General features: G+C 66.9%; 58 protein-coding genes (2 of these 58 running past the window's edge). 21 read left to right on the forward strand and 37 right to left on the reverse strand.

Annotated features, from left to right (window positions below; translation table 11 throughout):
• From AC1RPL_RS21100 to AC1RPL_RS21150, 11 genes are all read right to left on the reverse strand, one after another.
• Positions 1–745: the 5' portion of a molybdopterin molybdotransferase MoeA gene (locus AC1RPL_RS21100; protein ID WP_493072258.1), read on the reverse strand. 440 nt of this gene lie to the left of the window's left edge; the window shows 745 of its 1185 coding nt (coding positions 1–745); its start codon is at positions 743–745; the stop codon falls past the left edge of the window.
• Positions 746–874: 129 nt separating this feature from the next.
• Positions 875–1825 carry a PilZ domain-containing protein gene (locus AC1RPL_RS21105; protein ID WP_493072259.1) on the reverse strand — a complete coding sequence of 317 codons (951 nt, stop codon included), beginning with the start codon at positions 1823–1825 and terminating at the stop codon, positions 875–877.
• A 105-nt stretch (positions 1826–1930) separates the two neighbouring features.
• Complete coding sequence (locus AC1RPL_RS21110; RefSeq protein ID WP_493072260.1) at positions 1931–2584, reverse strand: glutathione S-transferase family protein; 654 nt, start codon at positions 2582–2584, stop codon at positions 1931–1933.
• 166 nt (positions 2585–2750) lie between these two features.
• Complete coding sequence (gene moaC / locus AC1RPL_RS21115; protein ID WP_493072261.1) at positions 2751–3218, reverse strand: cyclic pyranopterin monophosphate synthase MoaC; 468 nt, start codon at positions 3216–3218, stop codon at positions 2751–2753.
• The gene (trpC, locus tag AC1RPL_RS21120) at positions 3215–4000 is read right to left on the reverse strand and encodes an indole-3-glycerol phosphate synthase TrpC (protein ID WP_493072263.1); all 786 of its coding nucleotides are present in this window, start codon (positions 3998–4000) and stop codon (positions 3215–3217) included. Before trpC ends, moaC begins: the two co-directional genes overlap by 4 nt.
• Positions 4000–4992: an anthranilate phosphoribosyltransferase gene (trpD, locus tag AC1RPL_RS21125; protein WP_493072264.1), complete on the reverse strand. Its 993-nt coding sequence runs from the start codon at positions 4990–4992 to the stop codon at positions 4000–4002. Before trpD ends, trpC begins: the two co-directional genes overlap by 1 nt.
• Positions 4993–5046: 54 nt before the next feature.
• A complete protein-coding gene (locus tag AC1RPL_RS21130) occupies positions 5047–5511 on the reverse strand; it encodes a nuclear transport factor 2 family protein (RefSeq protein WP_493072266.1) in 465 nt (154 codons plus the stop codon).
• A 60-nt stretch (positions 5512–5571) separates the two neighbouring features.
• Positions 5572–7107: a cation:proton antiporter gene (locus AC1RPL_RS21135; RefSeq protein WP_493072268.1), complete on the reverse strand. Its 1536-nt coding sequence runs from the start codon at positions 7105–7107 to the stop codon at positions 5572–5574.
• Positions 7108–7301: 194 nt separating this feature from the next.
• Entirely contained in the window at positions 7302–7685 is a 384-nt protein-coding gene (locus AC1RPL_RS21140) for a hypothetical protein (protein WP_493072270.1), read from the reverse strand.
• A 104-nt stretch (positions 7686–7789) separates the two neighbouring features.
• A complete protein-coding gene (locus AC1RPL_RS21145) occupies positions 7790–8374 on the reverse strand; it encodes an anthranilate synthase component II (protein WP_493072271.1) in 585 nt (194 codons plus the stop codon).
• 83 nt (positions 8375–8457) lie between these two features.
• Positions 8458–9207 (reverse strand): phosphodiester glycosidase family protein, encoded by a 750-nt coding sequence (locus AC1RPL_RS21150; protein ID WP_493072273.1) that lies wholly within the window; start codon positions 9205–9207, stop codon positions 8458–8460.
• Positions 9208–9321: 114 nt separating this feature from the next.
• Here AC1RPL_RS21150 and AC1RPL_RS21155 point away from each other — a divergent pair, with 114 nt between their 5' ends.
• Positions 9322–9738: a hypothetical protein gene (locus tag AC1RPL_RS21155; protein WP_493072275.1), complete on the forward strand. Its 417-nt coding sequence runs from the start codon at positions 9322–9324 to the stop codon at positions 9736–9738.
• A 166-nt stretch (positions 9739–9904) separates the two neighbouring features.
• Here AC1RPL_RS21155 and trpE read toward each other — a convergent pair whose 3' ends face one another.
• On the reverse strand, positions 9905–11389 hold the full coding sequence (trpE, locus tag AC1RPL_RS21160; protein WP_493072423.1) for an anthranilate synthase component I: 1485 nt from the start codon (positions 11387–11389) through the stop codon (positions 9905–9907).
• Positions 11390–11396: 7 nt separating this feature from the next.
• On the reverse strand, positions 11397–13331 hold the full coding sequence (locus tag AC1RPL_RS21165) for a peptidylprolyl isomerase (protein ID WP_493072277.1): 1935 nt from the start codon (positions 13329–13331) through the stop codon (positions 11397–11399).
• A gap of 124 nt (positions 13332–13455) precedes the next feature.
• On the opposite strand from AC1RPL_RS21165, the gene tpiA reads away from it, so the two are divergent.
• The gene (gene tpiA / locus AC1RPL_RS21170) at positions 13456–14205 is read left to right on the forward strand and encodes a triose-phosphate isomerase (RefSeq protein WP_493072279.1); all 750 of its coding nucleotides are present in this window, start codon (positions 13456–13458) and stop codon (positions 14203–14205) included.
• Here tpiA and AC1RPL_RS21175 read toward each other — a convergent pair.
• Both AC1RPL_RS21175 and AC1RPL_RS21180 read right to left on the reverse strand, forming a co-directional pair.
• Entirely contained in the window at positions 14177–15550 is a 1374-nt protein-coding gene (locus tag AC1RPL_RS21175) for an MFS transporter (protein WP_493072281.1), read from the reverse strand. The genes tpiA and AC1RPL_RS21175 overlap by 29 nt on opposite strands.
• Positions 15551–15641: 91 nt before the next feature.
• Complete coding sequence (locus tag AC1RPL_RS21180) at positions 15642–16343, reverse strand: hypothetical protein (protein ID WP_493072283.1); 702 nt, start codon at positions 16341–16343, stop codon at positions 15642–15644.
• 329 nt (positions 16344–16672) lie between these two features.
• Between AC1RPL_RS21180 and AC1RPL_RS21185 the strand changes: the two genes are divergently transcribed.
• Positions 16673–18601: a putative bifunctional diguanylate cyclase/phosphodiesterase gene (locus AC1RPL_RS21185; protein ID WP_493072285.1), complete on the forward strand. Its 1929-nt coding sequence runs from the start codon at positions 16673–16675 to the stop codon at positions 18599–18601.
• Positions 18602–18659: 58 nt separating this feature from the next.
• The gene (locus AC1RPL_RS21190) at positions 18660–19697 is read left to right on the forward strand and encodes an alpha/beta hydrolase (protein WP_493072287.1); all 1038 of its coding nucleotides are present in this window, start codon (positions 18660–18662) and stop codon (positions 19695–19697) included.
• Here the strand turns inward: AC1RPL_RS21190 and AC1RPL_RS21195 are convergent.
• Positions 19694–21088 (reverse strand): leucyl aminopeptidase family protein, encoded by a 1395-nt coding sequence (locus AC1RPL_RS21195; RefSeq protein WP_493072288.1) that lies wholly within the window; start codon positions 21086–21088, stop codon positions 19694–19696. The two genes, AC1RPL_RS21190 and AC1RPL_RS21195, sit on opposite strands and share 4 nt — an antisense overlap.
• A gap of 242 nt (positions 21089–21330) precedes the next feature.
• Between AC1RPL_RS21195 and AC1RPL_RS21200 the strand changes: the two genes are divergently transcribed.
• On the forward strand, positions 21331–23763 hold the full coding sequence (locus tag AC1RPL_RS21200) for a membrane-bound PQQ-dependent dehydrogenase, glucose/quinate/shikimate family (protein ID WP_493072290.1): 2433 nt from the start codon (positions 21331–21333) through the stop codon (positions 23761–23763).
• 239 nt (positions 23764–24002) lie between these two features.
• On the opposite strand, the gene AC1RPL_RS21205 is transcribed toward AC1RPL_RS21200, so the two are convergent.
• Positions 24003–24911 (reverse strand): LysR family transcriptional regulator, encoded by a 909-nt coding sequence (locus AC1RPL_RS21205; protein ID WP_493072292.1) that lies wholly within the window; start codon positions 24909–24911, stop codon positions 24003–24005.
• Between the two features lie 98 nt (positions 24912–25009).
• On the opposite strand from AC1RPL_RS21205, the gene AC1RPL_RS21210 reads away from it, so the two are divergent.
• Positions 25010–25870 carry an aldo/keto reductase family oxidoreductase gene (locus AC1RPL_RS21210; RefSeq protein WP_493072294.1) on the forward strand — a complete coding sequence of 287 codons (861 nt, stop codon included), beginning with the start codon at positions 25010–25012 and terminating at the stop codon, positions 25868–25870.
• Here AC1RPL_RS21210 and AC1RPL_RS21215 read toward each other — a convergent pair.
• The gene (locus AC1RPL_RS21215) at positions 25867–26778 is read right to left on the reverse strand and encodes a hypothetical protein (RefSeq protein ID WP_493072296.1); all 912 of its coding nucleotides are present in this window, start codon (positions 26776–26778) and stop codon (positions 25867–25869) included. The two genes, AC1RPL_RS21210 and AC1RPL_RS21215, sit on opposite strands and share 4 nt — an antisense overlap.
• The gene (locus AC1RPL_RS21220) at positions 26778–28184 is read right to left on the reverse strand and encodes a serine hydrolase domain-containing protein (RefSeq protein WP_493072298.1); all 1407 of its coding nucleotides are present in this window, start codon (positions 28182–28184) and stop codon (positions 26778–26780) included. Before AC1RPL_RS21220 ends, AC1RPL_RS21215 begins: the two co-directional genes overlap by 1 nt.
• Positions 28185–28444: 260 nt before the next feature.
• On the opposite strand from AC1RPL_RS21220, the gene AC1RPL_RS21225 reads away from it, so the two are divergent.
• Positions 28445–29554, forward strand: a complete 1110-nt coding sequence (locus AC1RPL_RS21225) for a hypothetical protein (protein WP_493072300.1) — start codon at positions 28445–28447, stop codon at positions 29552–29554.
• Positions 29555–29593: 39 nt separating this feature from the next.
• Here the strand turns inward: AC1RPL_RS21225 and rimO are convergent, their stop codons facing one another.
• Positions 29594–30931: a 30S ribosomal protein S12 methylthiotransferase RimO gene (gene rimO / locus AC1RPL_RS21230; protein WP_493072302.1), complete on the reverse strand. Its 1338-nt coding sequence runs from the start codon at positions 30929–30931 to the stop codon at positions 29594–29596.
• Positions 30932–31062: 131 nt separating this feature from the next.
• Between rimO and AC1RPL_RS21235 the strand changes: the two genes are divergently transcribed.
• A complete protein-coding gene (locus tag AC1RPL_RS21235; RefSeq protein WP_493072304.1) occupies positions 31063–31575 on the forward strand; it encodes a GNAT family N-acetyltransferase in 513 nt (170 codons plus the stop codon).
• 86 nt (positions 31576–31661) lie between these two features.
• Here AC1RPL_RS21235 and AC1RPL_RS21240 read toward each other — a convergent pair whose 3' ends face one another.
• Complete coding sequence (locus AC1RPL_RS21240) at positions 31662–32018, reverse strand: DMT family protein (protein WP_493072305.1); 357 nt, start codon at positions 32016–32018, stop codon at positions 31662–31664.
• Between the two features lie 35 nt (positions 32019–32053).
• Here AC1RPL_RS21240 and AC1RPL_RS21245 point away from each other — a divergent pair, with 35 nt between their 5' ends.
• The gene (locus AC1RPL_RS21245) at positions 32054–32815 is read left to right on the forward strand and encodes an AAC(3) family N-acetyltransferase (protein ID WP_493072307.1); all 762 of its coding nucleotides are present in this window, start codon (positions 32054–32056) and stop codon (positions 32813–32815) included.
• On the opposite strand, the gene AC1RPL_RS21250 is transcribed toward AC1RPL_RS21245, so the two are convergent.
• The 3 genes from AC1RPL_RS21250 to serS form a co-directional block, all read right to left on the reverse strand.
• Positions 32812–33819 carry a potassium channel family protein gene (locus tag AC1RPL_RS21250; protein ID WP_493072309.1) on the reverse strand — a complete coding sequence of 336 codons (1008 nt, stop codon included), beginning with the start codon at positions 33817–33819 and terminating at the stop codon, positions 32812–32814. The two genes, AC1RPL_RS21245 and AC1RPL_RS21250, sit on opposite strands and share 4 nt — an antisense overlap.
• Entirely contained in the window at positions 33819–34931 is a 1113-nt protein-coding gene (locus AC1RPL_RS21255; RefSeq protein ID WP_493072311.1) for a peptidoglycan DD-metalloendopeptidase family protein, read from the reverse strand. The genes AC1RPL_RS21250 and AC1RPL_RS21255 overlap by 1 nt, the downstream gene beginning before the upstream one ends.
• A gap of 82 nt (positions 34932–35013) precedes the next feature.
• Positions 35014–36285 (reverse strand): serine--tRNA ligase, encoded by a 1272-nt coding sequence (gene serS, locus AC1RPL_RS21260; RefSeq protein ID WP_493072312.1) that lies wholly within the window; start codon positions 36283–36285, stop codon positions 35014–35016.
• Between the two features lie 91 nt (positions 36286–36376).
• Here serS and AC1RPL_RS21265 point away from each other — a divergent pair, with 91 nt between their 5' ends.
• The 5 genes from AC1RPL_RS21265 (at position 36377) to AC1RPL_RS21285 (ending at position 39306) form a co-directional block, all read left to right on the forward strand.
• The gene (locus AC1RPL_RS21265) at positions 36377–36832 is read left to right on the forward strand and encodes a host attachment family protein (RefSeq protein ID WP_493072314.1); all 456 of its coding nucleotides are present in this window, start codon (positions 36377–36379) and stop codon (positions 36830–36832) included.
• A gap of 303 nt (positions 36833–37135) precedes the next feature.
• On the forward strand, positions 37136–37642 hold the full coding sequence (locus AC1RPL_RS21270) for a hypothetical protein (RefSeq protein WP_493072316.1): 507 nt from the start codon (positions 37136–37138) through the stop codon (positions 37640–37642).
• Positions 37643–37675: 33 nt separating this feature from the next.
• Positions 37676–37813, forward strand: coding sequence for a hypothetical protein (locus tag AC1RPL_RS21275; protein WP_493072317.1), 138 nt, complete (start codon positions 37676–37678; stop codon positions 37811–37813).
• A gap of 515 nt (positions 37814–38328) precedes the next feature.
• The gene (dksA, locus tag AC1RPL_RS21280) at positions 38329–38796 is read left to right on the forward strand and encodes an RNA polymerase-binding protein DksA (protein ID WP_493072319.1); all 468 of its coding nucleotides are present in this window, start codon (positions 38329–38331) and stop codon (positions 38794–38796) included.
• Between the two features lie 159 nt (positions 38797–38955).
• Positions 38956–39306: a PilZ domain-containing protein gene (locus tag AC1RPL_RS21285; RefSeq protein ID WP_493072320.1), complete on the forward strand. Its 351-nt coding sequence runs from the start codon at positions 38956–38958 to the stop codon at positions 39304–39306.
• A gap of 91 nt (positions 39307–39397) precedes the next feature.
• Here AC1RPL_RS21285 and AC1RPL_RS21290 read toward each other — a convergent pair whose 3' ends face one another.
• Positions 39398–39550 (reverse strand): YdcH family protein, encoded by a 153-nt coding sequence (locus AC1RPL_RS21290; protein ID WP_493072424.1) that lies wholly within the window; start codon positions 39548–39550, stop codon positions 39398–39400.
• A 167-nt stretch (positions 39551–39717) separates the two neighbouring features.
• Between AC1RPL_RS21290 and AC1RPL_RS21295 the strand changes: the two genes are divergently transcribed.
• Both AC1RPL_RS21295 and AC1RPL_RS21300 read left to right on the forward strand, forming a co-directional pair.
• Entirely contained in the window at positions 39718–39915 is a 198-nt protein-coding gene (locus AC1RPL_RS21295; RefSeq protein ID WP_493072321.1) for a YdcH family protein, read from the forward strand.
• A gap of 64 nt (positions 39916–39979) precedes the next feature.
• The gene (locus tag AC1RPL_RS21300) at positions 39980–40459 is read left to right on the forward strand and encodes a DUF1465 family protein (RefSeq protein WP_493072323.1); all 480 of its coding nucleotides are present in this window, start codon (positions 39980–39982) and stop codon (positions 40457–40459) included.
• Positions 40460–40863: 404 nt separating this feature from the next.
• On the opposite strand, the gene AC1RPL_RS21305 is transcribed toward AC1RPL_RS21300, so the two are convergent.
• A complete protein-coding gene (locus tag AC1RPL_RS21305; RefSeq protein WP_493072325.1) occupies positions 40864–41811 on the reverse strand; it encodes an NAD(P)H-dependent flavin oxidoreductase in 948 nt (315 codons plus the stop codon).
• 162 nt (positions 41812–41973) lie between these two features.
• Here AC1RPL_RS21305 and AC1RPL_RS21310 point away from each other — a divergent pair, with 162 nt between their 5' ends.
• Positions 41974–42141: a hypothetical protein gene (locus AC1RPL_RS21310; RefSeq protein WP_493072327.1), complete on the forward strand. Its 168-nt coding sequence runs from the start codon at positions 41974–41976 to the stop codon at positions 42139–42141.
• Positions 42142–42145: 4 nt separating this feature from the next.
• Positions 42146–42643: a hypothetical protein gene (locus tag AC1RPL_RS21315; protein ID WP_493072328.1), complete on the forward strand. Its 498-nt coding sequence runs from the start codon at positions 42146–42148 to the stop codon at positions 42641–42643.
• On the opposite strand, the gene AC1RPL_RS21320 is transcribed toward AC1RPL_RS21315, so the two are convergent.
• From AC1RPL_RS21320 to AC1RPL_RS21340, 5 genes are all read right to left on the reverse strand, one after another.
• Positions 42626–43156 carry a gamma carbonic anhydrase family protein gene (locus AC1RPL_RS21320; protein WP_493072329.1) on the reverse strand — a complete coding sequence of 177 codons (531 nt, stop codon included), beginning with the start codon at positions 43154–43156 and terminating at the stop codon, positions 42626–42628. The genes AC1RPL_RS21315 and AC1RPL_RS21320 overlap by 18 nt on opposite strands.
• Positions 43157–43161: 5 nt before the next feature.
• On the reverse strand, positions 43162–43392 hold the full coding sequence (locus AC1RPL_RS21325; protein WP_493072330.1) for a hypothetical protein: 231 nt from the start codon (positions 43390–43392) through the stop codon (positions 43162–43164).
• A gap of 103 nt (positions 43393–43495) precedes the next feature.
• Positions 43496–44419 carry a hypothetical protein gene (locus AC1RPL_RS21330; RefSeq protein ID WP_493072332.1) on the reverse strand — a complete coding sequence of 308 codons (924 nt, stop codon included), beginning with the start codon at positions 44417–44419 and terminating at the stop codon, positions 43496–43498.
• 114 nt (positions 44420–44533) lie between these two features.
• Complete coding sequence (locus AC1RPL_RS21335) at positions 44534–45991, reverse strand: UxaA family hydrolase (protein ID WP_493072333.1); 1458 nt, start codon at positions 45989–45991, stop codon at positions 44534–44536.
• A gap of 49 nt (positions 45992–46040) precedes the next feature.
• The gene (locus AC1RPL_RS21340) at positions 46041–46877 is read right to left on the reverse strand and encodes a fumarylacetoacetate hydrolase family protein (protein WP_493072335.1); all 837 of its coding nucleotides are present in this window, start codon (positions 46875–46877) and stop codon (positions 46041–46043) included.
• Between the two features lie 66 nt (positions 46878–46943).
• On the opposite strand from AC1RPL_RS21340, the gene AC1RPL_RS21345 reads away from it, so the two are divergent.
• Positions 46944–47363, forward strand: a complete 420-nt coding sequence (locus AC1RPL_RS21345) for a VOC family protein (protein WP_493072337.1) — start codon at positions 46944–46946, stop codon at positions 47361–47363.
• Here the strand turns inward: AC1RPL_RS21345 and AC1RPL_RS21350 are convergent.
• Genes AC1RPL_RS21350 through AC1RPL_RS21375 form a run of 6 tightly spaced genes read right to left on the reverse strand, consistent with a single transcriptional unit; the run spans position 47360 to position 53274 of the window.
• Complete coding sequence (locus AC1RPL_RS21350; RefSeq protein ID WP_493072339.1) at positions 47360–48244, reverse strand: RDD family protein; 885 nt, start codon at positions 48242–48244, stop codon at positions 47360–47362. The two genes, AC1RPL_RS21345 and AC1RPL_RS21350, sit on opposite strands and share 4 nt — an antisense overlap.
• The gene (locus AC1RPL_RS21355; protein WP_493072341.1) at positions 48237–49256 is read right to left on the reverse strand and encodes a stage II sporulation protein M; all 1020 of its coding nucleotides are present in this window, start codon (positions 49254–49256) and stop codon (positions 48237–48239) included. The genes AC1RPL_RS21350 and AC1RPL_RS21355 overlap by 8 nt, the downstream gene beginning before the upstream one ends.
• Positions 49253–50545 carry a DUF58 domain-containing protein gene (locus AC1RPL_RS21360; RefSeq protein ID WP_493072343.1) on the reverse strand — a complete coding sequence of 431 codons (1293 nt, stop codon included), beginning with the start codon at positions 50543–50545 and terminating at the stop codon, positions 49253–49255. Before AC1RPL_RS21360 ends, AC1RPL_RS21355 begins: the two co-directional genes overlap by 4 nt.
• Complete coding sequence (locus tag AC1RPL_RS21365) at positions 50542–51498, reverse strand: AAA family ATPase (protein ID WP_493072345.1); 957 nt, start codon at positions 51496–51498, stop codon at positions 50542–50544. Before AC1RPL_RS21365 ends, AC1RPL_RS21360 begins: the two co-directional genes overlap by 4 nt.
• Complete coding sequence (locus AC1RPL_RS21370) at positions 51485–52633, reverse strand: hypothetical protein (RefSeq protein ID WP_493072347.1); 1149 nt, start codon at positions 52631–52633, stop codon at positions 51485–51487. Before AC1RPL_RS21370 ends, AC1RPL_RS21365 begins: the two co-directional genes overlap by 14 nt.
• Entirely contained in the window at positions 52630–53274 is a 645-nt protein-coding gene (locus AC1RPL_RS21375) for a DUF4129 domain-containing protein (protein ID WP_493072349.1), read from the reverse strand. Before AC1RPL_RS21375 ends, AC1RPL_RS21370 begins: the two co-directional genes overlap by 4 nt.
• A gap of 132 nt (positions 53275–53406) precedes the next feature.
• Between AC1RPL_RS21375 and AC1RPL_RS21380 the strand changes: the two genes are divergently transcribed.
• Positions 53407–54183, forward strand: coding sequence for a DUF7847 domain-containing protein (locus tag AC1RPL_RS21380; protein WP_493072350.1), 777 nt, complete (start codon positions 53407–53409; stop codon positions 54181–54183).
• A 206-nt stretch (positions 54184–54389) separates the two neighbouring features.
• On the forward strand, positions 54390–54565 hold the 5' portion of the coding sequence (locus tag AC1RPL_RS21385; protein ID WP_493072352.1) for a hypothetical protein. The gene runs 676 nt beyond the window's last position; only the first 176 of its 852 coding nucleotides appear in the window; the start codon lies at positions 54390–54392; the stop codon falls past the right edge of the window.

The raw sequence follows: 54565 nt of genomic DNA on the forward strand, positions 1-54565 counted from the left end.
CCGATGCGCCACCGCTGGTGACGAGCAGGTCGCAATCCAGCACGCGGAACGCGGCTTCGAGCGCGGCGCGGTCGTCGGGCAGGATGCCCAGATCGAGCAGCTCGGCCGGCAGATCGCCAAGCAGGGCGGCGAGCAGCAGGCGATTGGTTTCGGGGATCTGGTCTGGGCTGAGCGGGGCGCCCGGTGAAACCAGTTCGTCGCCGGTAGAGAGGATCGCCATGCGAACCTTGCGGCGGACGGGCAGCACAGCATGGCCGGCAATCGCGGCCAGCGCGAGCCGGGCGGGGGTGATCGCCTCTCCGGCGCGGACCAGCACCTCGCCCTCGGTGAAGTCGAGCCCGCGCGGGCGGGCGCTGCTGCCGAGGCGTAGCGGGCCCTCACCGGCGAGCGTGAGGCGGGTTCTGTCGCGGGCTGCCTCCTCCTGCACGAGCACGGTGTCGGCGCCGGGGGGCAAGGGGGCGCCGGTGAAGATGCGTACGGCCTGGCCCTGGGCGATTTCGCCGTTGAAGGCTCGGCCGGCGGCGCTCTCGCCGATCACTTCCCACGGGCCGGGCAGGTCGGCGAAGCGGATCGCATAGCCGTCCATCGAGGAAAGATCGGATGCCGGCTGGGTGCGCAGTGCGAGGATGTCGCGTGCGGCGTAGCGGCCCGCGGCCTGGGCTAGCGGGCAGCTTTCCACCGCTACCGGCGCGGCGAGCGCAAGCAGGCGACGCTGGGCTTCGGCGACGGGGAGGAGGGCGGGCATGATTCGGGACTAAGACATCAACCGTCTACCGTCACCCTGAACTTGTTTCAGGGTCCAACGTGCCTCAGGCGATGACGCCGGCGGAGAGTTGGATGCTGAAACGAGTTCAGCATGACGAAGAAGGTGGCCTCAGTTCACCCCGGAAATCCTACCGATATCGCGCGGCTTGAGCGGCAGGCGGAACTCGCAGAGGTAGCGGTTGCGCTCGTCGCTTTCGATCACCGATGCCGGGCCGCCGCCGATATGCGGGAGCGAGATCCACAGCTGGGTGCCCGCCGCGAAGGGAGCGCTCGTCTCGAACTCGACCAGCTGGGGCGTGATCGCGCGCAGCTTGACGTTCCACCAGCGCACGCCTTCGCGCACGCGGGCCGGGGCGTCGAGACGGATCGCCGCCTTGTCGGGGATCAGGCCCGTCGGTTCGTTCATCATCGCCATGCGCGTGTGATGCGACGGCGCCTGTTGCACCTGGCGCAGCCAGGGCATGAGGAGCTGCCAGGGAATGTCCTCGTCGAAGGCGACGCCGGCCTGGTTGCCCTGTGCCCATTTCACCATGCCATCGAGCGGGCGCAGGCCGTCGAAATTGATCTGGACCGCGTCGCCGACCTGCACCGCGATATCGGTTTCGAAGCCGCAGCCGCCCTGGGAGAGGTTGCGGGCGCGGGTGAACTCCACCTGGTTGCCGCGGCGCACGCAGATCGTCTGGTGCAGCTCGACACGCGGCACGCTACGTCGCTCGGCGGGGAGGGCGGCGAGGTTGCGGGCGATCGTGCTGATCACGTCGATCGGCTCTGCGAACAGGAAGCCGGCGGTGCCCTCTTCGGTCCAGGAAACCCGGCCGGCCAGCGACTGGCCGTTGGCGAGCTCGAGCTGCAGGCCTTCCGACTCCACCACTTCGTCATCGAGCTGGAGCATCGCGCCCGCCGCGCTCAGCTTGCGGATCGCGCAGGGCAGGCGGCTGGTCTTGCCGACGAGGAAAGCGGAATCGAACGCCGAATGCTCGCCCGGCTCGGCCAGCGGCTGAACCGCCGGTGCCTCGCCCGAGAGACTGAAAATAGTGGAGGACGCAAGTCCTTGCCGCATAAAAGATTTTTCCCGCCCAAGCGCCCACGGAGATAGTGCGGCGCAGGGCGTGAAGGCGGGGTTAAGCCGCAGGGTTGCGGAATCCCTAATGCGGCCCCGAAACGATCAGTCCCGGTCGGGCGCGCCGAGCGGGAAATAGCCTCGATAGGGACGCGCTTCCTCGACACAGCGGGCGACCGAGGGGCGGGCGAGCAGGCGCGCGCGATAGGCGCGGAGATTAACCAGGGCCTGCGGGATCGGTCGCACCCAATCGGCATAGAATAGCGAAGGCGCGGCGGCGCAGTCCGCCAAGGTGAAGCTGTCCCCCACGGCCCAGACGCGGCCGGCCAGATAGGCATCGAGCCAGGCATAGACCTTGTCCAGCCGCGCCATCGCTTCGTCGAGGCCGATGGGATCGCGCCGTTCATCGGGCAGCATCGCGTCGATGACGGGCTTCTGCATCGTGCCCATCACGTAATTGTCGAAGATTCGATCGAGCATCCGCGCCTGCACGGCGAGATCGGCATCGGCAGGGATCATCGGCACCGCGCCGGGGTGATGGACCTGCAGATATTCGATGACCGCAGTCGCCTCGACGACGGTGCGATCACCTTCGACCAGGACCGGGAACAGCTTGAGCGGCCAGCGTGCCTCCAGCTCGGCATTGGCTTCGGCGTCCTCCAGATTGCGGAGCGTGAAGGGCGTGGCGTTCTCGTAGAGCGGGATCTGTGCCTTCCAGGTGTAGGACGAGAAGGGGTGGCCGAAGAGCTGAAGGGTCATGGCGCGGGCCTTTTCGGTTAGGTTATTGCCTAACTATCTCGATGTGGTGAGGGTGTCACGCATTTTCCCTTTCCGTCATCCCGGCGGAAGCCGGGACCCAGAGTCACAAGCGGTGCGGCAGAGAAATCCTGGGCCCCGGCTTTCGCCGGGGTGACGGAATAGGGATTTAGGCCAGCCAGTCGCCCGACTTGCCGCCCGTCTTGGAGCGCAGGCGGATCTCGCCGATCACCATCGCCTTATCGAGCGCCTTGGCCATGTCGTAGAGGGTGAGCAGCGCGGTGGAGACTGCGGTGAGCGCCTCCATCTCGACGCCGGTCTGCGCTTCGGTCGCGGCGGTGGCGGTGACGGTGATTCCGGTCTCGTCGGGGGCGAGGTCGACTGCGACTTTGGTGAGCGGGAGCGGGTGGCAGAGCGGGATCAGCTCGGCGGTGCGCTTGGCGGCCATGATCCCGGCGATGCGCGCGGTGGCGAGGACGTCGCCCTTCTTCACCGCGCCCGCGCGGATCGCGGCGGAGGCTTCGCGCGACATGGTGATGCGGCCGGTGGCGATGGCTTCGCGCGCGGTGACCGCCTTGCCCGCGACATCGACCATGCGCGCGGCGCCGGTCTCGTCCAGGTGCGTCAGCTTGTTCATCCGACCAAGGCCCGGGTCGCCGCTTCGACATCATCCTGGCGCATCAGCGACTCGCCGATCAGGAAGCAGCGGATGTCGTGCTCGGCCATAGCGTCGAGATCGGCGCGGCCGTTGAGCCCGCTTTCGGCGACGAAGGTGCAATCTTTCGGCGCGTGGCGGACCAGCTCGTAAGTCTTCTGGAGATCGACCTCGAAGGTCTTGAGATTGCGGTTGTTCACCCCGATCAGGCGCGAGTGGAGCTTGAGCGCGCGTTCCAGCTCGTCGGCGTCATGGACCTCGACCAGCACGTCCATGCCGAGGCCGAGCGCGGCGTCCTCGATCTCGGCCATCTGCACGTCTTCGAGCGCGGCGACGATGATCAGGATCGCATCGGCGCCGATCGCGCGCGATTCGAGCACCTGCCAGGGATCGACCATGAAGTCCTTGCGGATCACCGGCAGGTCGCATGCGGCGCGCGCGGCGATGAGATAGTCCTCATGCCCCTGGAAATATTCGAGGTCGGTGAGCACCGAGAGGCAGGCGGCGCCGCCGGCCTGATAGGCGCGGGCATGCGCCGGAGGATCGAAATCGGCGCGGATCAGGCCCTTGGACGGGCTGGCCTTCTTGATCTCGGCGATCAGGCCGTACCCGGTCGCCGCCTTGGCATCGAGCGCGGCCTTGAAGCCGCGCGGGGGCGTGCGGGTGAGCGCCTGGGCGTGAAGGTCGCTCATCGGGGTCGCGCGGCGCCGCGTTGCGACTTCATCGTGCTTGGTGGCGATGATCGTGTCGAGGATCGTAGGCATCAAAAGGCGATCCAGCAGTCGAGCAGGGCGTTGGCAAGGCCCTTGTCGATGGTTTCGGCGGCTTCCTCGGCACCTTCGCGCAAGTCGCTGGCCTCGCCGGCGATGACCAGGGCGGCGGCGGCGTTGAGCAGGACGGCGTCGCGATAGGGGCTGTGCTCGCCCTGGAGCAGGCGGCGCAGCGCGAGGGCGTTATACTCGGGGCCGCCACCGCGGATCGCACTGAGCGGGTGGCGGGGGAGCCCCGCGTCCTCGGGGGTTATCCGCGACGGAAGGCCCGAGCTGCCGATGCTGACCACGACGCTGGGATGCTCGGTCGAAAGCTCGTCCAGCCCTTCCTCGCCCGAGATGATCGCGGCGGCTTCGACGCCGAGCTGCTCGAGCGCCTCGGCATAGATCGGAGCGTAGTCGGGGCGGGCGATGCCGATCAGCTGGCGGGTGACGCGCGCGGGGTTCGCCAGCGGGCCCATCAGGTTGAAGATGGTGCGCCTGCCGATGCGTCGGCGCAGCGGCCCGATGCGGGCGAGCGAGGGGTGGTGCGCCTGGGCGAAGAGGAAGGCGATGCCGAGCTCGTGGAGGCTCTCCTCTGCGCGGGCGCCGGCGCGGTCGAGGTCTAGGCCAAGTGCTTCGAGCGTGTCGGCGGCACCCGATTTGGACGAGGCGGCGCGGTTGCCGTGCTTGGCGACCGGAACCCCTGCCGCGGCGACGACAAGGCTGACCGCGGTCGAGACATTGAGCGTGTGGTGCCCGTCGCCGCCGGTGCCGCATACATCGATGGCGCCCTCGGGGGCGGTGATCGGGATCAGCCGCGCGCGCATCGCCCGGGCGGCTTCGGCGATCTCGACGCTGGTCTCGCCGCGTTCGGAAAGCGCGATCAGGAAGCGTTCGATCTCGGGCTCGGGCACATTGCCGTCGAGAATGTCGGCAAAGGCTTGCGCCGCGGACTCGCGGGCGAGCGGCGATACGGGATCGGGGAGGAGGGTAAAGGTCGTCACCGGGGCTCTATCGGGCTTCCGTATGGGCGAAGTCGAGAAAATCCTGTTTGGGCTTCAGGAAGCAGGGCGATGTGCGTTGCTGATCACGCGGGCCATCTGCCAGTGGCCGCGATCCTGACGCCAGATCACCGTGAAGCCGGCATGGGTGGCGAGCCGTTCGGGGCCATCTCCTTCCCGCGCATAGAAGAGGTGCTCGCCCGACAGGATCGCGCCATAACCAGGGATGGGCTCGATACGGACGGTTCCGGGCAGCAATTCGCGGCGGATATGGAGCCCCGGCGTGCCGCACGGGCCCTTCACCAGCGACTGGACCACGCCGGCGCGGGTACGGGTGAGGCCGGTGATGTCGTGGTAGAACTCGACATCCTTGGTGAAGAACGGCGCCATCGCGGCGGGATCGCAGGCATTGAACGCGCGCCAGAAGGCGGCATCGGCGTCGCGCAGGGCCTGCTCGTCGGACTGCGCATGCGCGGCTAGCGGGGCGCAGAGCAGGGCAAGCGCCACTATGGCAGGGCGCATGGTCGCGATTCCTTGGATTGTATTAGTTGAGTAACACAGTGCGCCCGCTGGACGCAGGGGTCAACCGGCTTCGATCAGGCGGCGGCCTTCGGGGCTGATCGACAGCTCGCGCCAGTCGAGTTCCTCCTGGAGCTGCTCGTACAGGTCCTGGCCGATCGTGTCGTCGTCGAGCAGCGCGTCGAGGCGCGCGCGCTGTGCGGCGATCGCGGCGAGGCGGAGGCGCTGGCGGGCGTCGAATTCGGCGCAGTTGTTGTCGGCGCCGCTGCGGTCGATCTCGAACTGGCGGCGAGTCTCTTCGGCGACGCGGCCATCCTGGTCCTCGAGCACGGCAAGCGCTGCCTCGGCGAGCTTGCGGCGGGCCTTGTTGAGCAGCGCCTCGCCATCGCCCTTGCCGGCCAGGCCGAGCAGCTTGATCAGCGGCTGGAGGGTGAGCCCCTGGAGGACGAGGGTCGCCAGCACCACGGCGAATGCGGACAGCACGATCATGTCGCGCTGGGGGAAGTCGTGCGGCAGGGCGAAGGCAGTGGCGAGCGTGACGAGCCCGCGCATCCCGCACCAGCCGACCACCACGCTCTGTGCGAAGCTGGGCGGGGGAAGGTCCCCGCGCAGCCGGGGAAAGGCGCGGACGATGAGGTTGTAGGTGAGCGACCAGGCCATGCGCGTGGCGATCACGCCGAGCACGACCAGCCCGGCGAAGCTCGCCGCCTCGCGCAGCCGCTCCGGGCTCATCGTCGCGACGATCTGGCGTGCCTGCATGCCCATCAGCAGGAAGGCGACGACGTTGAGCACGAACACCGCCACGCCCCACACCGCGAAGGACTGGACGCGGTTGCGCGCGCTGATCGGCACGGCGGGCGAATTGGCGACGTACATCGCGCAGGTCACCACGCAGAGCACGGCGGACAGGCCCAGCCGCTCGGCGACGATCCAGGCGATCCAGGTGTTGACGAATTCGAACAGGTTTCCGCCGAACGAACCGCGGGTGAAGGGCATCAGCTTGCCCATCAGCCAGCCGCAGAACAGCCCGAGCAGGATGCCGCCCGGCACTGCGAGGGTGAGGCGAGTCGCGACGCCGGCGTCGATTCCGCCATGGCTCTGCACCGCGAGCGCGGCGCCGAACAGGAGCAGGGCGGTGGCGTCGTTGAGCAGGCTCTCGCCGGTGAGGATCTGGACGGTGCGCCGGGGGAGCGCGGCGGATTGCAGCACCGTGGTGGCAGCGGCCGCGTCGGGCGGAGCGACGATCGCGCCCAGCGCGATCGCGGCGGCGATCGGCAGGCCAGCGAATTGCCAGCCGATCCACGCGACCACCGCGGTGGTGAGCAGCACGGCGATCACCGCAAGCGCGACGAGCGGTCGCCAAAGCCGGCGGATCGCGGCGAGGGGGAAGTCGAAGGCGGCGTCGAGCAGGACGGGCGCGATGAACAGCGCCATCGCGGTATGCCCGTCGAGCGCGATATCGGGCGAGCCGGGAATCGTCGCGACGATCACGCCGGCGGCGGCGAGCATCGTCGGATAGGGAATGGGCGTGCGCCGCGATACCTGCAGCAGCAGGACTGCCAGCGCGAGCAGGGCAACGAGGCTTTCGAAGAAAGTCACGGCGCGGAGGCTAGCGTGTTGGCGGCGAGCTTCAACCTCTAACCCTCTCCCGCCTGCGGAGAGAGGGTGGTCGAGCGCAGCGAGACGGGTGAGGGGGAAAGCGAGAGGCAAGCACGCGCTGCCCGCAGCCACCCTCACCCTTCCGCCGCTTCGCGACTCCCTCCCTCTCCCGCAGGCGGGAGAGGGAAAGAAGATCAGTTCGCGTTGCCCGGCTGGGTCGGCTGGGTCGGCTGGGTCGGCTGTACCTGCTGGGCAGCCGGCGCCGCATCGTCCGGGCCATCCTCCGGCCCATCGAACCCATGCGGCCCGTGATGCCGGCCATGGCCGCGCGGCGGCGCCGGCGGGACCTCACCGACGATCAGCTTGCCGTCCTTGTTGGTGTCGAACTTGTCGAAGCGGGTATTTGCCGCCGCGATCCATTCGGCGCGAGTGATCGTGCCGTCGCGATTGGCATCGGCGCGGGCGAAGGGCCCCATGCCCCGGTCGCCGCCCATGCTGGCATAGGCGAGGCCGCCCGCGGCGACGGTGACGAGCACGCCGGCGAGCGTGGCGCCGACGAGCTGCAGCTTGTGATTCATTGCACTCTCCATGTGCCCGGGTATCGGGCCATAGTCGAGAAATGGCGGATCCACGTCGCGCGGCTATGTCGTCGAATGCCCGAAATTGTCGCAAATTGTGGAGCTTAGGCGAGCGCGTGCGCCTCGATCCCGGCGAGCCGCAGGAAGTTTGCCAGCATCGCATGGCCATGTTCGGTGGCGATGCTTTCCGGGTGGAACTGGACGCCGTGGATCGGCAGCTCCCGATGGCGGAAGCCCATTACATGCGCATCGTCGGCAGTCGCGTTGACCACCAGCTCGTCGGGAATGTCGGTAACGATCAGCGAGTGATAGCGCGTCGCGGTGAAAGGTGAGGGCAGGCCGGTGAACAGGCCGGTGCCGTCATGGCTCACCGGGCTGGTCTTGCCGTGCATCAGCCCGCCGCGGACCACCGATCCGCCAAAATGCTGGCCGATCGCCTGGTGGCCGAGACAGACGCCGAGCAGCGGCTTGCCCAGATCGGCGCAGGCGGCGACGAGATCGAGGCTGATTCCCGCTTCGTTGGGCGTGCATGGCCCTGGCGAGATCAGGAAGGCCTGGGCGTTGCTCGCCACCGCGTCGCGCGCGCTCAAGGCGTCGTTGCGCACCACCTGCACTTCGGTGCCCAGCTCCATGAGGTAATGGACCAGGTTCCAGGTGAAGCTGTCGTAATTGTCGATGACGAGGATCATGGGGGAAGCCTTAGCGGGCATCCCCTCCTTCGTCATCCCCGCTTCCTCCAGCCCTCATCCCGCGGAAAGGGCGGAGACGGGGATTATTTGCGTTGCAGTGCCACCACCATCGGCCCGATCGGCGCGCCGCCGTCGATCCGCTTCGATACCGGGTCCCACAGCCGCGAGACGGCGCCGTCGAGATAGAGCGCATCGGGTGCGGCGAGCTTGTCGCGGAACAGGCGAGCGAAGCGGCCGAAGGATACGGCCTCGTTGCTGATCGCGAACCAGGCGCTGCCGTTCATGCCCACGCCCACGGCGTTGCGGACGGTCAGTGACGTGCCGTTCTCGGCGAGCTTGGGATGGAGCTGGCCGCCGATCAGCAGCATCGGTCCCGACTGGGTGGCGAAGCGGACATGATCGGGCTTGTGCGCAGCGAAATCGTCGGTGGTGGCGACGTGCCAGCCTCTGGCATCGCCCCAGAACACGCCGTTGGGCTGCATATGGAAATTGCCCGGGCCGGGCCGGCGGTTGAGCGGCTTCTGCTCGGCGCCGTCCTCGACATAATAGCCGATCGGCAGGCCAGCCGCGTCGAACATGCCGGCGTTCATCGCGAAGGCGATTCGGGGATAGCGGTCGCCCAATCGCGGCTCGAGCCCGGAGAAGTCGCGCATCGGGCGGCCGTCGGTGCCCCGATCGACGAGCAGCAGGTCGTGCTTCTGCGGATCGGCGCGGCACACGGTGAAGCGCGTGCCTTCGAAGCTGATGTCCTGGCATGCGTCGTCGACGCCGCCCTTGGGGGCGCAGGAAGCGAGGAGCAGGAGGGCGCCGGCAGCGGCGATCGGCCGGATCATGCGTGCCACTTAGGGGTAAAAGATCGGGAGGCAAGGCGCACAGTGCCTTGGGCTTGCCATAGTGCGGCGGCACGTCCAGCGGCGAGGGGCGTTTATCGCCGTGAAGGAGTGTTCATGATCGTTCGTTTGCTCGTTGCCGCCGCGCTGCTCGCCGGTCCTGCCATGGCGCAGGACAGCAAGCAGGCCCAGGATACCAATAGCGGTCCGCCCAAGCGCGTGCGCAGCATCCTGCTCTACGGCAAGGAAGAATGCCCGAAGTCGCAGAACGAGGAAGAGATCGTGGTGTGCGCCAATGCCGGCGAATCGCCCTATCGCATCCCCAAGGCATTCCGCGACAAGCCCAAGGAAGATGCCGGCTCGCAGGCCTGGACCAACCGGGTCGAGATGGTCGAGGACGTCAACCGCGCCGGGCTGCCGAACAGCTGCTCGCCGGTCGGCACCGGCGGCCAGACCGGCTGCACCCGCCAGATGATCCGCCAATGGTACCAGGAGCGGCTCGACGCCAAGGCGAAGGCTGCGCAGATTCCTTGATTCTTACACTCTCCCTCTCCCCTTGTGGGAGAGGGAGGGAGCCGACGCAGTCGGCGGAAGGGTGGAGGGGAAAGTGCGATGACGGGGCGGTTAGTCCCCCTCATCCTTCCCACGCGCTTCGCGCGCGGGCCCCTTCCTTCTCCCACAAGGGGAGAAGGAGTTTTAGTCACTGCCCGAACCCGGCTTCGCCAGCCTGGCGCACCGCCTCGCGCGCCGCGGCGAACAACGCGCCCGCCTTGGCCTCGCATTCGCGCTGCTCGTACTCGGGTACCGAGTCCGCGACGATGCCGGCGCCGGCCTGGACGTGCATCACGCCGTCCTTCACCAGCGCGGTGCGCAGTACGATGCAGCTGTCCATCGATCCGTCGGGCGAGAAATAGCCGACGCCGCCGGCATACGGTCCGCGCGTCTCCTGCTCCAGTTCGGCGATGATCTCGCAGGCACGCACCTTGGGGGCGCCGCTCACCGTGCCCGCCGGGAAGCCGGCGAACAGCGCGTCGAGCGCGTCCTTGCCGGGCGCCAGCTTGCCGACGACGTTCGAGACGATGTGCATGACATGGCTGTAGAATTCGACCGTGTAGCTGTCGGTCACCTTCACGCTGCCCGCTTCCGCCACACGGCCGACATCGTTGCGGCCAAGGTCGAGCAGCATCAGATGCTCGGCGCATTCCTTGGGATCGGCGAGCAGGCTGGCGCGGTTCTCCTCGTCCTCGGCGGCGGTCTTGCCGCGCGGACGGGTGCCGGCGATCGGGCGGATCGTCACTTCGCCGTCGCGCACTCGCACCAGGATCTCGGGGCTTGAGCCCGTCAGCGCGAAGCCCGGCAGGTCGAGATGGTAAAGGAAGGGCGACGGGTTGATGCGGCGCAGCGCCCGGTAGAGCTCGAAGGGCGGCAGCGCGAACGGGGTTGTGAAGCGCTGGGCGAGCACCACCTGGAAGATGTCGCCGGCCGAGATATACTCCTTCGCCGCGGCGACCATCTCGCCATAGCGGCCCGGACGCAGCGCGGGGGTGAGCTTCACTTCCTCGGGCTCGGCGCGAACCGGCGCGGGCAGGGCGGCGCTGGCGAGCTGGGCGGCGACCGCATCGATCCGCTCGGCGGAAAGGTCGACATCGCCGTCGGGCCAGACCGGCGCGACGAGGAACAGCGTGTCGGCGAGCCGATCGAACACCAGCACCACGGTGGGGCGCACGAACATCATGTCGGGCACGCCGATCGGGTTCTCGGGCGGGCGCGGCAGCTTCTCGACCAGGCCGACGGTCTCATAGCTGAAATAGCCGACAAGGCAGGCGAGCGCGCGCGGCAGCTCGGGCGGCACATCGGTGCGGCACCGCGCGGCGAGCGCGCGCAGGGCATCGAGCGCGGGCTCGGCGCAGGGCGTGAAGGCGTCCCGGTTGGTCAGCCATTCGGGGTTGATCGCAGCTTCGTTGCCGGTGGCACGGAAGACGAGATCGGGGGCGAGGCCGATAAGGCTGTGGCGCCCGCGGACCGATCCGCCCTCGACGGATTCCAGCAGGAAATCGCCGCGGCCCGGCTCGATCAACTTGAGCGCGGCGGCAACCGGCGTCTCGGTGTCCGCGATCTGGCGCCGCCAGAGCAGCGCCGGCCGCCCTGCGGCATTTGCCGCGCGGGCGGCTTCGATGCCCTCGATCACCGGATTAACGAACGCCCTGGCGGGTCAGGTCCGCGCGGAGGCGGGCGATCGCCGCTTCGTTGCGGGTGACCTTCACGTCGCCGCGGACCGCACGGATGAACTGGCGGGCATATTCGGCACCCACCTGCTGCTGCAGCGCGCTGCGCATGCCTGCCATAGCCATCGCATCGCCCGAAGCCTCATGCGGCTCCACCGCGTCGAGGAACACGACGTAGAAGCCATCGCGATTCGCTGCCTGGAGCACGCGCGCCTTCTTGGGCTGCATGCTGAAGGCCATCTTGATGAAATTCTCCTTCTGCGCGATTTCCTGGCGCTTCAGGTCGAACGGCTTGGGCGGCGGGCCCTTGGCGCCTGCATCGGTGAGCGCCTTCTGCAACGGCACGCCCTTGTTGACAGCATCGACGACCTGGTTGGCGATGCCGCGCGCCTTTTCCAGCGCCCGGTCGATGAGGAAGTCGGTCTTCACCTTGTCGCGGACGCTGGCGAGCGGGCGTGGCGCGGCGGGGACGATCTTGTCGAGCGTCACGACGGCGAAAGCGCCTTCCTGCGAGACCGGCACGACCTGCGGCTCGTCGCCGACATTCTCCAGCTTGAAGCCGCCGCCCATGATCGCCGCCATCGCGGGATCGGGCTTATAGGATTCATTGTCCGGATCGGTGCCCTGGGCGGTGAGCGCCGGGGTGACCTGGACGGCCAGCTTGGCGTCGGCCAGTAGCTCGGCGAAGTTCTTGCCGTCGCCGATGCCGTCCTCGATCTTCTGGCGGATATCGGCCAGCGCCTGTGCGGTCTTGCGCTGGGTGATCTCGGTGGCGAGCTCCTCATGCGCCTGGGCAAGCGTCTTGGCGGCGATCTTGTCGATTTTCTCGATCACCAGGATGTGCCAGCCGAGCGCCGACTTGACCGGGCCGACCACGGCACCCTGCGCCGCGGCGAAGGCGGAATCGGCGATGGCGGCGCTGGTTTGGCGCGCGAGCTCGGGCTTCTCGATGCCGTCGAGATTGGTCGGCTCGAGCCCGGCGGCCTGGGCGGCGGCGGCGAGCGTCTTGCCGCCCTTCACTTCGCCGGCGATCTTGTTGGCCGTCGCCTGGTCCAGCACGACGAGCTGGCGCACGCCGCGCTTCTCGGTCGCGGCATAGCGCTTGGCCGACTTGGCGAAGGCATCGGCGATCTCTGCCTCGGTCGCAGTCTGCTGGGCGCGGATCTGGTCGGGCAGGATGGTGGCGAAGCGGACGATGCGGCGCTGCGGCACCAGATAGCGGGCGCGGTGGCTGATGTAATAGGCGTTGAGCGCCTTGTCGTCGGGATCGGCGCCCTTATCCAGCGCCGCGGTGTTGACCATCGCGACGACGCCGGTGCGGCGCTCGAGCAGCAGCGAAGCATAGGGCGCGACGACGCCGTCCGGAATCTCGGTGCCGACCGTCGCGCGGTTGACCAGCCAGTTGCCGTAGCGCTCCTGCGTCAGGCTCTCGCGATAGGTGGCGGGGGCCAGGCGGTTGTCGGCGAGCAGCTTCTCGAAATTCTCCTGGCTGAACTTGCCGTCGATGCCGGCAAAGGCCGAGTTGCTGGCGATATCGGTATCGATCAGGGTCTTCGAGACGGTCATGCCCGACTTGTGCGCGAACTCCACCAGCGCGGCGGAATTGATCATCTCGTCGAGCGCGATGTCGAGGCCGCCCTGCGCCAGGAACTGCTCCATCGTCACGGCCTGGCCGCCGCGCTGCGCGTTGCGCAGGAAGCGGTCGATCCGGTCCTTCACTTCGGTATCGCTGATCTTCTGGCCGCCGACGGTGGCGAGCGTGCTGTTCGTCGCGCCGCTTCCCATGTTGCGGACGCCGGTGACATCGCCCAGCACGAAGGCGAGGGCGATGAGGCCGAGGAAGAGGAACACCGCGATCAGGCCATAGCGCGACTTGGTGAACTGCCGGAAGAATTTGAGCATGAAGGGCCGATCGTTGGATGGTGTCGGCGGGTGCTTTAGGATGTGCCGTCGCAGCCGACAAGCTTGTGCGAACGTCCCCGCCTGCTATCCGCGAGCGAAATAAGCAAAACAGGAGGTTGGGGTGATGCGGCGCAAGCTGGTGGCCGGGAACTGGAAAATGCACGGGCTGCGCGGGCAGCTGCCCGAGGTCGAGGCGATCTCGGCGGCAGCGGCGGCGAATCCCGGCGTGGACGTGGCGCTGTGCGTGCCCTTCACGCTGATCCATCCCGCGGTGCAGATCGCGGGCAGCCTGCCGATCGGCGCGCAGGACCTGCACGAGGCCGACAAGGGCGCACATACCGGCTGCATCTCCGCGCCGATGCTGGTGGAAGAGGGGGCGACCCTCACCATCGTCGGCCACTCCGAGCGCCGCGGCGACCAGCACGAGACCAGCCACGACGCCTATATGAAGGCCGCCGCGGCGCATCGGCATGGCCTGCGCGTCATCCTGTGCTGCGGCGAGCTGGAAGCCGAGCGCGCCGCCGGTCGCGCCGAGCGCATCGTCCAGTCGCAGATCGAGAAGTCGCTGCCCGACGATGCCGATCCGAGCTGGCTGACGCTCGCCTATGAGCCGCGCTGGGCGATCGGCACGGGCAAGACGCCGACGCCGGACGAGATCGCATCGATGCACGCGATCATCCGCGCCAAGCTGCGCATGATGATCGGCGATGCCAAAGCCGACGGCGTCCAGATCCTCTATGGCGGGTCGGTGACCGGCGCCAATGCCGCCGAGATCCTGGCGCTGGAGAATGTCGATGGCGCGCTGGTCGGCGGCGCGAGCCTGACCGCGGAGAAGTTCGTGCCGATCATTCAGGGCGCGGCTTCGGTTTCCTGACTTCACCGAGCGTGAGATAGGCGGTCGCGCCGGACAGCGCGGCTGCCGTGGCGCCGACCAGCGCACCGCCATGGAAGGCGCTTACCAGGCCTTCGCCTGCCGCCGCGATTACCGCGCCGGCGATGGCGGTCGCGATCAGTCCGCCCGTGCGCGCGATCGCGCTGTTGAAGCCTGATGCGGTGCCGGTATGCCGCTCGTCGACCGAGGCGAGCACCGCCGTGGTGAGCGGCGCTGCGACGCTGGCCATGCCGATTGCGATGGCAAGGACGCCGGGGAAAACCGAGCTCCAATAGGAAGCGCCTGCATCGACGCGCAGCAGCAGCGCAAAGCCGGCTGCGACGATCACCGGTCCGATGGTGAGCGGCCAGCGCGGACCGATCTTCGCGGTGACCTTGCCCATGATCCGGCTGGCGATCCCCATGCCGAGCGGCATCGGCAGCAGCGCGAAGCCGGCGTGGAGCGCCGAATAGCCTCCCGCCTGGATCAGCACATAGGGCAGGAGTAGCAGGACGCCGCCCAGGGCGCCGTAGAGCAGGAAGGTCAAAAGGGTCAGCCCGGCAAAGGCGCGCGAGGCGAACATCTCGACGGGCATCATCGCCCGGTCGCCGCGGTGGTGCTCGATCCACAGAAACGCACCGATGGCGAGAAGCCCCGAAGCGAGCCCGATCGCCACCGTCGTGTCGATCGCGTGGTGGCTCGACCACAGGGTGAGCGCCCAGGTCAGCGCGCCCAATGCCAGCGTGGCAGTGGCGGCGCCGGGCAGATCGAGCGGCAAGTTGCCCTCGGCGCTTTCCTCGACATAGAAGAGCGCGATGCCGATCGCCGCGAGCGCGACGGGTATGTTGACGTAGAAGATCGCCCGCCAGCCGATCGCATCGACCAGCCAGCCGCCCAAGGGTGGTCCGACCGCGCCGGCGATCGCGCCGACCCCGGCCCAGGTCCCGATCGCCTTGCCGCGCGCTTCGCCGGTGAAGGCGTGGCCCAGCGTGGCAAGGCTGTTGGGCAGCAGGATCGCCGCGCCAAGGCCCTGCACCGCGCGCGCGGCCAGGAGCAGCGTGAGGTCCGCAGCCACCGCGCAGGCGATCGAGGCGGCAGTGAAGATCGCGATGCCGAGCACGAGCAGCTTGCGCCGCCCGAACCGGTCTCCCGCAGCACCACCGATCAGCAGCAGTGCCGAGAGCGGCAGCATGTACGCGTTGATCGTCCATTGCAGCTCGGCGGGTGTGGCATGCAGGTCCGCGCCGATCGCGGGCAGCGCGACATTGGTCACCGATCCGTCGATGAACGCCAGGCTCGAGGCCAGGATACAGGCGGTGAGGGTGAGGTTGGGGTGCTTTGTGGGCATGCGGCAGGGGTAGCAGAGGCCGGGGCCTAGGGGGAGATGGGCAAGAGACGTTCGGAGGCGGACGACGAATTCGTGCCGACGCATCACATCGCTATAATTTGAGCGGCATGAACAGGCTTAGCGGGAGCAACGGCGAGACGAAGGAATCAACCGGCACCACCGTCGCCTGGGTCTTGTCCCGCGGCAGCGTCTGGTAATGTCCGGTATCGTTGTTCCACCGCGTGAGTTGCCCATGGGTGAAATAGGCCTTGCCGGCATAATAGACCGAGGCCGATTTAGTGATCGACGTGTGGCCACGTCCCTCGCCGTCGCGACACACCAGCACTTCGTTGCGCTTGCCGTTCAGGATCGCAAAGCAATATTCTCCATGCGCTGGCTCGGCAGTGTAGGAATCCCACGGCAAGCCATAGGTTGTCGGAAATACATAATAGGGATGTCCGGGGCCATGATTGAATATCGCGCCTATTTGTGCGGCCGCTTGCGGAAATCCCTTGTTGATATATTCGAAATTCCTCGGGGCGGTTTTCTCGATAACCAGTTTCAGAAGTTTTTCTGCGCCCAATTTTTGGGATTCGTTCTGACTCTTGTCATACATTTCTTTGAATCTGTTATAGTGCTGCATGACGGTGACGACGTCTTCGTCAGCCTGGTCGAGCTCCGGTTGCGTGAATATCCCTCTGAGAGGCGTCCCTCCTGAGCTGCTGGAGGCGCTGCTCACGGAACTGCTTCGCTGGATCGGGCGCGCTAGTCCGCCGGGCGCGTTTCCATGCGGTGTGACGAGATGGGGCGGCATAGCCCGTTGCGGCGGCCCACAGGCGTGGCTGGGCATCGACCGGGCTGCCTGGACGACCGGCGCGGGCCGCCCACCCTGGCCCACGAGCGGGGCATTCAGCCTTATGGGGGGTGGTCCTGCCGTCTTCATCCGAGAGTCCCCGCCGCCGGGCCTGGCACGCGATCCTACACCGCCGGCCGCTCGACTACAATTGCGCCGCCTCGGATGACCCCGCCGCTGCCGCGTGGCATCGGCAATGTGCGCATTTGTAAAGAGCGTTAACGCGCTGATTTCGCCGGAAATCGGTGGTCCGATGCGCAACGCGCCACTGCGCGCTGCTATATATGCATATGCTGAGGCTCACGCTTTCTGCCGAGCACGGGGATAGCGAACGGAATCGCACGATTCTGGTCGAGCAGTTTGTCGCCCTGCGCCAGCAGGTGCCGCTGATGTACGCAATGATGTTCGTCGATGCGGCGTTCCTCGCCTTCGCCGCCCATGGCACGGTGAGCCTATGGTGGAGCCTGGGCATGCCGGCGGGGCTGGCCATATTGTCCGCCGTGCGCGCCGCCTTCTGGCTGCGGCGCCGCGGCTTCACGCCCCGGCCCGAGGCGATTCCCCGTTACCTGCGCGGCACGATCATCGTGGCGGCGCTGCTGAGCTTCGGCTTCGGTGGCTGGGGCCTGATGCTCTATGCCGAAGGCGACCTGGTTCGTCGGGCCTGTATCGCCCTCTACATCTTCATCGGCGCGATCAGCTGTTGCTACTGCCTTCAGGTGGTGCCGCGCGCGGGGCAGGCGGTACTGATCTGCGGCGCGATGCCGGTGACGGTCTGCCTGCTCTTTTCGGGCGACTGGTTCCTGCGCGGGCTCGGCTGCAACATCGTGCTGGTCGGGATCGTGGTGTTGCGGATGATGCGCAACAGCCATGCCGGCTTTGTCGAGATGCTCCAGTCGCGCTCGCACATGGTGGCCGAGCAGGAGCGCGCGAAAGGTGCCGAGCAGCGCGCGCATCAGCTCGCCTATCACGATCCGCTTACCGGGCTGCCCAACCGCCGCGCGCTCGCCGAGGCGCTGGAGCAGCGCACGACGCCTGCCGGCGACGGCACGCCGCTCGGGTTGCTGATCATCGACCTGGACCGCTTCAAGTCGATCAACGACGTCCATGGCCATCCGGCGGGCGACCAGCTGCTGCGCGACGTCGCGGCGCGGCTGAGCACCGTCGTCGGGGAGCAGGGAACGAGCTACCGGCTGGGCGGCGACGAGTTTGCGGTGATCCTCGATACCGATGGCGAAGGCGCGTGCCGCACCGCGCATGCCATCGTCAATGCAATGCAGCGGCCCTTTATCGGCCCGGACCTGGTCCACCACATCGGCGCCAGCGTGGGCATCTCGCTCTATCCGCATGATGCGCTCGATCTCGACACGCTGATGCGCCGCGCCGATATCGCGCTCTACAAGGCCAAGCATTCGGGGCGCAGCCAGCATTGCGCGTTCGAACCGATGCTCGACGCCGAGATCCGCCGCCGCGCCGAGATCGAGCGCGAGATGCGCGACGCGATGGGGAGCGATGCGTTCGTCCCCCATTACCAGCCGATCGTCGACCTGCAGAGTGGCGCGGTCGTCGGCTATGAGCTGCTTGCGCGCTGGCGGCGGGGCGATGGCGCGGATATCGGCCCCGAGCTGTTCATCCCGATCGCCGAGGAATGCGGGCTGATCGACACGCTGATGCTGCGCCTGCTGCGCAGCGCCTGCCGCGAGACGCGCGATTGGCAGGTGCCGATCTCGATCAACGTCTCGCCGACCCAGCTCAAGGATCCGTGGTTCAGCCAGAAGGTGCTGGCGGTGCTGGTGCGCGAGCGCTTCCCGGCGCAGCGGCTCACCGTGGAGATCACCGAGAACGCGCTGATCATCGATGCCGAGGCTGCGCAACAGGCGATCGCATCGCTGCGCAACCAGGGCATCCAGCTGGCGCTCGACGATTTCGGCACCGGCTATTCCTCGCTCCAGCACCTCCAGATGCTGCCGTTCGACCGGTTGAAGATCGACCGCTCGTTCATCACCTCAATGGGCAGCGATCCGCAGGCGATGCGGCTGGTGCTGGCGATCATCACGCTCGCCACCACGCTCGGCCTGCCAGTGGTGGCCGAAGGGATAGAGACCGCGGCGACTGCCGAAACGCTCGCCCGGCTGGGCTGTGCGATGGGGCAGGGCTACCTCTATGGCCACGCCATGTCCGCGGCCGACATCGTGGCCGGACGCGACGCGAGTGCTGCCTGACATATTCCCTATCGTGCAGTGTTCCGTGTAGCATGGGCGCGGTTCACGGGAGGGTATGATGCCGCTTCTCGCCTGGTTCGCCTGCCTGCTTGTCCTGGTCGCCACGTCCGCAAGCGCGAGCACGCTGGAGTATGGTCAAATCGATGCCGCCAGCCTTCGAGGCAATGCCGCCGGGCTGCCGAGCGTGCGCAACGTCACCACCTACCTGCCCGATGGCTATGCCGCCGATCCGAAGAAGCGCTTTCCGGTGGTCTATTATCTCACCAGCTTCTTCGAGGATGATCGTGCGCCCTGGACCGGCAATGGCGCGCAGGCGCTGCTCGACCGGGCGATCGCGAAGGGCGTGATCGGCGGGCTGATCGTGGTGACGGTCGATTGTACGACCCCCGCAGGCGGCGGCTGGTACGTCAACTCGCCGGTGACCGGGAATTGGGAGGACTTCGTTGCGCGCGAGCTCGTCGCCTGGGTGGACGGGCGCTACCGCACCCTGGCCTCGCGCGATTCCCGTGGCATCGGCGGCGATCGGATGGGCGGGCATGGCGCGATCCGGCTGGCGATGCTGCATCCGGAGGTGTTCGGTTCGGTCTATGCGCTTCACCCGATCGGCATGGGCCCGGGACTGCAGACGATGTTCTCGCGGCCCAACTGGCAGCTGCTGCAGGACGCAAAGGGGATCGAGGATCTGCGCAGCGACGGCTTCTCGCTGATCTTCACGTCGATCTTCCAGGCGCATCTGCCCAATGCGGCGCGCGCGCCCCTGTTCTTCGATCCGCCGGCGCGGCTGGCGGACGGGCGGCTGGAGGTGGACCCGGCGCTGACCGAACGCCTCAACGCCAGCTTCTTCCTGGAGCGCCAGGTCGCCGCGCACGCCGACAATCTCCGGCGCCTGCGCGGCTTCCGCTTCGATTGGGCGCGGGGCGACGCGAACCCCGACCATATCGTCTCGCTCCAGGCTTACACCCGCACGCTGGATTCGTTCGGCGTGCCCTATGAAGCGGAGGAATATCGCGGCGGCTGGGGGGAGCGGCATTGGGGCGAAGACGGGCGCATCTACACCGAGATGCTGCCCTTCTTCGCCCGGACATTGGTGTTTTAGTTCGCGTAGCGGTCCTTCAGCACCTTCCACACGGCGCGCAGGCTGACAGCCTCGGCGCCCTTGGGGCGGCCCGGCTTGTGGCTGCCGTTCCAGCAGAAGATGTCGAGATGCGCCCATTGCGCCTTCTCGGGGACGAATTCCTTGAGGAACAGCGCGGCGGTCAGCGCGCCGCCGAAGGGAGCCTCGGCCGCGTTGACCATGTCGGCCACGTCGGACTTCAGCATCTCCTTGTACGGATCGTAGAGCGGAAGGCGCCACATCGGATCCGCCTCGGTCTCCGCCGCGGCCATCAACTCGCTGGCCAGCGTGTCGTCATTGGCGAACAGCGCCTGCAGGTCGGCGCCCAGCGCGACGCGGGCGGCGCCGGTCAGAGTCGCATAGTCGATCACCAGCTCCGGGGTCTTTTCCTCGGCCTTGGTCAGCGCGTCGGCGAGGATCAGGCGACCCTCCGCGTCGGTGTTGCTGTTCTCCACCGTGATGCCCTTGCGCGAGCGCATGATGTCGCCCGGGCGCGTCGCTTCGCCGTTGATCGAGTTCTCGACCGCCGGAACCAGCATGTGCAGCCGCACCGGCAGGCGCGACGACATGATCAGCTCGGCGGTGGCGAGCGCGTGCGCCGCGCCGCCCATGTCCTTCTTCATCAGGCGCATGCCCGAAGCGGGCTTGATGTCGAGGCCGCCCGAATCGAAGCAGACGCCCTTGCCGATGATCGCGACCTTGGGATGCTCGGGATTGCCCCATTCGATTTCGATCAGGCGCGGCTCGCGGCCCTTGCCGGCGGCCTTGCCGACTGCCCAGAGCAGGCCATAGCCTTTCTCGATCTCGTCGCCCTTCACCACGGTGAGCTGGCCGCCATAGGCCTTGACCAGATCAGCGGCTGCAGCCTCGAGATCGGCCGGGCCCATGTCGTTGGCGCCGGTGTTGATCCGGTCGCGCAGCTTGTAGGTGGCATTGGCCATCCGCACGGCTTCCTCGATCCGCGCGGGATCGCTGGTCAGCAACACGCGCGCGCCGGTCGGGGTCTTCTCGTCCTTCTTGTAGGTGTCGAACTTGTACTGGGCGGCGAGCCAGCCATGGATCGCCTTGCCGGGCTCGGCGCCGTCGATGCGGTAGCTGCCCTCGGGCAGCGTCTCGGCGAGCTTGGCGAGGCACCAGGACGACAGGCGCTCGGCATTGGCGACGACACTCACCACCGACCAGTCCTCGGCGCCGTCGCCGGGCAGGATCGCGCTGGCATAGGGCGAGGGGGTCAGCTTCTGCGCGGCGGCCGCAGTGCGGTGGCGCGGCGGCTGGGCATTCAGCCAGGCGTCGAAGCCCTTGGCGTCGATCACGTGGATGGTGCGGGCGGACTGGCCCTTGTCGGGCTGAACGAGCGTGTTGGGATCAGGCATGGGAGACGATCTAGGTAATGGGGGCGGCCAGGGCTAGGGGGCTTGTATGGTTTCTCGCGCCCTCCTCGTCATCCCGGCGAAGGCAGGGACCCAGGATTTCTCCGCGATATCGCCTCTGGCTCTCGGCCCCGGCGTCCGCCGGGTAACGGCAGATGGGCGAACATGAATTTTCGTTCACAATGGAACGGTATCGTTTCGCAACCGGTTTCTCAGGGTTGAGAGCTTATTTGCGGGAGCAACCCATGACCGACACGCGCTATGAAGGGGAACGCGTCCCCTATCTCGAGCCGGTGGAGGTAACGCCCCGGCGCCGCAGCATCGCCGCGATGATCGTCGGCGCGGTGATTGCGCTGATCGGCCTGGTGCTCGCGATCGGCGGCGCCTGGCTCGCTGTGCTGGGCGGGTCGCTCTATTACGTCATCACCGGCGCATTGATGGTCTGGTCGGGCGTGCTGCTGATCCGCGGTCGGATGACCGGCGGCTGGCTCTACCTCGCCGTGGTGATCGCCAGCGTGCTCTGGGCCTGGTGGGAAGCCGGCGCCAATCCCTGGGCGCAGGTCCCCCGCGTGATCGCGCCGGTTGTCCTCGCAATCGCGGTGATCCTGGTGCTGCCGACGCTGACCACTGCGCCCGGCAAATGGCGGCTGGCGGGCGGCGGCGTGCTGGCGGCGCTGGTGCTCACCGTGATCAACTTCTGGGCGGCCGCGTCCGGCATGCCCAACCCCGTGCTCGCAGGACTCCCCGCGCCCGGCACCGTCGGCATGATGGACCCCTCGGGCCAGCAGACCGGCGCCGACTGGCCGGTCTATGGCGGCACGACCAGCGCGCGGCGCTATTCGCCGCTCGCCCAGATCACCCCGGCGAATGTCTCCAAGCTCAAGCAGGTGTGGCTGACGCATACCGGCGACTTGCCGAGCTCGCCGATGATCCGGAACACCTATGGCGCGGAGAACACCCCGCTCAAGGTCGGCGACAGCCTCTATGTCTGTACGCCCAAGAACATCATGCTCTCGCTCGATGCCGCGACCGGCATGGAGAAGTGGCGCTACGACCCCAAGGTGCCCGATGACGCGATCCCGTACACGGCGGCCTGCCGCGGCGTGGTCTATTATGCCGTGCCGAATGCCCCGGCCGACCAGGCCTGCGCGACCCGGATCATCGAAGGTACGCTCGACGCGCGGCTGATCGCGGTCGATGCCCGCAACGGCAAGCCCTGCGCCGATTTCGGCACCAACGGCCAAGTCGATGCCAAGATCGGCATGGGCAAGGTCCCGGCCGGCTTCGTCTCGATCAACTCCCCACCGACGCTGGTACGCGGTGTCCTCGTCACCGGCCACCAGGTGCTCGATGGGCAGGACCGCTGGGCACCCTCGGGCGTGATCCAGGGCTTCGACGTCGTCACCGGCAAGCTGCGCTGGGCCTGGGACATGATGAACCCGAGCTGGAGCGGCGCACCGCCGGCCGGCAAGGAATGGGCGCGCGGCACCCCGAACATGTGGACGCTGGCGAGCGGCGACGAGCAGCTCGGCCTGGTCTATCTGCCGATGGGCAATGCCGCGGCGGACTATTATTCGTCGCTGCGCCGTCCCCAGGAGAATATGTTCGCCACCTCGCTGGTCGCGCTCGACGTGACCACCGGCAAGCCGAAATGGCGTTTCCAGGCGGTCCGCAACGACGTGTGGGACTATGACTTCGGCGCGCAGGCGACGCTGGTCGATTACAAGGGCGCGCCGGCGCTGGTGCTGCCGTCCAAGCAGGGCGACATCTACATCCTCGATCGCCGCACCGGCCAGCCGCTCACCCCGGTCGGCGAGATGAAGGTACCAGGCGGCGGCGTCGAGCCGCAGCAGCGCGCCGCCACCCAGCGCGTCTCGCTGTGGCATACGCTGCGCAAGGCGGACCTGACCGAGCGGGACATGTGGGGCATGTCCCCGATCGACCAGATGGTCTGCCGCATCCAGTTCCGCCGGGCGAGCTACAAGGGCTTCTTCACCCCGCCCGAGGCCGATCGCCAGTCGATCGAATATCCCGGCTATAATGGCGGCACCGATTGGGGCGGCATCGCCGTCGACCCGCAGCGCGGCGTGATCATCGCCAACTACAACGACATGCCCAATTCCGTGCGGCTCGTGCCCCGTGCCAAGGCCGACAAGCTCGGCTGGGCACCGCGCGACCAGGCCCGTGGCAAGATCGGCGGCGCCGAGGGTGCGGGCGATCCGCAGGCCAACACGCCCTATGCGATCAACGTCAATGCCGGCTGGCGGATGCCGTTCACCGGGCTGCTCTGCAAGCAGCCGCCCTATGGCGGGATCCGCGCGATCGACATGGCCACCGGCAAGACGATCTGGGATCGCCCGTTCGGCGAGGCGCGCACCAACGGTCCGTTCGGCATCCCGTCGATGCTGCCGGTCAGCATCGGCACGCCGAACAATGGCGGCTCGGTGGTCACCGCCAGCGGACTGATCTTTGTCGCGGCGGCGACCGACAACCTGATCCGCGCGATCGACATGCGGACCGGCAAGACGCTGTGGAAGGCCGTGCTCCCCGCGGGAGGCCAGGCGACTCCGATCGTCTATGAGGCGAACGGCAAGCAGTATCTCGTCATCTATGCCGGCGGGCACCACTTCATGCAGACCCCGGTAGGCGACGAAGTGGTGGCCTACGCTTTGCCGTAAACCCAAAACCGTCACGCACCCTCCACCGTCATCCCCGCGAAAGCGGGAATCCAGAGCCAAGCAGGACTGGCCGGGCCGAGTAACCCTGGATCCCCGCCTTCGCGGGGATGACGAAAGATAAGATCGCGCCCGCGCGGGAATATTACGCAAGGCGGGAAAGGGCGCGCGCCTGTAGGTGTCGGGACTTTTGTGCCGTTCCGCGGTGAAGACCCGCTCCGACCGAGTCGATATGTTGGAAATCACGCCGGCGCCGGATGCGCCTTCACATAGTCGATGAACGCCCGGAGCGGCGCCGGCACCAGCCGTCGGCCGGGATAATAGAGGAAGGGGCCGGAGAAGCTCTCCCACCAATCCTCGAGCACCGGCACCAGCGCGCCGCTGGCGAAGCTCGGCTTGAGCCAATCCTCGAACAGGCTGACGATCCCGGTCCCCGCCACCGCCGCGTCGAGCAGCAGGTCGATCGCCGTGCCGACCCCGACGATCAGCGGCGCGCGCGGCTCGACCACTACGATCTCGCCGTCGCGCTCGAACTCCCAGGGAATCAGCCGGCCGCTCTCGAAGCGCGCGCGCATGCAGCGATGGGCGAGCAGGTCGCGGGGATGCTCGGGCGTGCCGTGCCGCGCCAGATAAGCAGGGGAGGCGCCGGCGGCGAAGCGCTGGGTACGTGGGCCGATCGGCACCGCGATCATGTCCTGCTCCAGCCGCTCGTCATAGCGGATGCCGGCGTCGCAGCCCGCCGCGAGCAGGTCGACGAAATTGTCCTGCGCGACGACCTCGACCTGGATATCGGGATAGGCATCGAGGAAACCCGGCAGGATCGCCGGCAGCACCAGCCGCGCGGCGCTGACCGGCACGTTGAGCTTGAGCGTGCCCGCAGGCCGGTCGCGGAAGATGTTGACCACGTCGAGCGCCGCTTCGACCTCGCCCAGCGCCGGGCCGAGCCGTTCGAGCAATCGCATCCCCGCCTCTGTCGGCGCGACGCTGCGGGTGGTGCGGTTGAGCAGGCGGATGCCCAGCCGCGCCTCGAGCCGGCGCACCGCTTCGCTGAGGCCGGACGCGCTCGCGCCGGTCGCCCGCGCGGCATCGCGGAAGCCGCCGGCGCGCGCGACGGAGAGGAAGGCGTTCAGTTCGCCAAGGTCGAGGTCCATTGTTCGAAATTCCGTACAGCCCGTACGGATTGTTCTGGATTATCGCGCGGTGACGCAAGGCCTAACTAGGCGTTCTGCTTTCCGAAGGAGTTCGAGCGATGACCGACTACCCGATGACCTACAAGCTGGGCGACCGCATTGTGAACCGCGTCGGCTATGGCGCGATGCAGCTTGCCGGGCCCGGCGTGTTCGGCCCGCCCAAGGACCACGACCAGGCGATTGCGGTGCTGCGTGAGGCGGTGGCCTCCGGCGTCAACCACATCGACACCAGCGACTTTTACGGCCCGCACGTCACCAACCGGATTATCAAGGAAGCGCTGCATCCCTATGCGGACGATCTGGTGATCGTCACCAAGCTCGGTGCGGTGCGCGGCGACGACGGCGCCTGGCTACCGGCGCAGCGCCCCGACGATCTCAAGCGTGGGCTGGAGGACAATCTCAGCAATCTCGGACTGGAGGCGATGGAAGTCGTCAACATGCGGATCATGGGCAATGTCCACGCGCCCAGCGAAGGCTCGATCGCCGAGCAGATCCACGCGCTGGCGGACCTTCAGCGCCAAGGGCTGATCCGCCATATCGGCCTGAGCAACGCCACCGCGAGCCAGGTGGCCGAGGCGCGGGAGATCGTCCCCATCGTCTGCGTGCAGAACCAGTACAACCTCGCCCACCGCGAGGACGAGGCGCTGCTCGAGACGCTGGTCGAGGCCGGGATCGCCTATGTGCCGTTCTTCCCCTTGGGGGGCTTCTCGCCGATCCAGTCGGGGACGCTGGACGAGGTTGCAAAGGGGCTGAACGCCACGTCGATGCAGGTCGCGCTCGCCTGGCTGCTCCAACGTTCGCCGAACCTCCTGCTGATCCCGGGCACCTCGTCGCTGGGGCATCTGCGCGAGAACCTGGCGGTGCGGGACCTCAAGCTGCCGGCGGAAGCGGTGAAGGTGCTGGACGGGATCGCCGGCTAGCGGCCGACCGCCTTCCCCTTGGGGGCGCACATCGCGATCGCGTGATCGACCATGAAGCTCAGCCGGTCACGGGCCAGGGCAAGCTCGGCCGGGTCCAGTCCCCGGTCGAGCGTCTCGAAGTTGAGGTAGCTGAGCCCGTGGAGCACGGCATAGTTTGAGAGCGACCCGTCGCTCGCCACCACGCGTTCCTGCACCACGTTGAAGTCCGCGCCGACCATCGCATCGCGGCAAAAGGCATCGCTCGGCTGGTTGCGGCTCAGATAGGTGGCGAAGGCGACGGTGTCGTCATCGTCGAAGGGATAGGCCCTGGACACCGAGGGGCTGGGCGCCAGCGTGTCATCGCAGAAGCGGATGGAGATCACGCCGCTGCCCTGTGGATCGCCCTGGTTGCACCGCGAGTCGCTGGTGTCGAAGCCCTTGGCATTGGTGTGGAGCGCGATGATCGGCCAGGCACCGTTGGCCAGGTCGGCCAGGATGTTGTGGGCATAGCCGGGCAGGGCGGTGTCGAAGTTGCGATTGGGATCGATCGGCCGGCCATAGTCGACCGCACGGTTCATCCGGACACCGTCGTCGCCCGGAGAGACCCCAGAATCGACCGCCATCAGTACGCCGCCATATTTGCGAACCGCAGCGAGGCCGGCCTCGAAGCCGGCATTCTCGTTGTCGTGCGGAACGAAGAACAGCGGTCCCTTCGGATGCTTTTCATTGCGGATGCGCCAGAGCCGCCATGGCGCGCGCTCCTCGCGGAATTCATGGGCAGTCACGGTCAGGCCCTTCCACTCGGCCGGATCGCGGTGACGGGCGAAATCGTCGTCCTCCACCGTCAGCGGATCGACCGGACGGACGGTTACCGCGTCGGGCGGGGTGGCGCTGAACAGCGCGGCGGCGGCAAGGGCGAGGGTGCGCATCAATCCCTCGGCTGGATCAGGAACTGCTCGAACTTCCCGTCCGCACCGGGCTCGGCATAGGTGATCGCGACCAGCTTGCGGCCATCGGCATAGCTGATCTGGTAGTTGCGGTTGACGAAGCCGCCGCGCAGCCGGGGCTTGCCGAGCGCGACGAAGCTCGCCGGATCGCCGAGCGGGGCAAGGCTGGTGTGATAGTCCCCGGTCGCCTGGGGCGTGAAATAATAGGCGGCGTTCTCGGTTAGCTTGGCGCGATCGAGCGTGCCGGCGCGGAGCTGATCGAAGACGCGGCGGGCCAGCGCATCGCGCTGCTGGTCGAGCGACATGACGACCGGCGGGGGCGGAGCCTGCGGGAGGAGCAGATCGGTGATCCCACCGGTTATCGCATCCTGCGCGCCGCCGAAATCGGCATTGACCAGCGCGACCACTGCGAAGCGCTTTTCGGGGATCACGAAATTGTCGGAGAGGAAACCGACCGCCTCGCCGCCATGCTCGACGGTGCGGATGCCGTCGCGGCCGCCGAGCGAGACGCCCAGGCCGTAATGGGTGTTGTTGCCATTGGTGAGGAGGACGGGCGTCTCCTGGGTCTCCCAATCCTCTGGGCTCAGGATCTTGCGGTCGATCCGGGCGATGTCCCATTTGGCGAGGTCGCTGGCCGACATGGCAAGCTCGCCTGCCGCCCATAGCCAGCCATGCGCCGCTGGCCGCGCCGCGCGGACCGGGCCGAGCGCGAAGCGGTGGTTGCCCTGCGGGAAGCCCTTGCCGACCGCATAATCCTGATCCATCGCGTCGATACCGAGCGGCTTCAGGATCTTCTTCTGGAGATAGTCGAGCAGGTCCATGCCCGACGCCTTCTCGATGATCATCCCGGCGACGACATAGCCGGTGTTCGAATATTGCCAGGCGGTGCCCGGCGCGAAATCGAGCGGCTTCTTCGCCCAGCGATCGAGGATCTGCTGCGGCGTGACCGGTTTCTCCATCGCGGCGAAGTCATAGTCCTGCGGCCAGTAGTCCTGGATTCCGGCGGTGTGGCTGAGCAGCTGGCGGACGGTGATCTGGTCCGCATCAGTGATGTCCGGCACCCATTTGCTCACCTTGTCGTCGAGGCTGAGCTTGCCTTCGTCCTCGAGCAGCAGGATGGCCGCGGCGGTGAATTGCTTGGAGATCGAGGCGATCTGGTATTTCGCCGCCGGGCTGGTTGCCTTTATCCCGGGCCCCTGGTCACCATAGGCCTTGGCGAAGACGATCTTGCCGTCGCGCACGATCGCAACCGAGGCCGAGGGCACGCCGGACGATTTCAGCGCATCCCCGACGATCGTGTCGACCTGCGCGGTCTCGGCGGGCGTGAGCTGCTGCGCAGCGGCGGGCGTGGCGATGAACAGGGCAGCGGCGAGGACGGGTCGGAACATTGGGCCTCCGAGTTGGATAGCGGGAGCTTAGGGCACGGCAGTACGTCCGTCATCCCGCGAGATGTTTCCAAATCAGGGCGGGCCGTTGCCTGCTGGATATGGCCGTCTTTCCGAATGGGGGAATCGTCTCCGGATAAACGCCGCTATTGCTCCGGAATGGCGCCGTTAGACTGGCCGAAATGCAAGCGAACGATGATATGCCTAGGCAGGGCAAAAGTCAGTAAGAGCGTAATCACATCTTCGACCGGGGGAATATTGCCATGCCTGATTTCAGGTACATCCGAACGTTCGTCCGCACCGCGCGGATTATTGGTCTGGCCGCCGCGACCTTGGTGCTTCACACCGAGGCGTTTGCCGCCAATCAACCCATTTCCATTCAGACATTCTCGTCGCAGGGAGCCTATGGCACCCAAGTCGCCACGCCGCTGCCGATCTACACGCTACACGTCGATGACGGACAGCTGGTGGATGATGGCGGCCTCGTCTTCAATTCCTACCAGCCCCAATGGACCACACCCACCATTGGTTCTAAATGCACCATTCCCAATCTGAACTGGGCCGCTGTCCTGACGACCTTCTATGTGGTCCTGGCAAATGATCCGAACCATCTACGTATCGTGCGGTCCTGCGGAAAGTCGCCGCTGCAGATGGACAGCAGCCGGCAGTACAGCAATATATCGAGCAACAACTTCATCAACCATGCGCAGATCGCCGGTGCGATCAACGGCAACACCAATGATGTAAACAAGGTGATTGCGGCCGGCGAGCTTGACGTGGTCAACGGCAAGATCGTGTACATGGACACCTGCAGCGGGCATTTTCAGCCCAATGTGGGCTCGTTCCTGGCCTATGCGAAAACGCTGGATGATGCCGGCGCGCTGAGCCTGACTTCCAGCTTGAAGAGCATCATCGCATCGGGGTCGATCTCGGATCAGCAGATTTCCGCCAATCTCACACAGATGGTGAGCGGCGATATTACCCCCGAACGCAATGTGCGGGTAGGTACCAGCGGCTGCTACAGCTACACCACGGTATTCGCAGTCGGCACGTCGAACGGCACGACGACTCTTTCAGGCGGGCTACTGGCGTTGAACCAGGGCGGCGTGAAGGTGTTTCAGAACAACATCAACGCCATAACCAATCAGAACGTCAAGGATATCCTGCTGACCGGCAACACCGGCGTCTATAGCTATGCCGCCAATGTGATAACCGAACTGCACTTCTGGAATAATGCGCTGAACTTCACGTTCACCGACGAGACAAATGACACGTACAGCCTGTCGGTGCACGTCTATTCATATAACCACGAGGTCGATTATAATTCGGCCAAGCCGAACATAAACAAAATCACCTTCAACTGGGCGCCCTGAAGCCTTGGCGGCGCGCGGCCATGACCGCGCGCCGCTCATTCACGCGTCGTCCAGCGGCACGCCGTACAAATCGTGCTCGTCGGCATCCTCGATCTCGACCTGGACGATGTCGCCCTGGCTGAGGTGGCCGGCGTCACGCAGGAACACCTCGCCGTCGATCTCCGGCGCGTCGGCCTGGCTGCGGCCGGTGGCGCCGCCTTCCTCGCCGACTTCGTCGATGATCACTTCGAGCGTGCGGCCGATCTTGGCCTGGAGCTTGGCGGCGCTGATCGCGGCGGTCTTCTCCATGATCCGGGCGTAGCGCTCTTCCTTGACCTCCTCGGGCACCGCACCGGGGAGTGCATTCGCCGGTGCGCCTTCGACGGGCTCGAAGCGGAACGCGCCGACGCGGTCGAGCTGGGCCTCGTCGAGCCAGTCGAGCAGGTACTGGAAGTCTTCCTCGGTCTCGCCGGGGAAGCCAACGACGAACGTCGAGCGGATCGTCAGGTCCGGCGCGATCACGCGCCAGTTCTTGAGGCGCTCGAGCACCTTGGCTTCATTGGCCGGGCGCTTCATCGCGCGCAGCACCGAAGGGCTGGCATGCTGGAACGGGATGTCGAGATAGGGGAGGATGAGCCCCTCGGCCATCAGCGGGATGACCTGGTCGACATGCGGATAGGGGTAGACATAGTGGAGCCGCACCCAGGGCGCGATCTTGCCGAGCTCGCGGGCAAGGTCGGTCATGTGGGGGATGACTTCCTGCCCCTTCCACATGCGCGGCTCCTTGCGGATGTCCACCCCGTATGCGGAGGTGTCCTGGCTGATGACCAGCAGTTCCTTGGTGCCGGCCTCGACCAGCTTCTCCGCCTCGCGCAGGATCGCATCGGGGCGGCGGCTGACCAGGTCGCCGCGCAGCGCCGGGATGATGCAGAAGCTGCAACGGTGGTTGCAGCCCTCGGAGATCTTCAGATAGCTGTAATGGCGCGGGGTGAGCTTCAGCCCCGCATCCGGCACCAGGTTGATGAAGGGCGAGGGCGGCATCGGCGCCGCATCGTGCACCGCGCCGACGACTTCCTCATATTGATGCGCGCCGGTGACCGCGAGCACGTTCGGGAAGCGGGCGCGGATGACCTCGGCCTCCTTGCCCATGCAGCCGGTGACGATGACGCGGCCATTCTCCGCAATTGCCTCGCCGATCGCTTCGAGCGACTCTTCCTTTGCGGAATCGAGAAAGCCGCAGGTGTTGACCAGCACGACGTCGGCACCGGCATAGTCGGGGGACATCGCATAGCCGTCGCTGCGCAGCTTGGTGAGGATCCGTTCGCTGTCGACCAGGTTCTTGGGACAGCCGAGCGACACCATCCCTACGCGAGGGGCCTCGGGGAGTTTCGTTGCCATGATTGACCGGCCACATAGGGATTTCTGGGGAAAATACCAGCGCGGGCAACCCGCAGGTGCGCGGAAGGGTTTGACGGAGGACAAGGCAGGCGCGGGCGAAACCTGCTTTTGCCTGCAGCAAGGAGGTCCCCATGACCGCACAGCTTTCGGAAGCCACCACGCTCAACACCCGCTCGGGCCTTGCCCTTGATGTGCGCCCCGCCACGCCTGACGACGACGCGGCGCTGCGCGGCCTGTTCGAGACGGTGTCGAGCGACGACCGGCGCTTCCGCTTCCTCACGGCCAGCGACCGGCTCTCCAGTGCGCAGATCGCTGCGATGACCGAAGTCGATCACCAGCAGACCGAGAGCTTTCTCGGCTATGTCGAGGGCGAACTGGTCGCGAGCGCCGTGCTCGCCTGCGACGCGGCGATGACCAGCGCCGAAGTCGCGATCTCGATCCGCTCGGACCGCAAGGCGCAGGGGATCGGCTGGTCGCTGCTCGAATATCTGTCCGACCAGGCCGCGCAACGCGGCGTGAAGAGCGTCATGTCGATCGAGAGCCGCGAGAACCACCAGGCGATCTCGCTCGAGCGCGAGATGGGCTTCATGGCGCGCCCGATCGAAGGCGATCCGACCTCGGTGCTGCTCGAACGGCGCTTCTAGCCGGCATCCCATTCTCTCCTCCGTCATCCCCGCCTTCGCGGAGATGAAGATCGATGGAAGAGGAGGGGTGCTCCAAGTCTTGAGTCTCAAACGTGTGACTTGAACAGGAACCAGGCGCCGCCCGCGATCAGCGTGAAGCCGATCAGATGGTTCAGCGTGATCTTCTGCCCGAGATAGAAGACCGAGAAGACGACGAAGACGCAGAGCGTGATGACCTCCTGCATCGCCTTTAATTGCGCCGCCGAATAAACCGCGCTGCCCCAGCGATTGGCAGGCACGGCGATCAGATATTCGGGCAGCGCGATCAGCCAGCTTATCCCGATCACCAGCGCCAGCGGCACCGCCTTGAAGCGGAGATGGCCGTACCAGGCGATCGTCATGAAGACGTTCGAGGCGATGAGCATGAGGATCGGCAGGGCGCGGGCGGTGAGATCGGAAGGCATGGCGTGACCTTGGCCGGGATGGCATCAAGGTCAAGATGGAGATGATTTCGCAAGTTCGCCTGGTCGAGCAGCTTCGCGCGCTGGGCGTGCGCGAAGGCGGAGTGCTGCTCGTTCATATGAGCTATCGCGCGGTGCGCCCGGTCGAGGGTGGTCCCGAGGGACTGATCGAAGCGCTGATCGAGGCGTTGGGGCCGCAGGGCACGCTGGCGATGCCCTCGGCGACGGTCGACGACGACATGCCCTTCGATCCGGCCGCCACCGGCAATCGCGATGATCTGGGTGCTGTCGCGGACATGTTCTGGCGGATGCCGGGCGTGGTGCGCAGCGCGCATTTCGATGCGGTGTCGGCGATCGGTCCCGAGGCGGCGTGGATCACTGGCGGCCCTTTCGTGCTGCCGCCGGCAGCGCCGGATAGCGCGATCGACCGGATCCGGGCGCTGGGCGGGCAGATTCTGCTGCTCGGCGTGACGCATCAGGCCAACACCATGCTCCACCTCGCCGAACTCGTCGGCGGCGCCCCCTATCGCAGTGACTTCCACTATATCGATGCCGCAGGCCGCGAGGTCCACTACGGCGAGAATGACAGCTGCTGCGAGAAGTTCGAGTTGGCCGATGCCTGGCTGCGCGCCGAGGGGCTGCAGCGCGAGGGGACGGTGGGCCATGCCGAGGCGCGGCTGATGTACGCGGAGGATTTGGTACGGGTCGCCGCGGACAAGGTAGGTGCCGATCCGCTGATTTTCCTCCACGGCGTCGAAGAACACTGCGAGGAATGCGACGAGGCTCGGGACAGCCTTTAGCCGCTGACGATCTCCAGGATCAGGTCGCCGGCCAGCAGCGCCTGCGCCTCGGGGGTCTTGCGGCCATGCGGAACGCCGTCGCGGTAGATCCGAACCCCTAGCCCCGTGCCGATCGAGGCGAGGGGTTTTCCGACTTCCTCGGGTAGCACCGCGCGCTCGGACAGCTCGACATCGCCGTGGATCGAGGCGAGGTCCATCAGATAGTCGGCGAGGTGCGGACCCTGGCAGGAACTGGCGAGCAGCAGCCCGGAGAAGCTCACCGGATTGACCACCGTCGTCGCGCCGGCGGCGCGGGCGGGGAATTCATTGTCTTCGTTGCGCACGATCACGCTGATCGGGATGACCGGCGCCAGATGCCGCGCGGTGAGGGTGATGAGGATCGAAGTGTCGTCGCGGCCGGCGCAGACGATCATCGATTCGGCATTGGCGATGCGCACTTCGTTGAGCACCTGGTCGCGCGTCGCATCGGCGAGCAGCACGATGCAGCCGCATTCCTTGGCGCGGGCGATATTGCCTTCATTCTGGTCGATCACGACGATCGTGCCGGGGAGCCTGCCGCGGGCGATCAGCTCGTCGACCGTCTCCGAGCCGGTGCTGCCATAGCCGGCCACGATGATGTGCCCCGATAGGGTCCGCTGGATCACTGCCATACGCCATTTGTCCCAGGTTCGCTTGAGCACGAAATTATAGGCGGTGCCGATGAAGAGCAGCACTACGAACACGCGGATCGGTGTGACGACGAACGCGTCGAACATGCGCGCCGAATTGCTCACCGGCACGATGTCGCCATAGCCGGTGGTCGTCACCGAGATCGACGTGAAATAGAGGATGTCGAGGAAGCTGACATGGCCGTCGGCCGTGTCCTTCAGCCCGTCGCGCTCGATCCAGTGGACGCCCACCGCCAGTGCGAGGAGCGCCAGCACCGCCAGCACTCGCCACAGGATCGATGCCCAGACCGGTAGGCTGGACTTGCGCTTCAGGGTTGAGGGCGGCTGCAGCGCCATCAGCGCGCGGGCAGTCTCGGCAGCGGATCGACGGGGTTGCGGCCCTGACGCACTTCGAAATGAAGCTCGGGGCGGTCTGCGAAACCCGAATTGCCGGAGAGCGCGATCATCTGGCCCTTCTTCACTGCCTGGCCGCGCTGTACGAGCAACTGGCCGGCATGGCCATAGACCGTCGTCCAGCCATCGCCGTGGCGCAGGATGACCAGGCCGCCCAGCGCCGGAATGTCCGATCCGACATAGGCGACGACGCCGTCCGCCGCGGCGAGCACGGGCGTGTCGAGCGGCGCGGCGATCTTGATGCCGTCATTGCGCTCGCCCGAGGCCCCCGGGCCGAAGCGCTTCACGACATTGCCCTTGAGCGGCCATTGGAAGCCGCCGGCGAGCCGGGCAGGGGCGGCGACCGGTGTGGTCGGCGAGAGCACGCGCGCGGAGGATGCGGTGGGCTGGGCCGGCTTGGCCTTCTCCGCGATGGCGGGCTGGCCGCCGGTGACGATGTCGTCGACGCCGAGATCGAGATGGAAGCGCGCGGCGCGCTGCTCGATCGTCTCGGGGCGGCCCGAAGCGGAGGCGTCGTCCGGGATCAGCAGGCGCTGGCCGGTGCGCAGGATATAGGGTTCCTGCAGCTCGTTTACGGCGATGATCCGCGACCAGGTGACGCCATAGGCTACTGCGATGGCGATGCCGGTCTCGCCGTCGCGGACGAGGTGGTAGCGGCCGCCGGGGATGACCAGCCTCTGCCCGACGCGGATCACGAAGGGAGGCGGGATGTCGTTGGCGCGGGCGATCGCTTCGGAGCCGGCGCCCGTCTTCACCGAGATCGAGCGCAACGAGTCGCCGGGCTGGACGGTGTAGCTGCGGCCGGCGATCACGCGCGAATCGGCCGAGACCTTGCGCGACTGCCACGCGTTGGGCGGGGCGGGCAGGCGGCGCACGTCCTGCTCGTTGCCGACGGGCGGACGCTCCCAGCGCTCCTGCTGCTGCGGCGGATTGCGGTCCGGGCGCTGCTGCGGCGCGGGGCGATAGCCGGTGTCCTGATAGGCGCCGCCAGACTGCGGAATACAGGCGGCGAGCAACAGCAGCGCCGCCGGCGCCATCCGTCTTGCTGCCATCATCCCGACCCCCACATTAACCAAACTCGCGTGCACCATATCGCGCATTTCCGCGCGCGTCAGGTACGTCTGTTTGCGGAGGTACTCAGTTTGCCGGTTCGAGCCGCTCCAGGCCGTTCAGATAGGGCTTGAGCACCTCCGGCACCGCCACCGAGCCGTCTTCCTGCTGGTAGTTCTCCAGCACGGCGACGAGCGTGCGGCCCACTGCCAGGCCCGAGCCGTTGAGCGTGTGGACGAAGCGCGTGCCCTTCTCTCCCGCCGGGCGGTAGCGCGCGTTCATCCGGCGCGCCTGGAAGTCGCCGCAGGTCGAGCAGGACGAGATCTCGCGGTAGCGCGCCTGGCCGGGCAGCCACACTTCGAGGTCATAGGTGCGCGCCGCGGTGAAGCCCATGTCGCCGCTGCACAGCTTCATGCGGCGGAAGGGCAGGCCAAGCGCGGTCAGGATACCTTCGGCGCACTGGGTCATGCGCTCATGCTCGGCTTCCGACTGCTCGGGCGTGGTGACCGACACCATCTCGCACTTCTCGAACTGGTGCTGGCGGATGAAGCCGCGCGTGTCGCGGCCCGCCGAACCGGCTTCCGAGCGGAAACAGGCCGTGAGTGCGGCGAAGCGCAGCGGGAGCTCTTCCTCGGAGAGGATCTGCTCGCGTACGATGTTGGTCAGGCTCACCTCGGCGGTGGGGATCAGCCAGCGGCCATCGGTGGTCTGGAAGCTGTCCTCGGCGAACTTTGGGAGCTGGCCGGTGCCGAACATCGTCTCCTCGCGCACCAGCAGCGGCGGGATCGCCTGCTCATAGCCGTGTGCCTCGAGCGTATCGAGCATGAACTGGCCGAGTGCGCGGTGGAGCTTGGCCGCGGCGCCGCGCACCAGGGTGAAGCGGGTACCGGAAAGCTTGGCGCCGGTCTCGAAATCCAGGCCGAGCGCCGGGCCGAACGCGTCATGCTCCTTGGCTTCGAACGGCAGCACGGTCGGCTCGCCGACGGTAGCGACCAGCGCGTTGTCGTCCTCGTCCTTGCCCTGGGGCACATCGGCATAGGGCAGGTTGGGGATCGCCGCGAGCAGCGTGGTCAGCTCGGCACCTGCCGCCTTCTCCTCGGCGTCGATCTGCGGCATCCGCTCCTTGAGCTCGGCGACTTCAGCCATCAGGTCGGTGGGATCGTCGCGGCGCGCCTTGGCGGCTCCGATCGCCTTCGAGGCTTCGTTGCGGCGAGCCTGCACGGCCTGCGCCTCGGTGATCAGCGCGCGGCGCTTCTCGTCCAGCGCGAGCAACGTCGCGGACTGCGGTGCCAGCCCGCGGCGGGCGAGGCCGGCGTCGAAGGCTGCGGGGTTCTCACGGATGGCGCGGATGTCGTGCATGGCCGGGCGTATGACCGCGCGCCACGCCGCGCGCAACCCTGCCGCGTGCGGGGGCGTTAAGGGAGACACAACCGAAACGAGGAGATTCGAGATGCAGGTTCCGCATGATGCAGTCGTGGTGGTCGCGGATGGCCGCAAGATGCTGTTTTTCCGGAACGAGGGCGATGCCCAGAACCCGAACCTGCAAGTCGAGAAGAAGGTGGTCGACAAGCACAATCCCTCCCACCACGATCAGGCGACCGATCTTGCCGGCGGCGCGTCGAGCACGCGCGGCGGCGGTCAGTGGGGTGGCGGGAGCATGGAGGAAGTCGATTTCCACCAGCTGGAGGAGGACCGCTTCGCCGCCGATACAGCTGCCCTGCTCAAGGAACGGGCGCTGCGCCAGGATTTCGAGTCGCTGATCATCGTCGCCCCGCCCAAGACGCTGGGCGAGCTGCGCAAACACTATCACAAGGAAGTGAGCGATCGGCTGACCGGCGAGCTCGCCAAGGACCTGACCGGGCATCCCGTGTCCGAGATCGAGCAGGCGCTGCTGAAGGCGGAATAGTATTTAGCCCGTCACCCCGGCGAAAGCCGGGGCCCAGGGTATCTCTGCCGTGTCGCTTTTGCTCCGGGTCCCGGCTTTCGCCGGGATGACGATCATTCGCCGGTCTTGTCGTCCGTCTTCTTCTTGGCGAAGCGCTTGCGGGCGACGAGTGCCGCCGCGGCGCCGCCGAACAGCAGGATCATCGGCGGGGCCGGGACCGGCGCGGGGCCGCCCGATCCGCTGCCACCGCAACCATGGCCGCAACCCGAGCCGCCATAGCTGCTCGATCCGTGATGCCAGCCGCTCGAGCCCCAGCCGCTGCTATTGCTCCAGTGGCTGCTCGATCCGTTCGACGAAGACGAAGTCGACGACGAGTTGGACGAGCTGGTCGAGGAACTGTTCGACGATGAAGTCGAGACGTCGCCGCTCGAGCTGGTGGACGAACTGGTCGAGGTCGACACGTCGCCGCTCGACGAGGACGAGCTGGACGTCGACACGTCGCCGCTCGACGACGAGGTCGAGCTGATCTCGCCGCTCGACGTGGAGGTCGAGGAGCCGCCGGTCGATGTGGAAGTCGAGCTACCGCCCGTCGAGGTCGACGAGCCACCGGTGGAGGTTGAGGTCGAGCCGCCCGACGAGGACGAGTTGGACGACGATATTTCGATGTTGATGCCGCTCGAGCCGCTGCCGCTGCCCGAACCGCTGCCCGAGCCGCCGAAGAAGCCGCCGGCGAAGAAGCCGCCCATGAAGCCGCCGCCGCCCGAGCCGCCGATCACGCCCGACGAGGACGAACCGCTGCTGCTCGAGGAAACCTCCGGCATCTCGCCATAAGGCGGGGGCGTCGGGATCGGCGAACCCTGCGCAGTGACGACTACGACCTGGGGCTGGCCCTGGGTCGTGGTGGTGACCGTGCGCTTCACGACTCGGCGGACGGGACGGGCGACGGTGCGCTTGACGACGCGCTTCTTCGCGACGGTGACTTGCTTCACCACGCGAGGCTGATGGATGCGTTCGGTGACGTATACGCCACCGCCGCCAATCACCGCGCCCCCGCAAGTGCAGGCACACAGTTTAGCCAAGGCCATGCGAACCGACATTGTCCCCACTCTTTCCGTTGCTGGCGCTTCGCTCCCCACGGGACCGTCAGCAGCTTTCGCGCCTATCAATGCGGTAAAAGTGCAAAACAAACTATTAAGTGCAACGGCGTAAGAGACCGTTAACCATATTATCGGTCGATTTTCGCGATGTGGATTCCTGCTGCGATGGTTAATGTTCTACTTCGGCACGGAAGCACCTGTTCTTAGCTAGCGGTTCCTGAACATTATCGGTTAATTTTCAGACGGTTCGGCCCGCGGTTCAGCCGCCGCTAATTTCCCCCCATTTACGGTGCATTACGCCTGTGGATTAAAACAACAGCGCGCTTGTTAACGCCCTCGCGCGTAAGTATAGCGCCGCGCAGGGCAAAGCGGTCTCCGTGCGGGCTCACCCCAGGCGGCGACCGGAGTGGAGTAGTGGGGATGGCTACTGTTTTGGATCGCTTCGACGAACCGACTAAAAATGTTCCTACCGCCGCCAATGATGGCGACGACGGCTATCGGCCGAGCAACGACGAACCTTTCATGAATCCGCGTCAGCTGGAATATTTCCGCAACAAGCTGAATGCGTGGAAGGAAGGGATCTTCCGCGAATCCGCCGGGACGCTCAACCAGCTGCAGACCGATACGCTGCGCGAGGCCGATCTCACCGATCGCGCGTCGAGCGAGACGGACTGGTCGATCGAGCTGCGCACCCGGGATCGCCAGCGCAAGCTGATCTCCAAGATCGACGCGGCACTGCGCCGGATCGAGGACGGCGAGTACGGTTATTGCGAGGTGACCGGCGAGCCGATCAGCCTCGGCCGACTGGAAGCGCGGCCGATCGCGACGATGACCGTCGAGGCGCAAGAGCGCCACGAGCGCAACGAGAAAGTATCGCGGGAAGAATAGCAGGGGGCTCAGGGCCTCCTTTTTTGTGCCTCCGCCGCGGCGCGGAGGAGGCACATTTTCGCATCTCGTTTACGGTTTCGCTAAGGTTTGCTGGTCTATTCTGCGCGCGTAACCCCTTGCGTTTCGAGCGACACGATGGACCAGTTCTCCTTTGACCCCTTGAACGCGCTTTCGGCGGATGATTTTTCCAGCCAGCGCACCGATTCGCGCGACAGCCTGATGCTGTCGGCGCAGTTTCGCGTCGCGGGGCGTCCGGACGAGCAGGTGCGGGTGCGCAATCTCTCCTCGGGCGGGCTGATGGCGGAATATGCCCAGCCGATCGACCGCGGATCGCATGTCGAAGTCGAAGTGCGCGGCGTGGGCTGGGTGGCCGGCTGCATCGCCTGGGCGACCGACGGTCGAGTCGGCATTGCCTTCGACTCGCCGATCGATCCGATGCTCGCGCGAAAGCCGGTGGGCGGCGGCACGCACACGCCAAGCTTCGTGAAGCCGATCTTCACGCGCCGCTAAGACATTCGCGCCGAGATATTCGGGCTAAGCGTTTCCGGGAGTTTTTGCGCTCGGGGTGCGGCGTGGGGCCACACCCCTCTGCGCGGTGCCGCTAGCGCGCCATTTCTTCCTTCAGCCGAAGCTTCTGCTTCTTCAAGGATGCCAGGACCAGCTGGTCCGGCTGGGGCCGTTGCGATTCGGCGTTGATACGCTGGTCGAGCACGTTGTGCTTGGCCGAAAGTGCCGAGAAATGCGCGTTCTGCATCGAAGCAGTCTCCTTCATCGGTGGCCGGAACCTGCAAATAAATCACTTTTCCACAGCTTTGTCGCGGGGGAATCGCGGCTAATCGACAGTGTGCGGAATTCGCGCGATGATCCGTTGCGGAGCCTCCCGCCCTGGTGCAGGGAGATCCGGGTTCGGGGGCGTGCGCGATGGACGAGAGAGAGATTGTGCAGCGGCTCGAGGCGGTGCGAATCGAGCACCGCGATCTCGATGTCGCGATCGACGCCCTGCTTGCGACCGGCACCGCGGACCAGCTCCAGATCGCCCGGCTCAAGAAGCGCAAGCTGATGCTGCGTGATGAGATCGCCCAGCTCGAAGATCAGTTGATCCCCGATATCATCGCTTGATACGTCGTGATCCGTAACGGGACGAAATCACCATGAAATTAAGCATTTCGTTACCATGAAGCCTATGGCAGCGTCCCAAGTCATGGGGAAACAGGGCACAGCAACGATCCACCGCAAGCTGATCGACTCGCTCTATGTCGAGGCGATGCTGCTCGCGGATGAGGCACGCGCTTATTTCGATGAGCTTGGCCGCAACGAGCGCGAGGCACTGGAGGCGCTGAACCGAGTCGCCTTTTCCTGCGAGTCGCTGAAGGTGACGACGCGGCTGATGCACATCATCGCCTGGCTGCTCACCCAGCGCGCGGTCGATGCCGGCGAGCTGAGCCCCGGCGATGCGCTGTCGCCCTCGCGCCGCCTGGGCCAAGGCCCGGAGACCGAGGAGGCACTGCTAGCGGCGATGCCGGCGCATGCGGTTTCGATCATCAACACCAGCATCGATTTGTATCGCCGCGTGGGGCGGCTCGACGAATCGCTCGAGGACGAGCTGGTGGCGGTCGAGAGCCCGGCGCGCAGCATGATGGACCGGCTGGCCGCGGCTTTCTGATCGGGGCAGCTTTTTGATCGAAGCGCTCGCGCTAAGTCTCTTCCGTCATCCCGGCGAAAGCCGGGATCCAGAGCCACAAGCGACATAGCACAGAAACCCTGGGCCCCGGCTTTCGCCGGGGTGACGGGGTAGGGTGCGTGGCCGGCCGTCGCCCTATAACAGCATACCCTTGCGATGTAGGATTCCGCCTGCTTGGCTCGCGCAGCCGGGCCTGAGCCCGGTCGCTCTTTGACCCATAGGAAAAATGGGATCGCTCCAGAGCAATCATGTTGCGCGCGGCGAGGAATGGCGCGGTCCTATTGGTGTCGCGACTTTTGTGACTCTCCGCGGCGGAGAGCCCGTTCTGGCCGAGTCCAAACAGGCCGCGCTGTTGGACGTAACGCAGACTCCGCGCGCGCCTCAGCCTAGCTCCCGCACAGCCCCGCCTTGGCCGCGGCATATTCTTCCTTCATCCGTTCGATCTTCACCGCGGCCGGCTCGATCGCATGGACCGCGCCGATGCCCTGGCCCGAACCCCAGATGTCCTTCCAGGCCTTGGCCCCGCCGAAGTTCATCGCGCTCGGGTCGCTTTCGGGCAGGGCGTCCGGATCGAGCCCGGCATTGACGATCGAGGCCTTGAGGTAATTGCCGTGCACGCCGGTGAAGAGGTTCGAATAGACGATGTCCTCCGCAGTGCCCTCGACGATGCCCTGCTTGTAATCCCGGGTGGCATTGGCCTCGTCGGTCGCGATGAAGGGCGATCCGATATAGGCGAGGTCGGCGCCCATCGCCTGGGCGGCGAGCACCGAGCGGCCATTGGCGATCGCGCCCGAGAGCACCACCGGCCCGTCGAACCATTCGCGCACTTCCTGGACGAGCGCGAAGGGGCTGAGGCGCCCGGCATGGCCGCCGGCGCCGGTGGCGACCAGGATCAGGCCGTCCGCGCCCTTTTCCACTGCCTTGTGGGCGAAGCGGTTGTCGATCACGTCGTGCAGCGTGATGCCGCCCCAGCCGTGCACCGCGTCGTTGAGCTCGGGCCGTGCGCCGAGCGACGTGATCACGATCGGCACCTTCCACTTGGCGCAGACCGTCACGTCATGCTCGAGCCGCGGGTTGGAGCGGTGGACGATCTGGTTGACCGCAAAGGGCGCGGCGGGCGTGTCGGGATGGTCGCGGTCCCAGGCGGCCAGCTCCTCGGTGATCTGGTGGAGCCATTCGTCGAGCTTCGTATCCGGCCGTGCATTGAGCGCCGGGAACGAGCCGACGATCCCCGCCTTGCACTGGGCGATGACCAGTTCGGGCACCGAGATGATGAACAGCGGCGACCCGATGACGGGAAGGCGCAGGCGATCGAAGAGCGGGGGCAGGGCCATGGGTCAGTTTTGTAGCGAAACCAATATGCCCGTCCAGCCCGGTGCGGGCGACGCTACGGAAGGGCGGCTTCGGGCGCCGCGGCGAAAGGGCCGACTCGGGACATATTGAAGCGCCTGCGCCGAATCCCCATTGTCGGGCGGTCCAATTGCCGGGGAAGTCTCATGGTCACCAACGAGATCTACATCATCGTCCGCGACGCAATCCAGGCGGCGTCGCTCCAGAGCGGCAAGCTCTACGAGGAAGGGCAGGAGAGCCATTACCAGGCGCTCGCCGCGGTGATGGCGCTGCGCCAGGCGGGCTATGAAGTGACCAAGCGGCGCGACAATTGAGCCCATGCTGCGCGTGGCACCAGCCTATTCGCGGGATGAAATCGATGCTGCGCAGGATCGGTTCGGGCTGCGCTTTCCGCCCGATCTGATCGAGGTGCTGCGCGAAGGCCGACTTGCCGCGGGCTATGACTGGCGGCGGGACTCCGTCGAGATCGAGCGGATGCTGGCATGGCCGCTCGAAGGGCTGTTGTTCGATCTCGAAGCCAATGCGCTCTGGCTGCAGCAATGGGGTGAGCGGCCCGGCTCCGCGCGCGAGCGCGCGGCGGTGTTGACCGAGCTGGTCGCGAAGGCACCGCGGCTCATCCCGCTCTACTCGCACCGCTATCTGCCCGAGGAGCCGGATGCGCCCGGCAATCCCGTGCTGTCCGTCTACCAGTCCGACATCATCTATTATGGGGCTACCCTGGACTCGTATCTCGCGGCGGAGTTTGGCGGGGTGCGGCGCGACACGCCGGTCGAGACGCCACGACAAATCCGCTTCTGGTCAGATTTCCTCGACTAGCTTCAGCCCCGCGGCATATTCGCGCTGCTTGGCGGCGTAGAGCGTGGCGCTGGCCTTGAGCATCGCCTTTTGCATGTCGCCGAGCGGGCGGACCGCCTTGGCGGGGCTGCCGACGATCAGGTAGCCAGGGGGGAAGGTCTTGCCCTCGGTCACCAGCGCGCCGGCGCCGACCAGGCAGTCCTCGCCGATCACTGCGCGATTGAGGATCGTCGCGCCCATGCCGATCAGCGTGCGGTCGCCGATCGTGCAGCCGTGCAGGATCGCGTGATGGCCGACGGTCACGTCCTCGCCCACGGTGCAGGGTGTGCCGGGATCGCTATGGAGCATCGCTCCGTCCTGGATGTTCGAGCGCGCGCCGATCTGGATCCGGGTGTTGTCCGCGCGGATCACCGCGCCGAACCAGACGCTGGCAAGCTCGGCCAGCTGCACGTCTCCGATCAGGTCGGCACTCGGTGCGACCCAGGCGGTTTCGGCGATCAGGGGGCGAGCCCCCGCAAATTCGTAAAGCGGCATGCCGCTCAGAATAGCGGCGCCTGCAGCTCTGCGGGAAGCGGAATGTTCGCGCCCAGGGCCAGGGCCAGCGCGACGGCGCCGAGCAGTACCGCCAGCGTCGAGGAAAGCGAGAACAGCCCCCAGCCGACCATCGTAACCATCTGCGAATTGTCGCGCTGCTCGCGCTTGTTGCGCTGCATCGACATGATCACGAACATCGCCAGCATCGCATATGCGAAGACAAAGAACTCGGTCATCAATCCCACCCCGGAAATCCCCGCGGCGACTTTATGGGACGAGGGTTAACGCTTCAATGCCGCGCACCTCCGGTTTACCGCAGTGCGGCAAGGATTCGTCCCGTCAGTGGTGCGCCGGCGCGGCCTTGGCGGACTTGCAGCTGCACGCACAGACGCATGCGGGCATGCAGAAGCAGGGCTGGGGCACGGCGCAGTGGCAGCCGTGCGACTCGTGCTCGTCCTTCGGCTTTTCGGGCGCGCCGGGCAGCGGCAGCAGGTCGCGGGCATTGCCGGTATAGACGCCATGGGCATCGTGGCTGCCACAAGCGATGCAGCCCTCCGGCTCCTCGTCATGGTCATGCCCACTGCCGAAGAAGCTGTGGCTCGACTCCTTCTTGAGCACCTTCTTCGCCGCCTCGCACACTGCGATCGCATAATTGCCGAGCGTCGAGACCATCTGCCCCATCGCGACCTGCTCGGTGGCGAAATAATGGACGAGCATCGCGTCGCGGTGCGCATCCACCGGTTCGCGCACCGCCGGATAGGCGAGCATCTGCTGCAGGTCGGCGAGCTGCGATTCCATCGCGGAGACCTGCCCGCTCCAATTGTTGAAGGCGGCGAACAGGTCGTAATGCGGCCAGCTGGCCGGCGCCTGGGGGCGCATATGGCCGACGAAGTTGACCGGCCCGGCCAGGTCCTCGCGCAGCAGGCGGAGCAGCACGCGCAGCGTCACCACGTCGCGCTGCGGCTGGCGCAGGCGCTGGGCAAAGGTCTCGGTCACCGTGTCGCTATGCTTCCACACTTGTCTGCACAGCATGCGGGTAAATTCCTCGTCCCGCTTCTTCGGCTTGGCGAGCAGCGCGGACTTCAGCGAGGTGAGCACGCCGATCACGATCAGCAGCGCGACCAGCACGCCACCTACGAGGATCCAGGCGGGCCAGTAGATCGCTTCCGCGCTGATCGGCTGCGCGACCGCGCTGGCATTGGCGATCGAGGCATTTGCCGCGCCAGCCGCGAGATTGCCGATCGAAGCCAGGATGGTCGTCACGCTATTCCCCCCGAGTCGCGTACAATATGGTTAACAGAAACCGGCGCGACGCACAGTCATGACTCATCCGTTTCGAAACGGAGATTCTTCATCTGCTTGGGTAAATCGCCCGCGTCAGAGGGTGACGCCGCGCTTCCAGATCGCGATTTCGCGCTCGCCATTGCGCTCCGCGGCGGTTTCCTTGCCCGACGCGATCGCGGCGATCGTGTCGAGCAGCGCATCGGCGGCGGCGTTCATGCCCTGGTCGAGAACCTGGCCCGCGTCGAAGTCGATCCAGCCGGGCTTGCGGGCAGCGAGGTCACTGTTCGAGGCGATCTTGATCGTCGGCACCGGGAAGCCGAGCGGCGTGCCGCGGCCGGTGGTGAACAGGATCGCGGTCGCGCCCGCCGCGGCCAGCGCGGTGGAGGAGACCGCGTCGTTGCCCGGCGCCTCCAGCAGCGTCAGCCCCTTGCGGCGGACGCGGCCGCCATAGGGGATCACGTCGGTGACGACCGCGTGGCCGGCCTTCTGGACCGCACCCAGCGACTTCTCCTCGAGCGTGGTGATGCCGCCGGCGATGTTGCCGGGGGAGGGGTTCTCCGAGACCGGCTCGCCGTGCTTGGTGAAGTACGCCTTGAAGTCGTTGACCAGGTCGACGATCCCATCGAACACCGCCTCGTCGCTGGCGCGCTCCATCAGGAGCTGCTCCGCGCCGAAGATCTCGGGGATCTCGGTGAGGATCGCGGTGCCGCCCGCGGCGGTCACGGCATCCGCCATGCGCCCGACCAGCGGGTTGGCGGTGAGGCCCGAAAAGCCGTCCGAGCCGCCGCACTTCACCCCGAGCACCAGCTCGGAAAGCGGGGCAGGGGTGCGCGTCGCCTGGGCGCCGGCGACCAGTTCCTCGACCAGCGCCAGCCCCTCCTCGATCTCGTCGCTCGCCATCTGCGCGCCGAGGGTGCGCAGGTTCGGATGGTCGATCCCTCCGAGCATGCCGGCGATCTGGTTGTTCTCGCAGCCTAGCCCGACGATCAGCACCCCACCCGCATTGGGGTGGTTCGCCAGCGCCGAGAGGATCGCGCGCGTGCCGTTCAGGTCGTCGCCAAGCTGCGAGCAGCCGAACGGGTGGGGGAAGGCATGGACGCCATCGATCTTGCCGGCGTGGAGCATCGCAGCGCGCTCGGCGATCTTTTGCGCGGTACGGGCGACGCAGCCGACGGTGGGGATCACCCAGATCTCGTTGCGCGTGCCGACCCGGCCGTTGGCACGACGGTAGCCGAGGAAGCTCGGGCCCGCGATCCGCGCGTCGTCATGCGCCGAGGGGGTAAAGGCATAGTCGCCGCTGCCCTTGAGCGCGGTCGATACATTGTGGGTGTGGACATGCTCGCCCGGCGCGATCGCGCGGGTGGCGACGCCGATCGGGAAGCCGAACTTGAGCACCGGATCGCCCGGCGCGATATGCTTCATCGCGACCTTGTGGCCCTTGCCCACCGGCTCGGCGAGCGTGACGCCCAGCGCCAGTTCGCCGGCGGCCATGTCGCGCAGCGCCGTGGCGGTGCTGTCCTTGGGATCGATACGGAAAAGCGCCGGGATCATGGCGCCCGATATAGGTTCGCGCCGGGCCCAAGGAAACCGGTTTCCATGCTCAGGCCTGCTCGACTATCTGGCGCTGCTCGCCGAGCCTGTCGATACCGAGGCGCACTTCGTCGCCCGGCTGGAGGAATACCGGCACTGGCTTCTGCGCCATGCCGACGCCGGGCGGGGTGCCGGTCGAGACGATGTCGCCGGGCTGCAGGCTCATGAACTGGCTGATGTACGAGACCAGGAAGCCCGGCTTGTAGACCATCGTCGCGGTCGAGCCGTCCTGATAGCGCTTGCCGTTCACTTCGAGCCACATGCCGAGGGAATCCGTATCGTGGATCTCGTCGGGCGTCACCAGCCAGGGGCCGATCGGGCCGAACGTGTCGCAGCCCTTGCCCTTGTCCCAGGTGCCGCAGCGCTCGTTCTGGAACGCGCGCTCGGACAGGTCGTGGCAGACGAAATAGCCCGAGATCGCGGCCTTTCCCTCTTCCTCGGAGACGTAGCGGCAGTCGCGGCCAATCACGATGCCGAGCTCGACTTCCCAGTCCATCTTGGTCGATCCGCGCGGGCGCAGGATCGGGTCGTATGGGCCGGAGACCGCGCTGGTCGCCTTGCTGAACAGCACCGGCTCGGCGGGGATCTCGACGCCGGTCTCGGTGGCGTGGTCGGCATAGTTGAGGCCGATGCAGAGGAACTTGCCCGGCCGCGCGACGCACGGGCCGAGGCGAGGCTGGCCCTCGACGACGGGAAGCGCGGAAAGATCGGACGCGGCGATGCGGGCGATCACCGTATCGCTGCCGTCGATATCGGCCACCACGCCGGAGAGATCTCGGATGCGACCTTCGCCGTCGATCAGGCCAGGACGTTCGGCGCCCGCGGTGCCGTAGCGTATCAGTTTCATGCGCGCGCTCCCTCACTTTGGCGCCAGCCTTTCACAATCGCGCCGGCTTTTCTATGCCTTGTCGCCATGACCACACCGCTCTTCCATCTCGCCATTCCCGTCGACGATATCGAGGCGGCCCGCAGTTTTTATCGCGACACGCTCGGTTGCCCGCAGGGGCGCGAGGATCCGGGGCACTGGATCGACTTCGATTTCCGCGGCCACCAGCTCGTCGTCCACAAGGCCGAAGGGGCAGGGGTGAAGGCGCGCAGCGCGGTGGACGGCGACGCCGTGCCGGTCCCCCATTTCGGCTTGGTGCTCGGCTGGGAGGAATGGGAGGCGCTGGCCGAGCGGCTGCGCGCCGCGGGCACCGCGTTCGTGATCGAGCCGCATGTCCGCTTTCGGGGCAGGCCCGGCGAGCAGGCGACGATGTTCTTCTACGATCCCGCCGGCAATGCACTGGAATTCAAGGCGTTCCGCGATCTGGGGCAGCTGTTCGCCGTCTAGCGCTGATACTTGTCCGCCTTGCGCTTGCCGAACAGCATGCCGCGCTCCAGCCGCTGGCAGAGCGCGGTGTAATAGGCTTCCAGGAAAGCATGTTCGTCGCCCTCGACGCCGGCCATGCCGAGCCGCTCGCGGATCGTGCGGGCGACGACGATCATCGAATAGTCGTCGTTCCGGCGCAGCACTTCCTCGAGCTTCTGCAGCTCGAACTCGCCATAGATGTTCAGCTGCGCATCGGTGAAGGCGTAGCGCGACTGCTCGGGCGCGACAGTGGTGGCGACACTGTTGCTGAGGCTGCGCCGCGGCATGCGCACCACCCAGGTGCCGGCGATCAGGTCGCCCACGCGCAGCCGGTCGCGGTTGAACAGCGGGAACAGCGCGAAGATGCCGGTCCACAACAGGCCGAACAGCCCGGTGGCGAAATCGGCCATGCCCTGCGCGCTTTGATAGGCGGTGAAGGACAGCGGCAGGAACAGCTCAAGCTCGCGCATCACGTTGCGCGCAATCACCTGGTGCCCGCGCAGTCGCGATCCGTCGCGCGAGACGACGCGCAGCTTCATCAGGCGCTTGCCCGGCGTCGCGGCGCGCGGGCCGAGCTCGAAGATGGCGAAATAGCCGTTCCGCAGCGCGAAGAAGCCGAGGAGCCAGATCACCGCGAGCGCCTGGAGCAGCGTCTTGCCGCTACCGGCGAGCACGAACAGCAGGAAGACAGTGAACAGTACCAGCGTCAGCACGATGATGACGATGTCGAACATCACCGCGCCGGCGCGCTCGCCTATTGAGGCGATGTCGAGCTTCAGGTCCACGCCTTCGGGCGTGACGAAGGTGCGGCGGTTGGCATCCTTGGCGGCGCGCCGGCCGGAAGCGGTGCGAGCCTCAGCCATGGCCACCCTCGCTGCGTATCGGGAACAGGTAGAAATAGGTCAGCCAGGCCACGAGCGCAGCGCCGCCGATCGCGACGCGGATCATGTCGGACTGGACGATCTGGCGGCCGACGCCCTCGAGCAGGCCGGCCACTGCCAGCATCAGCACCACGCCGATCATCGCGAAGGTGGCGGTGCGGCCTGCCCGGGTGGTCGCGGCGGTACGCGAGAGCTTGCCGGGAAAGGCGACTGCCATGCCGATACGCAACCCGGCCGCACCGGCGATGGCGATGGCGAACAGTTCGGTGGTGCCGTGGATCATTAGCCATGCGGTGAGCGGCAGGCCCAGCCCCTTGGAGACGAACACGGCCATGAAGGCCCCCAGAATGCAGCCATTGTAGACCAGCAACAACAGCGTCGGCACGCAGAAGGCGAAACCCAGGGCGAAGCAGAGCAGGGCGATCTGGCTGTTGTGGGTGAACAGATAGGTCGCGAAGGCGCCGAGCATAGTGTTGGTGCCGCCGCCATTGTCGTACAGCGTCTGGCGCAGCTCCGCCGCGCTCGATTGCGGGCCACGGCCACCGGCCAGCCCCTCGGGCACGATCGAATGGTACCAGCTGGGATCGCTGGCGACGAGACAATAGGCCGCGATCGCGCCGAGCAGCGTTACCAGCACCGCGATCAGCGTCTCGCGACCCAGGCTCCGCATCGCAAGTGGCCAGCCTGTGCCGAAAAAGTCGGCGATCCGGCGGCGGAGCGGAGGCTGGACGCCGTAGAGCACGAAATAGGCGCGGGCGCACAGCGCCTCGAGATAGGCGACCAGGTCGGCGTCGAGCGAGGTCTCGCGCGCGACCGAGAGCGAGGAGAGCGCGGCGCGGTAGAGCACCGGCAACTCGAATAGATCCTCGTCCGACAGCGATCCGGCGCGACCGCGCTCGACCTGAAGGACGCGCTGCTCCAGCTCGGCCCAGTCGACCGCGCGGGCCTCGCGGAAGCGTGCGCTGGCGAACTGCGAAGATGCGCCGCCGCTCACAGCAGGTTCCTACGCTTGAAATCGAGATATTGGCGGACGAGCGCCGGGCCGACATCGCGGTGCGGCGCCTCCAGCACGTGGATGCCGGCATGGCGCAGCCGCGCGGTGACGATCCGCCGCTCGCGCAGCATCGATGCGGCGATCACAGCGCGGGAGACGTCGTCGATCGCCACGGGCTCGGCGCCGGCCAGTTCCTCCAACTCGTCATCGGCCAGGATGACGAACAGCACGAGGTGCCCGCGCAGCAGGTTGGTCGCGGCGCGGATCATCAGCTCGGCGCCGGTGGGATCGGTGAATTCGGTGAAGATCACGATCAGCGAGCGCCGCGCGAGGTCGCCCGCCAGCGTGGCGAGGGCGAGCGTGTAGTTGGTTTCCGCCGTGCTGTAATCGAGCTGACCGGCGAGCCGCTGCATCAGCGGGAAGGCGCGCGTGCCGCTGACGGCGCCCGATGCGACGCGCGGCTGGGAATCGAAGCCGAACAGCGCCACCCGGTCGCCGAGCTTGAGCCCGGCATAGGCGCCGAGCAGTGCCGCGGTGATTGCGCGATCGACTCGGGGCAGCCCGTCGATCGGCTCGCACATCACCCGGCCGGTATCGATTGCGAAGACGATCTGGTTGTTACGCTCGATCCGGTTCTCGCGGGCGAGCAGCTTGAGGTGGCGCGCGCTGTGGTTCCAGTCGATCGTGCGGCGCTCCATGCCCGATCGCCATTCGCTCAGCGCCTCGAACTCGCTGCCCTCGCCGCGATCGACGCGCGCCATCTCGCCGACCTGGGCGTCGCGCAGCAGCAGGTGCGCGGATTGGCGCACCGGGCGGATATCGGGGGTGATGACCACGCTGCGGTTCAGCTGCTCGGTGCGCTGGCGCCAGATCAGCCCGAACGGGCCGGTCCAGCGGCTCCACAAAGCCTGCACCGCATCGGTGCCGCGGCGCACGGGCGTGAAGGCGATTGTCGCGTGGTTCTCGCTGCGGGCAAGCCGGATGCGGCCCTCAGCGCGCGGGACGAGCTTGGGTCCGGTAGCCACTGCGAGCTCCAGCCCGGCGACCGGCTTGCTGGTCAGGTGCACGCTCACGATCAGCGGCGCGCCGATCTCGATCGCGCCGGGGCTCTCCACCCGGAATGCGGGCGCGCGGGGCGCCAGCGCCAGGTCGATTGCCGCGAACGCAAGGATCACCGGTATCCAGATCAGGCCCAGGAACCAGATCTGCGGCGCGAGCACGCCGACGAGCAGCGCCGGCGGCGCCCCCGTGGCCATCAGCAGCACGCAGCGGAGCGTGGGTCGGATCACCGCGGTGCCTCGACCTGCTCGATCAGGCCGGCGATGATCGCATCGGCGGTGCGCCCGTCGATCTCGGCGGCGGGGGAGAGGATCACGCGGTGGCGCAGCGCCGCGGGGGCGAGCTTCTTCACATCGTCGGGCAGCACGAAGTCGCGGCCGTCGAGCGCGGCATGGGCACGGGCGGCGGCGGCCAGCGTAGCGGCGGCGCGCGGGCTCGCGCCGGTCTGCAGATCGCCGGTAGCGCGGGTCGCGCGCACGAGGCGGACGACATAGTCCACCACTTCTTCGGCCAGCCGCGCGCCGGCCACCGCATCCGCCGCGGCGCTGATCGTCGCATGATCGGCCACCCGGGCCACGCCCCATTCCTCGGGCTGCGGCATGCCGAAGCGGCTGCCCTGCTCGGCGACGATCTTGCGTTCCTGCTCCAGGCTCGGATAGCCGACCTCGAACTTGAACAGGAAGCGGTCGAGCTGCGCCTCGGGCAGGGGGTAGACGCCTTGGCTCTCGATCGGGTTCTGGGTGGCGACGACCATGAACCGGTCGGACAACTTGTGGTCGATCCCGTCGATCGTGACGGTGCGCTCCTGCATCGCCTGGAGCAAGGCCGCCTGCGTCTTGGGCGGGGTGCGGTTGACCTCGTCCGCGAGCAGCAGCTCGGTGAAGATCGGGCCATGCGTCAGCGTGAACTGGCTCGTCTGGAAGTTGAACAGGTTCGAGCCCAGGATATCGCCCGGCAGCAGATCGGGTGTGAACTGGATGCGGCCGTAATCGAGCCCGGCCGCCCGCGCGAAGCATTGCGCGAGGAAGGTCTTGGCGGTTCCCGGCGGACCTTCGAGCAGGATGTGCCCCGATGCGAACAGCGCGACGAGCATCAGCTCTACCGCCTCGTCCAGTCCCACCACGGCCTTGCCGACTTCGGCGCGGATCGTATCGCCCAGCGCCTTCACTTCATCGATGTTCACGCGTGACGGTCCTTTTCCATTGATAGAGGGCGCGGGCCGCATCGAGCAGCGTGCGCGTGTCCTGGGCATGGCCGGCCCGTTCGGCGATGGCGGTAAAGGGCTCGCCGTCCTTGTCGAGCCGGTCGAGATACCGGTCGAGCGCTTCCGGCGGTAAGTTGCTCGGCGCGCCCGTGGCACCCGCCGCCGCGTCGCGGATCAGCGCGGCATACCGGTCGCCGGTGCGGTGCCGCCGCCGGGCGAGGTGGAGCAGGGCCGCCCCATTCTCCGCGATCGCCCGCTTGCCGAAGGCGACGCCGCGCGCTTCCGGAAGCGGCGGGCCGAAGCGCAGCATCGCGTGCCAGCCGGCGAGCAGTGCGGCGACCAGCAGGCACAGCGTCAGCGGCAGGAACGGCGCTTCGAAGGCGAGCTTGAGCAGGTTCGGGTTCCGCGCGAAGCCGTGGAGGGTCAGGTCGAAGGCAATACCGCGCTGACCGTCGTTGAACCAGTCGAGCACCTGCATCGCCCGCTCGGCGCCGGCGAGCGTCTTGAGCCCCTGATTGTCGAGCAGGTCGGGATCGGCGACGATCAGCGTCGGCTGGCTCTTCATCGTCGCGACGAGCGCGTGGCCATTCGCATCGTCGAGCACCGATTCGAGCTGGTCGCCTGCGATCGTGCGCAATCCGCCGCGCGATTCAGCTATCGTGACCTCGCCGATATTGGCGAGCTGGCGCGTGACGTCGCGGGGGGAAACCTGTCCATAGACGGTCACCCAGGCCGGCTTGTCCCTGCGCGGGAAGGTCAGCCATTTGGGCAGCACGATGATCGTCGGCGTGCCCGATCGACGGACGATCAGCTTGTTCACCGTCGCCGGGTCGGTGCCGGGCTCCAGGGTGATCACCAGCGTGTCCGCCGTATCGAGGTCGCCGTCCCGGCGAACCATCTTCACATTGCCGTGCACCCGGCGCACCAGGTCCGCCGCGCCGGCGAACCCTACCGCCGAGGTGGAGAGCGCATGGTTGCCCGGCCGCTGCGACGGCTGCAGGTCCTCGGCATAGGCAGTGAGCAGCAGGAAGGCGAGGAAGGCGACCGTGCCGAGCACGACCAGCACCAGCACGGTGCGCAGCGCGAAGGGCGCGGAACTGCCGTCGGCGCTCATTTCCAGGCCCCCGGCAGCGCGAACTCGCCATAGGCGGCGCGCGCCTCTTCCCAATCGGCCCGGGCCAGGCTGCGCCCGCCGAACAGGCTGCGTTCCACCGGCGCGGCCATGGCTGCGAAGGCGTGGCGGACCATGCCGGGCATCCAGTCCGCGCCGGCGATCTCGCGGCTGGTGAGCGCGGGCTTCAACAGGCGCGGTCGGTGGCGCTGGATGTCTTCCAGGCTGCGATGGAGCAGCAAATGCGCTGCCTCGGCATAGCGGCCCTGGCCGGCCAGGGCCTCAGCCTCGGCAAGCAGCGCGCGTGCCGCCCGCTCGTTCGGGCGCCAGGCGGCGACGTCGGCTTGCGTCTCGGCCTCGGCGTTACGCGAGGGGAGGGCGCGGATGATCGTGCTGATGATCAGATAGAGGATGATCAGGCCACCCAGCACCACGCAGATCCAGAAGATCGTAGGCGCATAGGGCAGAAGGTGCGAAAGCTGCCTGCCGAGCCAGCGCATGAATTCGCTATGGGCAAGCCAGCGCAACCACTCGGGCACCTCGGGCGGCTTGGCCGCTGCCATGTCGAATTGGATGTCGGCGCGCGCCCGCAGCGCCTCATGCGCCTTCGCGACCGACTGCGCAGTCGATGCCTGAACGGTCACGCCGAATCCCCCACGGTCCAATTGCTACCGGAACAACCGTTCCGAGGAAAGCCGGGCAAGGCTGGACTTTGACACCGTTTTTGTTCAGCTTTTTCGCTCTGCGTCGATGGGACTGACGAAAGAGGGGGGAATATGGCTGAGACTGAATTTGGCGAAGCGCGCTTCGAGATCGGCGGGGTCATCTCGCGTGCCTTCGAGACGATCGGATCGAACCTGGTGCTGTTCTGCGGGCTGGCGCTCGTGCTCGCGGGCGTCCCGCAGATCGTCCTTCAATATTGGCAGCTCTCGGCGCGTGCCGACATGGTTGCCGGCTCGCTCGATTTTGGCGGCGGATCCTTCCTGCTGATGTTCGGCGTTACCTGGCTGGTTTCGGTGGTCACCAGCGCGGTGCTCCAGGCGGCGCTCACGCGCGCCACGGTGTCCAGCCTGTCGGGCGAAACGCCGCAATTCGCAGAGTGCCTGGGCATCGGCTTTCGCCTGCTCGTGCCCATGATCGTGCTCGGTCTGATCGCCGCGATCGGCCTGGCGCTCGGCTTCGCGCTGTTGATCGTGCCGGGCATCGTGCTGTGGCTGGTCTGGGCGGTCGTCACGCCGGCCTATGTGCAGGAGAAGATCGGCATCTTCGAAGCCTTTGGCCGCAGCGCCGAACTCACCCGCGGCGCGCGCTGGCGGATCTTCCTGACGATGCTGATCGTGATCGTCCTGCTCTGGGTGCTCAGCATCCCGGTCGGCTTCCTCACCACGGCGATGGCGCTGACTGGCAGCCTTGCGCTGGTCGCGATCGTGAGCGCGGCGACGAGCGCGCTGGGCAGCATGATCTTCGTGGCGGTGCAGGCGAGCATCTATGTCGAGCTGCGCCAGCTAAAGGAAGGCATTGCGCCTGCCGAACTGGAGGCGATCTTCGCCTGAGGCGCTACCTCCCGCAGCGTAGCGGGAAGGGGCAATGACCCCGAGACAGGCCAGGACCGGCAATCGCCGGTTCTGGCCTTTTCGTTCCTGCGCGGCGCGGCCCGCCGCCCTACCGGATGACATCGTCCCGCGCTCGGGGTTTGTCCCGATAGTGCCTCTCGGGAAAGGGCGCACACTGCGAGCGACAACAGGGACGGAGCTTTCCCATGCAGATGCGCGCTCGGTACGGCTGGGTTCGTCAGGGGCTTTCGGGGGCAGGATGCGCGGCGGCGCTGCTCGTGCTGCCGGGCGCGGCGCACGGCCAGACGCTCGACGACAAATACTGGATCGAGATCTCGGGCTTCTGGCCAGACGTCGATTCGCATGTGCAGGTCGCCAACGT

The organism is Sphingomonas sp. GW821-FHT12D09 (assembly GCF_058807215.1).

Excerpts from the sequence above, each read along its gene's own strand:
- AC1RPL_RS21105 (WP_493072259.1), bottom strand. The coding sequence starts at position 1,825 with ATGCGGCAAGGACTTGCGTCCTCCACTATTTTCAGTCTCTCGGGCGAG.
- AC1RPL_RS21110 (WP_493072260.1), bottom strand. The coding sequence starts at position 2,584 with ATGACCCTTCAGCTCTTCGGCCACCCCTTCTCGTCCTACACCTGGAAG.
- moaC (WP_493072261.1), bottom strand. The coding sequence starts at position 3,218 with ATGAACAAGCTGACGCACCTGGACGAGACCGGCGCCGCGCGCATGGTC.
- trpC (WP_493072263.1), bottom strand. The coding sequence starts at position 4,000 with ATGCCTACGATCCTCGACACGATCATCGCCACCAAGCACGATGAAGTC.
- AC1RPL_RS21130 (WP_493072266.1), bottom strand. The coding sequence starts at position 5,511 with ATGCGCCCTGCCATAGTGGCGCTTGCCCTGCTCTGCGCCCCGCTAGCC.
- AC1RPL_RS21140 (WP_493072270.1), bottom strand. The coding sequence starts at position 7,685 with ATGAATCACAAGCTGCAGCTCGTCGGCGCCACGCTCGCCGGCGTGCTC.
- AC1RPL_RS21145 (WP_493072271.1), bottom strand. The coding sequence starts at position 8,374 with ATGATCCTCGTCATCGACAATTACGACAGCTTCACCTGGAACCTGGTC.
- AC1RPL_RS21150 (WP_493072273.1), bottom strand. The coding sequence starts at position 9,207 with ATGATCCGGCCGATCGCCGCTGCCGGCGCCCTCCTGCTCCTCGCTTCC.
- AC1RPL_RS21155 (WP_493072275.1), top strand. The coding sequence starts at position 9,322 with ATGATCGTTCGTTTGCTCGTTGCCGCCGCGCTGCTCGCCGGTCCTGCC.
- AC1RPL_RS21165 (WP_493072277.1), bottom strand. The coding sequence starts at position 13,331 with ATGCTCAAATTCTTCCGGCAGTTCACCAAGTCGCGCTATGGCCTGATC.
- tpiA (WP_493072279.1), top strand. The coding sequence starts at position 13,456 with ATGCGGCGCAAGCTGGTGGCCGGGAACTGGAAAATGCACGGGCTGCGC.
- AC1RPL_RS21175 (WP_493072281.1), bottom strand. The coding sequence starts at position 15,550 with ATGCCCACAAAGCACCCCAACCTCACCCTCACCGCCTGTATCCTGGCC.
- AC1RPL_RS21180 (WP_493072283.1), bottom strand. The coding sequence starts at position 16,343 with ATGCCGCCCCATCTCGTCACACCGCATGGAAACGCGCCCGGCGGACTA.
- AC1RPL_RS21185 (WP_493072285.1), top strand. The coding sequence starts at position 16,673 with ATGCTGAGGCTCACGCTTTCTGCCGAGCACGGGGATAGCGAACGGAAT.
- AC1RPL_RS21190 (WP_493072287.1), top strand. The coding sequence starts at position 18,660 with ATGCCGCTTCTCGCCTGGTTCGCCTGCCTGCTTGTCCTGGTCGCCACG.
- AC1RPL_RS21195 (WP_493072288.1), bottom strand. The coding sequence starts at position 21,088 with ATGCCTGATCCCAACACGCTCGTTCAGCCCGACAAGGGCCAGTCCGCC.
- AC1RPL_RS21200 (WP_493072290.1), top strand. The coding sequence starts at position 21,331 with ATGACCGACACGCGCTATGAAGGGGAACGCGTCCCCTATCTCGAGCCG.
- AC1RPL_RS21205 (WP_493072292.1), bottom strand. The coding sequence starts at position 24,911 with ATGGACCTCGACCTTGGCGAACTGAACGCCTTCCTCTCCGTCGCGCGC.
- AC1RPL_RS21210 (WP_493072294.1), top strand. The coding sequence starts at position 25,010 with ATGACCGACTACCCGATGACCTACAAGCTGGGCGACCGCATTGTGAAC.
- AC1RPL_RS21215 (WP_493072296.1), bottom strand. The coding sequence starts at position 26,778 with ATGCGCACCCTCGCCCTTGCCGCCGCCGCGCTGTTCAGCGCCACCCCG.
- AC1RPL_RS21220 (WP_493072298.1), bottom strand. The coding sequence starts at position 28,184 with ATGTTCCGACCCGTCCTCGCCGCTGCCCTGTTCATCGCCACGCCCGCC.
- AC1RPL_RS21225 (WP_493072300.1), top strand. The coding sequence starts at position 28,445 with ATGCCTGATTTCAGGTACATCCGAACGTTCGTCCGCACCGCGCGGATT.
- rimO (WP_493072302.1), bottom strand. The coding sequence starts at position 30,931 with ATGGCAACGAAACTCCCCGAGGCCCCTCGCGTAGGGATGGTGTCGCTC.
- AC1RPL_RS21235 (WP_493072304.1), top strand. The coding sequence starts at position 31,063 with ATGACCGCACAGCTTTCGGAAGCCACCACGCTCAACACCCGCTCGGGC.
- AC1RPL_RS21240 (WP_493072305.1), bottom strand. The coding sequence starts at position 32,018 with ATGCCTTCCGATCTCACCGCCCGCGCCCTGCCGATCCTCATGCTCATC.
- AC1RPL_RS21245 (WP_493072307.1), top strand. The coding sequence starts at position 32,054 with ATGGAGATGATTTCGCAAGTTCGCCTGGTCGAGCAGCTTCGCGCGCTG.
- AC1RPL_RS21250 (WP_493072309.1), bottom strand. The coding sequence starts at position 33,819 with ATGGCGCTGCAGCCGCCCTCAACCCTGAAGCGCAAGTCCAGCCTACCG.
- AC1RPL_RS21255 (WP_493072311.1), bottom strand. The coding sequence starts at position 34,931 with ATGATGGCAGCAAGACGGATGGCGCCGGCGGCGCTGCTGTTGCTCGCC.
- serS (WP_493072312.1), bottom strand. The coding sequence starts at position 36,285 with ATGCACGACATCCGCGCCATCCGTGAGAACCCCGCAGCCTTCGACGCC.
- AC1RPL_RS21265 (WP_493072314.1), top strand. The coding sequence starts at position 36,377 with ATGCAGGTTCCGCATGATGCAGTCGTGGTGGTCGCGGATGGCCGCAAG.
- dksA (WP_493072319.1), top strand. The coding sequence starts at position 38,329 with ATGGCTACTGTTTTGGATCGCTTCGACGAACCGACTAAAAATGTTCCT.
- AC1RPL_RS21290 (WP_493072424.1), bottom strand. The coding sequence starts at position 39,550 with ATGCAGAACGCGCATTTCTCGGCACTTTCGGCCAAGCACAACGTGCTC.
- AC1RPL_RS21295 (WP_493072321.1), top strand. The coding sequence starts at position 39,718 with ATGGACGAGAGAGAGATTGTGCAGCGGCTCGAGGCGGTGCGAATCGAG.
- AC1RPL_RS21300 (WP_493072323.1), top strand. The coding sequence starts at position 39,980 with ATGGCAGCGTCCCAAGTCATGGGGAAACAGGGCACAGCAACGATCCAC.
- AC1RPL_RS21305 (WP_493072325.1), bottom strand. The coding sequence starts at position 41,811 with ATGGCCCTGCCCCCGCTCTTCGATCGCCTGCGCCTTCCCGTCATCGGG.
- AC1RPL_RS21310 (WP_493072327.1), top strand. The coding sequence starts at position 41,974 with ATGGTCACCAACGAGATCTACATCATCGTCCGCGACGCAATCCAGGCG.
- AC1RPL_RS21315 (WP_493072328.1), top strand. The coding sequence starts at position 42,146 with ATGCTGCGCGTGGCACCAGCCTATTCGCGGGATGAAATCGATGCTGCG.
- AC1RPL_RS21320 (WP_493072329.1), bottom strand. The coding sequence starts at position 43,156 with ATGCCGCTTTACGAATTTGCGGGGGCTCGCCCCCTGATCGCCGAAACC.
- AC1RPL_RS21325 (WP_493072330.1), bottom strand. The coding sequence starts at position 43,392 with ATGACCGAGTTCTTTGTCTTCGCATATGCGATGCTGGCGATGTTCGTG.
- AC1RPL_RS21335 (WP_493072333.1), bottom strand. The coding sequence starts at position 45,991 with ATGATCCCGGCGCTTTTCCGTATCGATCCCAAGGACAGCACCGCCACG.
- AC1RPL_RS21340 (WP_493072335.1), bottom strand. The coding sequence starts at position 46,877 with ATGAAACTGATACGCTACGGCACCGCGGGCGCCGAACGTCCTGGCCTG.
- AC1RPL_RS21345 (WP_493072337.1), top strand. The coding sequence starts at position 46,944 with ATGACCACACCGCTCTTCCATCTCGCCATTCCCGTCGACGATATCGAG.
- AC1RPL_RS21350 (WP_493072339.1), bottom strand. The coding sequence starts at position 48,244 with ATGGCTGAGGCTCGCACCGCTTCCGGCCGGCGCGCCGCCAAGGATGCC.
- AC1RPL_RS21370 (WP_493072347.1), bottom strand. The coding sequence starts at position 52,633 with ATGAGCGCCGACGGCAGTTCCGCGCCCTTCGCGCTGCGCACCGTGCTG.
- AC1RPL_RS21380 (WP_493072350.1), top strand. The coding sequence starts at position 53,407 with ATGGCTGAGACTGAATTTGGCGAAGCGCGCTTCGAGATCGGCGGGGTC.